Consider the following 57,671-nt stretch of genomic DNA (forward strand, 5'->3'; position numbering starts at 1 on the left):
CCGCGCTTTCCCGAATCGGATGCACTCGCGTGGCTGGAAGCCGAGCACTTGACCTGGGTCAGCCAAGTAGCCCCCAATCATCGAGTACTCTTTCACCACGAGCGCCAGACGGTTCGCCAGCTGTTTAATGACAGTGTGCTAACCCACCATGTGGGTGTGCGTTTTCGTGGTCAATCGGTGCAGCTTTGGACTGCCTACGCCGAAGTTGAGGATGCCAGCGGCTGTGCCCTGCTCGCCTGGTACGGGGAGGTGCGCGATCCGGAAAGCGCCAAAGTGGTGGTGCGCCGCTACTGGCTTACCCCGGCTCGCTTAGGGGCAGAAGTGCTCTCCCTCCTGTTAACCCAACTGCAAAGCGAAAGCCTGGCCGCCTTGACGCGGCGCGCTTGGCAGCAGTTAAAAGAGGCTGATAGTGGCGACCTAAATGCTGAAGTTCGCCTGTTAATGGCCAGCGGTGTGGCGTCAGTCGCCGGACATCTCGATGTCGCTGATGATGAAGAGGCGCAGACGCTGCGTGGTGATCTGCTCAACCTATTAGGTACCAGCCGCCGTCGCCGTGACACCGGTATGCTCGATGCGCTGGTCTATGCCTTTATGGCGCGGGATGCGATTCGCCAAATGGGCAGTGTTAGTCGAGAGGGCGTGGCGTGAGCGAACAAGATCAAGCCGCGGGACTGCGCAAGTGGGCAAATCTACAGCGCCAACAGCAGCAGACTGAGGGTGCTGTTGATGTCGCGGCGGCAGAGCCTGTGTCCGAACACACCTCACCCTTATTATCGCCAACGGTAGCGGCGGCGGAAGAGCCAACGACGGTGGCTCCGCCCAAGCCCAAAATTCCGCTTATTGTGGTCGGGCTACCCGGTAGTGGTGCGGCCCAGGTAAGCAAGGTCAAAGCGCGACTGGGGCAGTGGTCAACGCTAGGTAGAAGTTGGGCCGGGGATCCTGATGATTGGGATATTCGTATCGTCATGGCGGAAACGTCCGACCTTGCTCAGCTACGCGATCAATATAATCGTTGGGCGCTATGGATCAGTAGCGATGCCGATACTTTCGCAGCCATGTTCCGTACCTTGCGCCTGCTACATGAGCGTGGCGGGCCGCGTCGTTTGCTGGCGCTCCACGAGCCCCACTTGCCGCGCCAGGGGTTGCTCGATAACTTGCGCGAGGCCGCTGATTACTACTTAAATATGGAGTTACTGGTACTTGCACGATGAGCCCACTCTGCCGAGGAGACTAAGCATGCTAAGCTGGCTATTAAGAGGGAAACTGCCACTGATCTTAGTACTAGTGGCAGGTTGGCTACTAACAGGGTTAACGGGGAGTGCTCAGGCGGCGCCGGGTAGTTGGAGCAGCCAGATACCTGGGCTAATGGTGGCGATGGGTGATCGGGCAAGCGCTAGCCAAGCGGCTACCCCGCCAACTGCCGCTAACAACGTGCAGTCGGCTCAGCTTGGGCGCATTCATTGGCAGTTTCAACACTCCCCCGGCGCGCTATTAAACGCTTGGCTATGTCATCCTGAGCAGTGCGTTGCATTAACCGGTATGCGTGGTTCTACCACCGCATTAGTGGGGCGAGCCGCCGATGCGCCATTGCATTTTCGCTTCGCCTTACGCCCAGGCCAACGGCCTGTTCGTGTGCAAGGGTTACAATTGATTGTGAACTATCAGTGAAGGCTGGATAGCCGCGAGGCGAGAATATGTACACAGCACAGGGCAGAATCAAACAAAATGAGCTGTTGACGCAATACATGCCACTGGTGCGACGTCAGGCCTTGACGCTACAGGTTCGGTTGCCAGCAAGTATTGAGCTCGACGACCTTATTCAGGCTGGAATGGTGGGGCTGCTGGAAGCGCTGGGCCGTTTTGATGCCACCCAGGGGGCAACGTTCGCGACCTTCGCCAGTCAACGTATTCGCGGCGCAATGATGGATGAGTTACGCACCCGCGACTGGCTGCCCCGCAGCGTTCGCCGTTCGGCGCGTGCGGTTGAGGGCGCCGTTCGCCAATTAGAGCAACTGCTGGGGCGAGCCCCGGAAGAGAACGAAATTGCTCAACACCTCGAGATGCCGTTGAGCGAGTATCAGCAGTTGCTCAATGACACTAACAGCGGCCAACTGTTGCCGTTTGAAGAGCTGGTGGCCGAAGGCGGCGAGCCGATAAATAATGAGCTGGGCAATTCACCGTTCGAGCAGTTGCTTGATGGTCAGCAGCGGCAAACGTTGATTGACGCTATTGAAGCGCTTCCAGAGCGTGAAAAGCTGCTAATGGCGCTTTATTACCAAGAAGAGCTCAACCTCAAGGAAGTCGGAGCTGTGTTGGGCGTAACGGAATCACGCGTTTCTCAACTGCACAGCCAAGCCGTGAGTCGTTTACGCGCGCGTTTACACGACTCGGCATAACGCCAACGTTTTTTACTCACTTGTGACCGGCAAGGAGCCGTGGATGAATCCTTCGACGCTGATAGGCATATTTGCCAGCATCCTGCTGTTGGTGAGCGTGCTGTTTTTCACTGCAGAGTCCCCAGAGAGCTTTATCAATTTTCCGGGGTTGGCCATCGTGGTGACGGGTACACTAGCGGCGACCTTTATTAGCTATCCGCTGAAAGAGGTACTCCGCGTCGTACGGCTGGTGGGCTTGGTGTTCCGGCGTGAAAACACCTACATGCGTGACGATATCCGCGAATTGGTCGATATGTCGCGACTGTGGTTTAAAGGCGATGTGCGTGCGGTCGAGCGCGAGTTGGAGCATACCCGCAACCCGTTTTTACGTACCGGGATCCAACTGGTGATTGCGAATACCAAAGAGGATGAGATTTTTGACATGCTGCGCTGGCGCATTGCTCGCCTTAAAGCGCGGGAGCATGCTGAAGCACAAATATTTCGCACTATGGCCACCTATGCCCCCGCGTTTGGCATGATCGGCACCCTGGTGGGGCTGGTCAACATGCTGGAAGTCATGGACGCTGGCGACCTGCAGGTCATTGGCCCGCGCATGGCAGTGGCTCTGCTCACTACCTTCTACGGTATTTTACTCGCCAACTTGGTGTTTAAGCCTATTGCGGTGAAGCTAGAGCGCCGCACCGAAGATCGACTGATTACCATGAACATGGTGCTGGAAGGTATTTCCCTGATTACCAAGCGCCGTCTGCCGTCGTTTATTGAAGAGACCCTCAACTCCTTTGTGGCTAATTACCACGATGAGATTCGTGATAACAGCGTCAAACCCAGGCCTGATTCGTCGGTTAGTTCGGCGACGAAGGGGTAGGCCAGATGCTTGACCGTGATACACGCCACGCACTGGAAATGACGCCGTCGCCAGGCGATGGAGATGATGGTTGGCTTACCAGCTATTTGGATGTGCTGACGCTGCTCATCACGCTTTTTGTGCTGTTGCTTTCACTGACACCGCCGGGCGGCGGTGAGGCGGCTGATACTGCTTTCATGCGTTCAGCCAGCGCTGTATCATCACTGCCGCTGGCGTCGCTTGCCACCGGCATTCAGCCTCGCCATTCAGGCATTCAGCCGCAGTTTGACGGGCTCGACATCCCTGGTGTCAGCGTTTCGCAAGGGAGTGAAGGGGTCACACTACGCATTGATACCAGCCTTTTATTTCCCAGCGGCCAAGCTGTACTGACTGCTCGTGGGCAAGATGTGGTAGAAAGCCTTATCGATGTGCTGACCCGTTTTGACGGTCAGATTTCGGTAGAAGGCCACACCGACAGCGTACCTATCGCAACGGCCCGCTTCCCCTCTAATTGGGAGCTTTCATCAGCGCGGGCTATCGCTGTGGTGAGGCATTTAGAGCGCCAAGGGTTCAATATCTCTCGTATGCGGGCCGTCGGTTATGCCGACACCCAACCCATGGAACCGAACGCAACTGCGGAGGGCCGAGCTGCCAACCGTCGCGTAGAGCTGTTGCTAAGGCAGCAGGTCGAGGGTGAATAGATTGCGAGGCCACGTTTGTGTCCATGTACCACCCGCGGTTGCAGTCGTTTGGCGCTCTGCTGGTTTTAGATGCCGATTGTCGGCGCATTCAAGCCAGTAGCACCAACTTAACTCGCTTGACCGGTATTGAGCGCCCTGAAAATGGGTCGCTTACTCTTGCCTGCGCGCTGGGAAAACGGCTAAGCCAACGTATGCGTCGTGAACTGCAGGGGCGGCAGCGGCTCCCCGGCCCGCTAGTGTTTATTCGTTCCAAGCACAACAATGCGCGTTTTCAACTCCACGCTTACCGAGCGGGTGAGCAGGTCATCGTCGAGATCGAGCCACTTAACCCCCTGGTTAGACGCCGCCTGCTGGGTACGGTAAATGAGCGCTTGATGCATTTAGCTGAAGCGACCCATCAGGAAGAGCTACTCGACTGCTTGGTTAACGCTATTCAACAGCTTACCGGTCATGATCGGGTCACCGTATGCCATTTTGACAGCGATTGGCATGGTTTGATGGTCGCCGAGGCGCTTGGAAAGCAGCTGCCCTCGCTGTTGGGGCAGCGCTTTCCCTCAAGCGACTTCCCAGTTGCCCTGCGCAAAAGTTACCAACACTACCCTATGCGGTTAATTGAAGACGTCGATGCGTCGCCTGAAACGCTGGAGCCCGCCCACTCGGGAGCAAGCCTTAGCGGCAGTTTTTTACGCGCGCCTGCCCCGGAGCGGCAGCGCTATTTAAGCCGACTGGGAGTGCGTGGGTCATTCAGTTTGGCTATGCAGGGGGATACTGGCTTATGGGGGCTCGTGTTTTGCCATTCGCCAGCACCGCACTCAGTTGAGCCCCTCGTGCGTGATGCCGTTCGCACCCTGGTGCAAATGGCCACCCAGCGCATGCTGTTGCTGCGGGCGCGTCAAGAAGCCCGCTACCTGCAGCGGGTTCAGGATAGTCTGGTGCTCAGTGCGCGAGCGCGCAGCGAGCCGCAAAGCCCCCAGCAGCTACTTCATGAACAGGCGGCTATCTGGATGAAGCTGTTTCGCGCCCATGGCGTAGTGCTGTGGGTGAATGGGGGCGCTTATCAAGCGGGCGTGACGCCAGCCCCAGAAGCGATTAGCCAATTTGTGCTGCGTCTTGAAAGAGCCCATGTGCATAGCGGCCCTTGGTGCACGCGCGAAATCACCAAAGAGACGTTAACCGCTTCGCTAGCCATGCCCGAGCAGTGCGGGGCGCTAGCGGTGCCGCTGCCGATGAGTTCGACTCAGCGTGCCTGGCTGATTTTTTTTCGTCCTGAGCAGGTGGAAACGCTGTATTGGGCGATGCAGCCCACCACCAGCCCTAAACCGGCCGTGATATTGGCCCCATCGGTCGCCTGGTCTGAAGAGGTCGTCGGTAAGAGTGAAGCGTGGCTGCGGGTAGAGCGCTTAGCAGCGGTAGACTTGGGTGAAGACCTGACGCTGGCGATTTCAGCCTATGAAATTAGCTCACTGAATATGCACTTGGAGCATGAGCGCAAAGCCCTTGCCGAAGCCAACCAGCGTCTCGAGCAACTAGCACATTTTGATCCCTTAACCAAGGTATGGAACCGTTACCGCATTGAAGAAGCGATCAATGCAGAGCTAGTGGCTGCCAAGCGTTACGCGGCCGCCTTTGCCTTGCTACTGTTCGATGTGGATAACTTTAAGCAGATCAACGATGCTCACGGCCATAGCGTGGGTGACGATGTGCTGGTGGCCCTGGCGCGATTAGTGGAAAGCTCGCTGCGTGGCTGTGACCATCTGGGGCGCTGGGGAGGCGAAGAGTTTATTGTGCTGGCGACTCATTCCGATGTTGATGCCGCCATTGGTCTGGCCGAGCGGCTGCGCTCGCTGGTAGCAGAGCTTCATATAGAGGGGCTCGAGCAAACGGTTACGGTGAGTATCGGTGTCGCCGTTTGGCAACCGGGTGACAGCTGTAAAACCATTATCTCCCGGGCTGATGACGCCATGTACCGCGCTAAACATGGCGGACGCAACCGCGTTGAAAGGGCGCCTCAGCCTGCGGTGCTGCTTTAATCAAACCTTGGGGCCACTACTTTCACATTGGGTGAGCATCCGGTTGATCGCTGCGTCGGCGCCTTTTAGGCTAAAGGTCATATACCACGGCTCGCGCTCTTCCTGGTCGAAGCCGAGAAATAGCTGCTCTCCCTGGCGCATGTCGGCCATTAGTGAGTCCAAGTCACCTAAATAAAAGTGGGCATAAAACCCGTCATCGCCGCGCTCAGTGATAAATTCCGCCATGGTGTCGATAACGGGCCGCTCATCGATGCGCAGCCGAGTGGGCACCAAGTTTACCGTACGACTCTCTCCCTGCTGCTGCTCAAGGGTGACGCGCATCTCCAGCCAGGGTAGATCGCAAACGCCCGAAGTGGCATTCAAGCTCAGCGTCGCATCCGAGTAGCTGTGGGTTTCTACCGCCCGGTAGTGGCGTTCGCCCCCCAGCGAGAGCGTCATTGACTGCCAATGGTCGTGGGTGGCCTCGTCGTTGGTATTAAACGTGGTCGCGTTAGCCATGGATGTTGCGACCATCAAAGCGATAGCCATTGCCATAGCGACCAGGGAAGGTGAGTGAAAATGCAGGGTGCGAGTAGCCGTTACGATCTGAGACATCTAATTAAAATTCCTAGACGATTAACCGGAAAAACAGTCTATAGCGTGTTGGTACATGACAAAAGTGTAAGGCGCTGATTTTCCTATATATGGTAGAAAATTTTACAAAAAGTGCCTCATATAGTGGAGAGTCACGTCTATACTTCACTCCGATGCTACGTACAATGGCCCTATTTGAGCGCTATAATTCACCCCGCTGTGAAGGAGTTTTGCGACATGAGCACCGCTACCAAGGCTATGAAGACTTCTAATGATGTCCCGATGCAGGCCCCCTCACGGGAGATCTGGGACGCCAAATACCGTCTCAAGGATCGTCATAGCCAACCCGTTGATCAGGACGTCGGTGCTACGTTTGAACGGGTCGCTCGCGCCCTGGCAGCGGTGGAGGGAGATAAAGCGGAAGAGTGGTTGCCCAAATTTCGCTGGGCGCTGGAAAACGGCGCCATTCCTGCCGGTCGTATTCTTTCCAACGCGGGGGCTGAAGCTTACAAGCCAGCGGTGAGCCTAATTAATTGCACCGTCTCGCGCACGATTCGCGACTCCATGCGCGATATTCTCGACTCGGTGGTCGATGCGGGTATGACGCTGAAATCCGGGGCTGGTATCGGCTACGACTTTTCGACGCTGCGCCATAAGGGTGCGTTCGTATTCGGCGCTGGCGCGGGCACTAACGGCCCGCTGGCGTTTATGGATATCTACGACAAGATGTGTTTCACCGTCGCCTCTGCCGGTGGCCGCCGCGGCGCTCAGATGGGCACCTTTGATGTGGGGCATCCGGATGTACGCGAGTTTATTCAGGCCAAGCGCGAAGCGGGACGTCTGCGCCAGTTTAACCTTAGCTTGCTGATCACCGACGAGTTTATGGAAGCGGTGAAAAACAATACCGACTGGCCGCTGGCCTTTCCGCTACACCCCGGTGAGAAAGAGGACGTTAAAGCGGAAGACCTGATCTACCGGGACTGGCCGGTGATTGAAGAGGGCTACACGGTTGATGCCGAAGGCCGCGTCGCCTGCCGCATTGTTGAAGTGATTAAAGCGCGGGAGTTGTGGGACACTATCATGTCCTCCACCTACGACTACGCCGAGCCCGGCTTTATCCTGATCGACCAGGTTAACCGCATGAACAATAACTGGTTCTGCGAAGATATCCGTGCGACGAATCCCTGTGGCGAACAACCCCTGCCACCGGAAGGCGCCTGCCTGCTGGGTTCTGTCAACCTAACCAAGTTCGTGATTGACCCCTTCGGCGCCGAGCCGTGCTTTGACTGGGAACGCTACTGCAAAGTGGTCGCGATCTTCACGCGTATGCTCGATAACGTGGTCGAGATAGCCGGTTTGCCACTGCCCCAGCAGCAGCGTGAAATTGAAGCCAAGCGTCGCCACGGGATGGGCTTTTTGGGCTTAGGGTCAACGCTCACCATGCTCAAAATCCCTTACGGCTCTAAGCAGTCGCTGGTGTTCACCGATGAGGTGAGCCGTCACTTAGCGATAGAGGGTTGGAAGCAGGCGCTGGAGCTCTCCCAAGAGAAAGGCATGGCGCCGGTGCTTGAGCAGGAGCACACCATCACGCCCAAAATGCTGCGCGAGCGGCCTCAACTGGCCAAAGATGGCTACGAAGTGGGCGATCAGGTGCCGGGGCGTATCCTGCACGCCCGTTATAGTCAGTACATGGCTCAAGTGGCCGAGCTTGAGCCGGAGTTGGTGGCACAACTGGCCGAGCACGGCGCGCGCTTCACCCATCACAGCTCGATCGCACCGACCGGCACGATTTCACTGTCAATGGGTAACAACGCCTCCAACGGTATCGAGCCCTCCTTCTCGCACCGCTACTTCCGCAATATTATTCAGTCGGGCAAAAAGACCAAAGAGCAGGTCGAAGTCGTCTCCTTTGAGTTGGCCGCCTACCGTCACTTTATCGCATCTGACGCGGTGGACAGCGACCTGCCTGACTACTTTGTTACCGCCGATGCAATCTCGCCCGAGCAGCACGTTGCGGTTCAGGCCGCGGCTCAACATTGGGTCGATTCAGCGATCTCAAAAACGGTCAACGTGCCTACCGAGTTTCCCTTTGAACAGTTCCAGGATCTCTATCTGCAAGCGTATGAAAGTCGCTTAAAAGGCTGCACTACTTTTCGCTTTAACCCTGAAGCCTTCCAGGGCGTGCTGGTGCGCGAGGATGATCTTAAAAACACTACCTACGTGTTTGAGCTGGAAAATGGCGAAACCCTCGAACTAACTGGGGATGAGAAGGTGATTTACGACGGTGAAGAGCATAACGCTGCCAACCTCTTTGATGGCCTAAAAGAAGGCACCTACGGCAAATGGTGATGCCGCGTTAAGCACTATCTGTTTAAAACGCACACCTTTGCTAAGTGGAGAACACCATGGCTGTAGAAATTACCTCAAAAATTGTTGGTTACCGTATCAAGCAGCAGGAGCAGGCCGTTCCCGTTCCTGAGCTACAAGATGAAGATCCGCTAACGGTGCGTATACCTTCCCGTCCGGAAGGCACGTTGGAAGCCGTGTCTGAAAAGATTTCATACGTAGGCGCGGAAGGACGCAAAAAAGTCTATTTGCTGGTGTCGTTTATGCCGGTAGAGGGCGTGATTGGCAGTAAGCGCGTGGTGATTGAGCGCCCGGTGGAGTTCTTTTTTCCGTCAGGACAGCTCTCAAGCGAGCACCAGTGGATCACCGCGACCATGCGCAGCCTCTCGCTGGCGGCCCGCGGCGGTTACGTCACCCAAGCGGTGGCGGATCTGCGCAAAGTGGCCTGGGATAAAGGCTTGGTACGCTGTGGCATGAACCGCTGGAACAAGCCAATGTTCCACGATTCGGAAGTCGCGGCGATTGCCTGGTCAATCCAGCAGATTCTTTATCGCCGTGGCTTTCTGGATCGGGACGGCAACCAGGTGCCGGTTGAAAAGCTGGTAGAGCGTTATGCCCACCGTATGACTCACGGCCATGCTTGGCAGCCCGGTGCTGAAGAAGAAGCGAATGATGCTCCCGTTGAAACAGGCGCGGTAGAGCCTATTGGCGGTGATAAGGCAAGGCCGGGAAAAAAGCCTGAGGGCAGTGGCCCAGCCACCGTGGGTAACTGCCCCGAGTGCCGCGGCGAGCTCATTATGATGGATGGCTGCCCCACCTGCTATGCAGGCTGCGGCTGGTCTAAGTGTGGATAGTCGAGCTTTGATGCCCGCCGTACAACCTAGCGTTGCAGTAACGCCGCGTGCCTTGTCAGCACGCGGCTTTTTGTTCAGCCTCGCCTAACAGGGGCCGAACGTTATCGGTGAGATAACAGTCGTCAAACTGACCCTCAACACTGAGCGCTTTTAAATCAGGGATTGTCAGGTGGTGACGATCGCGAAATACCAGACCATCTTCGCTCAGTGCGGTAAAGGTGCGGCTAACGTGTACCGGGCTAAGCCCCAGGACATCGGCCAACTGCTCCTGGGAAAGCGGCAGGCGGAACTGGTTGCTAATATCCGGGTTGGTTTGTCGCAGCCTTAGATACATCTCATAAAGGAAGTGCGCCATTTTTTGGCGGGCACTGCGTCTTGCTAATGTTACCAATCGCTCGGTCATTAATGCCTGTTGACGGCTTCCAATGGCAAACATCACTGACGTCAGCGGGAGCGATTGGCGGAATATTTCCAGAATACGCTTGTGCGGGAAATGACAAATTACACCGTCATCAATCATGCGCACATTCTCAAGACGCTCGGAGAATGCAAACTCCCGCAGCCCAATAATGTCGCCTGGCAGAAACACTTCCAGAATCTGTCGGTCGCCGTTTTCCAAATGACGGTAGGAGTAGGCCCAGCCACTTTTCAGCGTGCAGAACTCATTGGCCGGTGCACCTATTTCCCATAGAAGTGTGCCCGCCTTAATATCGGTTGGGCTCTCCTCAAGCGTTATGAGTAGTTTTTTCTCATCGTCGCTTAACGAACAGTAGTGATTGAAATGCTTGATAATACAACTACTTTCTTGACCCACGGCTTATCCCTCCGGCAGAGGATTGCATAATCCTGCTAACTATAATCTGCTCACCACTATAAACAAGGTAGCCATCTACTGCGTTGCCCAAAGGTACTAACTAGCATGGCTATTTAGTATTAGGGTGGGCTGACGCCCACCCTTCCTCAAAAGAATAACAAAGAGCCGCAGCGTTTAGCGTTTCGCCGTGCGTTTTCCTCGCGCCAAGAGCGGGGCTAAGAAGCGGCCGGTATGCGACACATCCTGCTTGGCAATCTGTTCCGGCGTGCCTTCGGCGATAATCTGACCGCCCCCAGAGCCCCCTTCGGGGCCAAGATCGACAATCCAGTCGGCGGTTTTGATCACATCCAGGTTGTGCTCGATGACCACGATGGTATTGCCGTGATCGCGCAGGCGGTGAAGTACCGTCAGTAGTTGACGGATATCTTCAAAGTGTAGCCCGGTGGTTGGCTCATCCAAAATATACAGCGTTTTACCGGTATCACGCTTGGCCAGTTCGCGGGCGAGTTTAACCCGCTGGGCTTCGCCGCCGGAAAGGGTGGTGGCACTTTGCCCCAGGCGGATATAGGAGAGCCCTACATCGAGCAAGGTTTGCAAACGACGGGCAATCGCCGGTACCGGGCTGAAGAATTCCAGCGCGTCTTCCACCGTCATTGCCAACACTTCGTGGATGGTTTTACCTTTATAGTGGATATCCAGGGTTTCGCGGTTGTAGCGTTTGCCCTTACATACATCGCAGGGCACATAGATATCCGGCAGGAAGTGCATCTCTACCTTGATCATGCCTTCGCCCTGGCACGCCTCGCAGCGCCCACCCTTGACGTTAAAGCTAAAACGACCGGGCTTATAGCCCCGGGAACGCGCTTCCTGGGTGCCCGCAAACAGCTCACGAATCGGTGTAAAAATACCCGTATAGGTGGCCGGGTTGGAGCGTGGCGTGCGGCCAATGGGGCTCTGATCGATATCGATGACTTTATCGAGCTGGTCGAGCCCTTCGATCTTCTCATAGGGCGCGGCGGTCAATGTCGTCGCGCGGTTTAATTCGCGAGCCGCAATGGGCATCAAGGTGCCGTTGATCAGCGTCGATTTACCTGAGCCGGAAACGCCGGTAATGGCGATAAACAGCCCCAGCGGCAGGCTAAGGGTGACGTTCTGCAGGTTGTTGCCGGTAGCCCCACGCACGATCAGCTGCTTTTCTGGATTGCCGGGAATGCGGTAGGGCGGCACGGCAATTTCCCGTGAGCCGGAAAGATACTGGCCGGTTAGCGAGTTAGGGTTGTCCATTACGTCCTGGGGCGTACCCTGGGCGACAATTTCACCACCATGCACACCAGCGCCTGGGCCGATATCCAGTACGTGATCTGCGGCGCGAATGGCGTCTTCATCGTGCTCTACCACAATCACGGTATTACCCAAGTCACGCAGCCGCTCAAGGGTTTTCAACAGTCGGTCGTTGTCGCGCTGGTGCAAGCCAATCGACGGCTCATCGAGAATATACATCACCCCGACCAGACCTGCGCCAATCTGACTGGCTAAGCGGATACGCTGGGCTTCACCACCGGATAGGGTGTCGGCGCTGCGCTCCAGGTTGAGATAGTCCAGCCCCACGTTAACTAAAAATTCCAGTCGGGCATGGATCTCGTGGACGATCTTGTCGGCGATCTCGCCTTTACGACCCGGCAGTGTAAGGTCGGCAAAATAGCGCCACGCTTCACCAATTGGGAAACGCACAATCTCGGCGATGTTGTGATCATCTACGTAAACATGGCGTGACTCTTTACGTAGTCGCGAGCCACTACAGGTCGCACAAGGCTGCACGGCGATGTATTTGGCCAGATCATCGCGCACCATGTTGGATTCGGTTTCCCGGTAGCGGCGCTGCATATTGGGCAGCACGCCCTCGAAAGCATGCTCGCGGGTGACTTTGCGGCCGCGGTCACCCACATAGACAAACGGGATTTGCTCGTCGCCGCTGCCGTTGAGGATAACCTCTCGATCATGGCGAGCGAGCTCTTGCCAGGGGGTTTCCAACTCAAAGCCGTAGTGCTTGGCCAGCGCCTGGAGCTGGGTAAAGTAGTAGATATTGCGCCGATCCCAGCCTTTTATGACGCCTTCCGCTAGCGACAGCTCCGGGTGGCTGATGAGCTTGTCCGGGTCGAAGTACTGCTGTACACCCAGCCCGTCGCAGGTGGGGCAGGCGCCCGCCGGGTTGTTGAACGAGAACATCCGCGGCTCTAGCTCCGCCAGCGAGTAGCCACATACCGGGCAGGCAAAGCGCGACGAAAAGGCAATGTCTTCGCGCTCACCGTCCATAAAGTGAATCATGGCGGTGCCGTCGGCGAGGTTCAGCGCGGTTTCAAAGGACTCCGCCAAACGTTGGGCAAGGTCGTCGCGCACTTTGAAGCGGTCAACGACGACGCTGATATCGTGTTTTTTGCGCTTATCCAGCGGTGCGATGTCGTCCAGCTCCAGCACTTGGCCATCGACCAGAGCGCGCACAAAGCCCTGGGCACGCAGCTCGGCCAGTAACTGTAAATGTTCGCCTTTACGGCCTTTGACTACCGGTGCCAGCAGCATCAATTTGGTGCCTTCGGCGAGGTTCATGACCTGATCGACCATCTGCGAGATGGTCTGGGCTTCCAAGTCTTCGCCATGTTCTGGGCATCGGGGCGTCCCGGCACGGGCAAATAGCAGGCGCAGGTAGTCGTAAATTTCGGTGATAGTGCCCACGGTCGAGCGCGGGTTGTGGGAAGTGGACTTCTGCTCAATGGAGATCGCAGGTGACAGCCCTTCGATGTGATCCACATCGGGCTTTTCCATCATCGACAGGAACTGGCGCGCATAGGTGGAGAGCGATTCCACGTAGCGGCGTTGCCCCTCGGCGTAAAGGGTGTCGAACGCTAACGACGATTTACCCGAGCCGGATAGGCCGGTAATCACAATTAGCTTATTACGGGGCAGTTCCACATCGATCTGCTTGAGGTTGTGGGTGCGGGCACCCCTGACCAGAATGCTGTCCATCAACACCTCGAATCGCGCGGCAAAAGCGCGATTATACGTTTGTCAGCCCCCTCCCGGCAAAACAGCTTTCATAACCTGCGGCAACTCGCGACGTTTCCAGCGTCAGCCCAAACCGCTAGAATAGAGGATTGTCACAATTCACACTGACTCACCACATGCTTAACCACCATATAAAAGGGCATTATGCGCAAGGTTTCCGCACTATTGCTGGCCTCTGAACGTCGTGCGATCAGTGGATTGGCCGGGCTTTATGCATCGCGCATGCTGGGTCTGTTTATGGTGCTGCCGGTGTTGGCGCTGTATGCCGACACCCTTGAGGGCTCGACCCCGCTATTGGTAGGCGTGGCGCTGGGTATTTATGGTTTAACCCAGGCGACGTTGCAAATTCCGTTTGGGCTTCTTTCCGATCGCATTGGCCGCAAACGGGTAATTGCCATAGGGCTGGTGATTTTTGCCCTCGGCAGCGTGATCGCTGCGCTTTCCGATACTATTGCCGGCATTATTGCTGGGCGAGCGCTGCAGGGCTGCGGCGCTGTGGCCGCGGCGATTATGGCGCTGCTGGCGGATCAAACCCGTGAAGAAGTGCGCACCGCCGCCATGGCGACCATTGGGCTCTCAATTGGCGTGTCGTTTGCCATTGCCATGGTGTTAGGGCCATGGCTTGCCGCCTGGGCGGGGCTTGCCGGTGTGTTCTGGTTTACCGCGCTGTTAACGCTGGTTGGGCTGCTGGTGCTATGGCGCTGGGTGCCTGCTGCGCCACGGCGGCGACGCCACCGCGATGTGGGGATGGATCGCCAGCAGTTTAAAAGCGTGATAACCCGTCCCGATTTATGGCGGCTGGATATGTCGATTTTTGCCCTGCACTTAGTGCTGATGGCGATATTTGTCGCGGTACCTTTTCGCCTGTTAAACGCCGGTGTGGCGATTGAGTATCACGGGCTGGCGTATCTGGGCATTATGGCGCTATCGTTTGTGGCCATGGTACCGCTGATTATTGTGGCAGAGAAGCAGCAGCGCATGCGCTTGATGTGCTTGGTTGCGATCGGCGCTATTGTGATGAGTTTAGCCGGACTGGGGTTGCCACTCTCGCCAAGCTACTGGCTGTTTGTATGGCTATTTGTGTTCTTCACCGGCTTTAACTTGCTGGAAGCGACGCTACCTTCCATGCTCAGTAAGTTGGCCCCGGCGGGCGCCAAAGGGACTGCTATGGGGGTCTACTCCACCAGCCAATTTTTAGGCGCTTTTTTAGGCGGTACGCTAGGTGGCTTGCTGGCTCACTACGGCGGCCTCAACGCAGTCTTTATTGGCTGTGCTGGGCTTGCGCTATGCTGGTGGATCGCCATGTGGCGGATGCCCGCGCCGCCCCCACTCTCTAGCGAAGTGGTGGCGCTACACGAGACCCAGGCAGATGCGCTCGACCTGTTGATGGAACATTTAGCCGAAGTGGTCGGCGTGGAAGACGTCATGGTGGTGCCGGAAGAGCGTTTGGTCTATCTAAAGGTGAACCGCCAACAGCTCGATCAGGCGGCATTGAACAAGCTCATGGCACCCCCAAAATCTTAACCCAGCCTTGCCGATGAAGTGTGGCGGCGGTTGGCAATACACTTTACATGACAGCTATTAAAGGAGCGCCTTATGGCTCGCGGCATTAACAAGGTCATTCTGATTGGCAACCTCGGGCAGGATCCAGAGGTGCGTTTCACCCCCAGCGGCACCGCCGTGGCCAATTTAAATCTGGCCACCACCGATACCTGGATGGATCGCCAGAGCGGTCAGCGCCAAGAGCGCACCGAGTGGCACCGGGTGGTGATGTTCAATAAAACCGCTGAAATCGCCCAGCAGTACCTGAAAAAAGGCTCCAAAGTCTATATTGAAGGGCGCCTGCAAACCCGTAAATGGCAGGATCAGAACGGTCAGGATCGCTACTCGACGGAAATCGTCGCCAACGATATGCAGATGCTTGATGGTCGCAGCGGTGACTTCCAAGGCGGCGCTCCGCAAAATAACTATCCTCAGAATGCTCCTCAGAACGCCCCCCAAAATGCACCGGCTCAAAACAGCCCCGCACATAGCAACCAGGGCGGTGGTTATCCCCCTCAGGGTGGGGCGCCCCAAGGCGGTAATAACTACCCCGGCGGGCAGAGTCCACAGCAGCCGCCTCGCCCAGCGCCGCAGCAGGGCAATCAAGCACCGAAGCCCAACCAGCAGAACAGCAGCTACGGCGCTCCAGATCCGGGTAACTTCGACGACTTCGACGATGAGATCCCATTCTGAGGACGCTATTCGCCGCGCAGCATAGGGCTGGGCGTTATAGGGGGGAGGTGTCTTGAAGCTGTTAATATTGGATGCCGGACACTGCTTAAGCTTGGCGCTGGCCCGGGAAGCAAGCCGTCGCGCCGATACAGAGTTAGTCATAGAGCAAGGGACGACCATCACGTCATCGCGGCTTGAGGCGATAGCCCCTGACGCCGTGATTATTCCACCGTTGGCCCACCCGCTTAACATGGCGCCAGCGGATGTGACGGCACATGCCGATGCGGTAGATCTCTGTTTGGATGCCTGCCAATCGCAAGACGTGGCGTTGATATGGTGTGTCTCCGATCAGCTCTACGAAGACGGTTTGGATGTCCCCATTGATGAGCATGTGGTGCCTGCACCGCGAGATGATAGCTTGCGCCGTCTGGTGCAGACCGGTGATCGCGTCCGTGCGGAGTTTCAGCGTCATTTGATTGTGCGCTTAGGCCCGCTGTTTGCACTGGAAGGCAGTCATGCGTGGCTTAACGACATCATTGATAACTTGGTGCTCGGGAAGGCGGTGCGTGCCGCGGAAGATGTGATTTTTTGCCCGACCTCTGCAGATGCTGTCGCCATGGCGCTGATTGGCATGCTACAGCAGCAGGTCAGCGGTGCTGAGGCCTGGGGGGCTTATCATCTTGCTGGCACCGAACCGGTCAGCGCCTTTACCTTTACTTCCATGGTGCGCACCCAGCTGTTAACGCACCTTGAGGGGCGCGGCGAGCAGATTACTCTGGGTGAAGTTCAGCCGCTTAAACACCACCATGATGCTAAGCTGCGGCGCGTTTTGAACTGCCGACGTGTGCTGGATGTCTTTGGCGTTCACCAGAAACCATGGCGCTTAGAGGCTGGGCGTATGCTGGATGCGTGGTGTTTAACCCGTGAAAATAATCGTGTCAGCGATACAGGAGCGTCGGCTTGATAAATGTGGTTCGCAGCTTGGTCTTTTATGCTGGCTATTTTTTGGCCATGCTGATGATCGGCATTCTGTTTTTGCCCATTGCGCCGTTTCTTCCGCTGTCTGGCCGCTACCGCTTACTCAATTTGTATAACTACTTTTTGATGGTGTGGTTTCGTATTGCCTGTGGAGTGCGTTACGACATTCAAGGGCGGGAAAATCTGCCCAGTGGCCCCTGTGTGATTCAAGCCAACCACCAGTGTGAGTGGGAAACCGTGTTTCTGCAGGTCATGAAGCCGCCGGTATGTACCGTACTGAAACGAGAATTACTGCGCCTTCCCATTTTTGGTTGGGGGTTGCGCTTACTGCGCCCTATCAGTTTGGATCGCTCAAAACCTGCGCGGGCGATGAAGCAAGTGCTCACTCAAGGTGTCGAGCGTTTGGGTACAGGGCTTTCGGTACTGATTTTTCCGGAAGGGACGCGGGTAGATCCCGGCATCCGTAAACGCTATAACAAAAGTGGCAGCGTGGTGGCGTGTCGTGCGGGGGTGCCGGTCTTGCCGGTGGCCCACAACGCTGGCGAGCGCTGGCCAGGCCGCCACTGGGTTAAGCGGCCAGGCGTACTACGTGTGCGCATTGGTAAGCCGATTGAGACAGAAGGCCGTATGCCCGATGAAGTGCTCGCAGACGTCGAGGCGTGGATTGAGGCACAGTTACAGGAAATTTCAGACGTGCCGCGACCTATCTCTCGCTAACAGCATTCTGACTGCAATATGAAAACGGCGCCCACTGGGCGCCGCTTTTATGCTCACCATATGAGTAGCGTTAGTCGTTAAAACGCTGGAAGACTAAGCACGCATTGGTGCCGCCAAAGCCGAAGCTATTAGACAAGGCGCGCTCTATCGTCACGTCATCGCGGCGTTCGGTGACAATATCAAAGCCGTCGGCCTGCTCATCCAAATCGGTGATATTTGCTGAAGCGGCAACAAAGTTGTGCTGCATCATCAGCAGCGAATAGATCGCTTCCTGTACCCCGGTAGCCCCCAGGGAGTGGCCGGTGAGCGATTTTGTCGAGCTCATGGCGGGCGTTGTATTACCAAACACTTCGCGTATCGCTTTCAGCTCGGCAACATCGCCTACGGGCGTCGAAGTACCGTGGGTATTGATGTAATCAATATCACCGTCGACCGTTGCCATCGCTTGGCGCATGCAACGCATCGCACCTTCGCCCGAAGGGGCGACCATGTCATGGCCATCAGAAGTGGCGCCGTAACCCACCAGTTCGCCATAGATCTTGGCGCCGCGGGCTTTGGCGTGCTCGAGCTCTTCCAGCACCAGCATGCCTCCTCCGCCAGCAATCACAAAGCCGTCGCGCGCCTGGTCGTAAGGGCGCGAAGCCTGTTCAGGGGTGTCATTGTAGTGGGTAGAGAGAGCGCCCATGGCATCAAACAGGCAGGAGAGCGTCCAGTGCTCCTCTTCGCCGCCACCGGCAAACACCACATCCTGCTTATTAAGCTGAATTTGCTCCATCGCGCTGCCAATACAGTGCGCTGAAGTCGCACAGGCAGAGGAGATAGAGTAATTGATGCCTTTGATCTTGAACGGCGTTGCCAGGCACGCGGAAACGGTGCTGCCCATTGTCCGGGTAACGCGATAAGGTCCAACGCGGCGCAGACCTTTTTCACGTAGTACGTCAGCTGCTTCAACCTGATTAGCGCTTGATGCACCGCCTGAGCCGGCAATAAGACCAGTACGTTCGTTGGATACCTGTTCTTCGCTCAGCCCAGCATCTTCGATGGCCTGGGCCATAGAGACATACGCATAGGCAGCCGCGTCGCCCATAAAGCGGCGCAGTTTGCGGTCGATGAGTGCGTCAAGATCAATATCGACGCTGCCTGCAACATGGCTACGAAAGCCACGCTCGGCATACTCTTCCTTAAAACTAATACCGCTACGCCCAGTTTTGAGCGCATCCAGAACCTGTCGTTGGTCGTTGCCAAGGCACGATACGATGCCAAGGCCGGTGACTACCACTCGTCGCATGGGAGCCTCCTGTTTAGAAATTCGCAGTGGAGGTAAATAGGCCAACGCGCAGATCATTAGCCTGATAAATGTCGCGTCCGTCGACGGTTACGGTGCCGTCGGCGATACCCAAGATAAGACGTCGGGTAATAATACGCTTAATATTAATGCTATAGGTCACTTTTTGTGCATCCGGCAGAATCTGTCCGCTGAATTTAACTTCGCCGCAACCAAGCGCACGTCCGCGACCTGGGTGGCCTAGCCAGCCCAAATAAAACCCAACGAGCTGCCACATAGCGTCTAATCCTAAACAGCCAGGCATGACGGGATCGCCAGGAAAGTGGCAATCAAAGAACCACAAGTCAGGCGTGATATCCAGCTCGGCGATCAGTTCGCCCTTGCCATGCTCACCGCCTTCTTCGTGAATGTGCTTGATACGATCAAGCATCAGCATGTTAGGAGCCGGGAGCTGTGCATTGCCGGGGCCGAATAGCTCGCCGCGGGAGCAGGCCAGCAGTTCTTCGCGATCAAAGGAATGTTGCTTGGTCACTGAATCGTTCCGAATATCAAATTGGTTGTATGGCTAGTCTACTTCCCGAAACCGCTGAATGCACGTAACAGGCTATTTATCGTCCATAACTAGAGTTTTTCGCGGATTGGCCGATAGCACTTCAATGGGCAGCATCTAGTGCAACAGCTGCTGATTGTGCACAATAAACGATTCATTGCCGTAAAATAGGGTATCCAAGTATCTTATTAGGCGGCATGATCAGCATGGCACCTAACGCTAATTTTTATTTACGTTAATTTGTATAGGGTATAGCGAATCGCCATGTGGCTTCCAGTTTCACTCAATCGCCCATTAGTTTGGGTCGCACTGACGGCGCTTCCCGCCTGTGTTTGGTTGCCCGATGCGATGTTACGCTTGGTGGCTGCCACGCTAGTTGCGCTTGGGCTGTGGGACGCCTGGAAGCAAGAGCGTCAACAGCGGCTACGTCTGCGCCTTTCACAAGATACGTTAAGCCTCGCCAGCGATGCCATGGTGATTACTGATGCGCAAAATCGCGTGATGGTTGTGAACCCAGCATTTACCGAAATTACCGGCTACGCAAGCCAAGAGGTTCAGGGGCTGAAACTGGAGACGCTGGCAGCCCCGCGCCATGATAAAGCCTTTTATCAAACGTTTTGGAGTACGTTGAAAAGCACCGGGCGTTGGGAAGGTGAAATGTGGAGCCGCCGTAAACACGGCGACGAGTACCCTGAGTGGCTTAAAGTCCGTGCTGTGACCGGCAAACGTGGCAACATTACCCACTTTATTAATCTGTTTACCGATATTTCGGCACAAAAAGCGCGTGAGCGGGATTTGCGTCGTATCGGCTATGAAGACCCGCTTACTGGGCTGCCCAATCGACGGCGCCTTCATGATCTGCTTGCCTCACGGCTACGCCATTTACGCGCAGGTGAGAGTCTGGATATGGCGCTGGTGGATATCGATGGCTTGAAATCAGTCAACGATAGCCTAGGCGTGGAGCAGGGTGATCGCCTTTTAGCGCGCTTTGCCCAGCGGTTAACCAGCTATGTGGCAGGGAGCGTGGTAGGGCGCCTGGGTGGCGATGAATTTATGGTAATTCGCACCACCACCTTTGATGATCACGACCAGTGGATAGCCACTCTGCGTGAGCATATGAGCCGACCATTTGAAATTAATGACCACTCGCTGCGCTTAGGGCTGACGATTGGCAGCTGTCGCGTGCCTGAAGATGGTAACGACTCAGGTGTGCTGTTCCAGCGCTTAGAGTCGGCGCTTTACAGTGCCAAACGGCTGGGACGTAACTTAAGCCAGCGTTTTCGCCCAGCGCTGGATAAGCAGGATAACCCTCAGCTGGCGCTAGTCAGCGATCTGCGCGCTGCGCTTATTTCCGGTGACCAGCTGGAGCTGCATTATCAAACCCAGCATGACCCTGGCAGCGGCGAGCTGGTGGGCATGGAGGCGCTACTGCGTTGGCGTCACCCCAAGGATGGCATGATTTCCCCAGGCGACTTTATTCCTTTGGCCGAGCGGCACGGTTTAATGAGCCAACTGGGCGCCTGGGTAATTGAAAAAGCCTGTGCCCAGCAGGCCCACTGGCGGAATAGCGCTATGCCCAAGCTAACAATTTGGATCAATATTTCGGCGTTGCAGCTGTTTCAAGGCGATCTGGAAAGTCAATTGGCGACCTGCCTCAATCGCTATCAGTTGAAGCCTTCGCAGATTGGCCTCGAGTTGACCGAATCAGTATTACTTGATGAGCGTGCGGGGGATATGGGGCCACGCCTGCAGGCGCTGCGTGATCAAGGTTTTGCGATTGCTATTGACGACTTTGGCACTGGCTACTCGTCGCTCGGGTATTTAAAGCGCTTGCCTGTGGATAAGGTCAAGCTGGATCGGGCGTTTATTAAAGACCTCCCACACGATCAGGCAGACGCCTCAATTGTTAAGGCAGTCTTAGCGATGGCGGAAGGCATGGGACTAGGAGTGATTGCCGAAGGTGTTGAAACCAAAGAGCAGTGTCAGTTCCTGGTTAATGCCGGGTGCACGTCCGTACAGGGGTTCTACTTTGCCCGGCCGCTAGCCGCCGCGGAGTTGGAAAAACGTTTAGTACCCGCGCCAATCGCCGCACCCTCCGCTTCTTAAGGCCTGTAAAAGCGGCTAATACCCATACAGAGCAACGCCCAAACGAGCGCCTGAACGGGGAGCAACCAAGCCGCCAGGGTTACCTCTGCCAGTAGTGCGCCGCCATAATAAGAGAGCGGGCCACTAATGGCGCCACACAGCGCGGCTAGCCATGGATAGCGCCACAGCCACGCCAGTGAGTGATGAACCAGGGTGGCAAACAGCGGCCAAAGCATCCATAGCCACAGCGGTAGAAGCCCTAACACCAACGTTTGATCGTTAAAATCGAACCCACCCAGCAGCTGCAAACCGCCATCAATCATCAGTCCCAGCAGGGCAAATCCGGCAATAAATTGCCATTCCCCAGGCCGCGCGCAGCGCCACAGGTGCCAGGCCAACAGGCTGCCCCCTGCTATGGCGGCAACCCATGAGCCGCCGAGCACGCACAGGAGCCAGCCAGCTTCAAAGCGCAGGGCATTCAACACCAGCGCTTGCCACTTGGGTGATGCCATTTAGAGCGCGCCGGTGAGCGGAATGGGTTTCGCCGCGGGTTTCGCCAGCAGTAGGTGGCAAGTGCCGATAGAGCGCTCGATAAAACCGCCCTCGCAGTAGCACAGGTAGTAACGCCACATGCGGATAAAGCGTTCGTCGTAGCCCAGCGTTCGCACCTGCTCCAGGCTGGCTTCAAAGCGGTGGCGCCACTCCCGCAGGGTGCGCGCGTAATGCGGGCCAATTTCATCCAGTGCGACAATGTTCAGCGACGTTTTACGCATAACGCTGGTTAACATGGCGTGGTGCGAGGGCAGAAAGCCGCCAGGAAAAATGTAGCGCTTGATAAAATCCATATCGCGTTTGGCTTCTTCAAAGCGCTGATCGCGGATGGTGATGGCTTGCAGCATGGCCTGCCCGTCGTCGGTGAGCAGGCTATCCAGCTTGTTGAGGTAGGTATCAAGATACTGATGCCCCACCGCTTCAATCATCTCTACCGAAATGAGCCGGTCATAGCGGCCGGTTAATTGACGGTAATCCTGCTTAAGCAGGGTGATTCTATCTTCCAATCCCTCTTCTCTAATGCGCTGAGCAGTATGGGCGTGCTGCTCGTCCGAAATGGTGGTTGTGGTTACACGGCAGCCACGGGTTTTGGCGGCGTGAATCGCCAGTCCTCCCCAGCCGGTGCCAATTTCCAACAAATGATGCTGTGGTTGTACGTCGAGCTTTTCAAGCATCAAATCAAGCTTATAGGTAGAAGCCTCTTCCAAGCTGGCTTCCGGATAGGGGAAAACGGCGCTTGAATACATCCAGTGGTGGCGATCTAAAAACGTAGAAAAAAGGTCGTTGCCGATATCGTAGTGGGCGGCAATATTACGTTTCGAGCCGCTTAAACTGTTGCGCTGAAAGCGGTAGGCGGCGCCCAATAGCCAACGGGCAAAACGGGCACTGCCGTTCTCCATTTTAGTATTCACCTGCTCAAGATTAGCGGCGAAAAGGCGCACCAGGGCAACCAGATCATCGGCGTCCCAGTCGCCGTCCATATACGACTCGGCTGCGCCGACGGTGCCACCAAAGGCGAGGCGTTTCCAGGCGCGGGAGTGGCGTATCACCACGGTCACTTGCAGCGGGCCTTGCTGGCCTAAATGATGGCACTGATTGCCTTCAATCAGAGTGATACGGCCGCCGCGAAAGGTGTCCAGTTGGGCCATCAGACGTGGCTTTAGCCACTTGGTTAAGCGGTCTTGCGCAACCGGCTGAAGATTAGGGGGCGTGGAACGCAGGGTCGTCACTTTGAAGTCTCCTTGCGCTTGGGGTGGTTATAAACGGGGATGCGCTTAAGCCACAGGCGGAGCGCTTCAAAATGAATACCCGCAATGGTTTTCAGGCTCATCCATGGCTGGCGAGCCAAGGTTTTTAGCAACGCGCCGCGGGTGGCGGGTGAGGCGTCAAGGGTTAAGGTGGCATCAAAATGGCACTGCTGATCCTGCCAGTTTTCCATATGCAAAAAGAGCTTTTCGCCGGGGGCGTTAAATTTCCAGCGGTAGCTCATCTCCATGGGGTTAAAGGGCGAGACGTGGAGATCTTTATCGAAATGCGCTTGGTGACTATGGCGTGAGGGATCCACGGCGCTGGCGTAGCAGGTGCGCTCACGCCAGGGCATGTTGGTGACCTCACTTAATACGGCTGTCAGTCGCCCCAGATGGTCGTAGGCGTAGTAAACGGAAATAGGGTTAAACATGCAGCCCAGCGTGCGTAGCTGGGTGAGTACGTAGATTCGACCATTAGGTGCGCTGCCCAATTGGCGAATAAGCTCTTCGCGCACGGCGGTTTTCAGCGGACGATCAACCGGGCCCAGATAGTCTTCGCGGCGAAAGCGTGCCAGCGCAGGGCGACGGGCACTAAAGCCGGGCACCTTGTCGAACAGCTCGGGCAGCTCGTCCAGATCTAACCAGGCCATCCATAGCTGGTAACTAAAGGCGTGGGATTTGGGCGTAAAGCGCCGGTGGCGGAGCGTGCCACGGTAGATACGCGAGCGGGGCTGGGCGGTTATTCCAGCCGTTGTCTCAGTGATCATGCTAGCCATCACCCCAGCCCCTCGGCACCTTGCGGCGTTAGCAGTTCATGGGCAGGCAGCGCAGAAGGTGCCGCAGGCGGTGGGACGGCTTCATCACAGCCTAACGCCTGCGCCACCCGCAGTGCACTCCACACGCCGTCTTCGTGGAAGCCGTTACGCCAGTAAGCGCCGCAAAAATGGGTGCGATGGGCCGTAGACGAAATGTCGGCGTGTCTCGCCTGAGCCGCTTGGCCAGCCAGGGTGAACTGCGGATGCGCGTATGTGTAGCGGCCTAGCACCTTGCTGGGATCGATGCTGGCGCTGTCGTTCAGGGTCACGCAAAACGTAGAGTCACTTTCTATCCGTTGGAGGATATTCATAGCGTAAGTGACCGATACCCGTGCTTCGCTATCGCGCTGATCCAGGCGGTAATTCCAGCTCGCCCAGGCGCGCTTGCGGCGCGGCAGCAGAGCGGTGTCGGTATGCAGCACCACCTCGTTATCCTGGTACGGCATGGCGCCGAGGATCGCTTGCTCATCGCCGCTAGCGTCGCCCAGCATGGCCAGGGCCTGGTCGGCGTGGCAGGCGAGCACCACTTGGTCAAAGCGCTGGGTGCCGGAAGGTGTGGTGATAACAACGCCCGTGCTGTCGCGGGTAATCCGGGTGACCGGTGTATTGAGATGAATGCGCGATGCATAGGGCGCAGTCAGGCTGGGGATATAGCTTTTGGAGCCGCCCACCAGGGTGTACCACTGGGGCCTGTGGTTGACCGATAGCAGGCCGTGATTGCGAAAAAAACGCACAAAAAACGCCAGCGGGAAGGCGCGTAAATCACTGATGCTGGCCGACCAGATGGCAGCCCCCATGGGCAGTAAGTAGCGCTGCTGAAAATCGCGGTTGTAGTGGTTGCGATCCAGGTATTCACCCAGGGTCATATGCTCGGGAAGCTGTTGGCTCTCCAGCGCTTTGGTAGCCTGCTTGTTAAAGCGCAGAATGTCGCCCAGCAGGCGATAAAAAGAGGGATTCAATAAATTGCGTCGTTGGGCAAACAGCGAGCTCAAAGTATGCCCGTTGTACTCAAAGTCCCGCGCTGTCTCGTGTACCGAGAAACTCATTTCAGTAGCTTGTGAGGCGACACCCAGGGTGGCCATCAGGCGCTGGAAGTGCGGGTAGGTCCAGTCGTTAAAGACTATAAAGCCGGTATCGATAGCATAGGGTTGCCCTGCAACGTTCACGTCCATGGTGGCGGTGTGCCCCCCCAGGCGTGAATCCGCCTCAAACAGGGTGACCTCGTGCTGGGCGGAGAGATACCAACCTGCTGCCATGCCGCTAATGCCGCTGCCGACAATGGCGATACGTTGTGACGCCCCCGGCCTTGGTGATAACACGGTGCTCATGACGCCTCCTTTTGGCTGCGGGTCATGCGCAGACCAATCTGACGGCGCAGAGCGGGGGGAAAAATGCCCAGCAATTTGACTATATAGGTAAACCGGCGTGGGAAGTGGATATCCAGCCGCCCCTTCACCAGCCCCGCGATAATGGCATCGGCTGCTTGCTCTGCCGTCACCTGCATCGGCATAGGGAAGTCGTTACGTTCGGTTAGAGGCGTTTTCACAAAGCCAGGGTGAACCAGGCTGACCTCAATGCCCTCCTGATCAAGATCCAAGCGCAGTGACTCTAAAAAGTAACTTACCGCGGCTTTAGACGCCCCATAGGCTTCCGCGCGGGGTAGCGGTAAATAGGCCGAAGCGCTGGAGGTGGCGGCTAACCGGGCCGGAAGGCCCTCTTTGCGCGCAGCGCGCAGCAGTGGCAGTGCCGCTTCAACGCCGTACAGAGTGCCGAATAGATTGGGTGTAAAAACCCGCTCGACTAACTCCATATCGAACTGCTGAGCATTCAGATATTCGCAGGTGCCGGCGTTAAAGAGCGCCAAATTTAACGCCCCCAGCTGGTCGCGAATGTGGTTACCCGCCTTGAGCACTGCCTGCCGGTCGCTGATGTCCAGCGGCAGAGGGTGGGCATTGGGGTGGCCTTGGCACTGTGTTTCGAGTGCCTCAGCGTTGCGTGCGCTAAGCACCACCTGATGGCCTTGGGCGATGAGTTTACGCGCAAGCGCTTCACCAATGCCGGAGGTGGCACCGGTTAACCAAATACGTTGGGGCGTTTTCCATGTGCTCATCAAGTCTTTCCTCATCAAGGCCTTCCTGTTGCACCTGACCAGCCCTCAAAGCGTGTTCGGCTTATTCATCGTGTGATTAAGCCAGGCGTTTTTTTAACCAGCGGATGGTGCTGCCCATCAGCGGTAAATGTTCGTAGAGCATGGCGCCCGCATCAAAATAGTCCCGATGGCGCTGCACGCGACCGTCATCAGCAAAGGTAAGCGCACTACAGCCTTCGACCTCGACCGGTTTACCACCTGCCAAGCGCGGATGGATAAACGTCATGGTCCAGGTAACGAACGCTTGCTGACCCTGTAACTGCCGAACGTGGTAACGGAATTGGCACTGCTCAACATTTTCATACATGGTTGAAAAATAGCGCTCTAACGCTTTGCGGCCTGCGATCTTATGCAGCGGGTCGCTAAATACAATATCTTCAGTATATACCTCGTATAGCTTTTCTGTACAGGTATTGTCTAGTTTATTAAAAAAGGCGCAGAACGCCTCTAATGCCGCAGGCTCAGCCATCACGGTCTCCCCTAGCAGTTGCTAACAAAAGGTTTATTTAGAGAGCAACTTAAACGCCTCTAAGGCGCGCTGACGTGCTGCTTTGTGGTCGACAATAGGCGCTGGGTAGTCGACATCGGTGAGTAGATCTTGCTGCGGCGCGTGGCGCGCTTTGGCGGGTAATTTGGCCAGCTCAGGCAGCCAGTGGGCGATAAACTCGCCTTCAGCGTCAAAGCGTGTGGACTGGGTGGTGGGGTTAAAAATGCGAAAGTAAGGAGCGGCATCGGTGCCTGTTGAGGCTGCCCACTGCCAGCCGCCGTTATTGGCGCAGAATTCACCGTCAACCAAGTGGCGCATAAAAAAGCCTTCACCGCGTCGCCAATCAATTAGCAGGTGCTTGCTTAAAAACATCGCTGTAATCATACGCAGCCGGTTGTGCATCCAGCCGGTCGTCACTAACTGGCGCATGGCGGCATCGACAATAGGGTAGCCCGTTCGGCCCTCGCACCAGGCCTGAAAGCCTTCGTCATCGTCACGCCAAGCTAGTTGCTTGGTATGCTCCTGAAAGGGCTGGTAGCGGCACACCTGCGGAAACCCCACCGCTACGTGCTGATAAAATTCCCGCCAGACCAGCTCGTTGACCCAGGTAGTAAGGCCGATATCGCCATCGGCTAAGTGACCGCCGTTTTCGCTCATTACCGCTTGTAAACATTGGCGATGGGAGATCATGCCTAACGCCAGATAGGGCGACAGTTCACTGGTGCCGCGTACCTTCGGCAGGTCGCGCTGGGCGTTATAGTGACGACCACGAAAGCGGAGGAAGCGCGCCAAGTTATCCGCCGCGGCATTTTCACCGGCTGGCCAGAGCCGCCCATCTACGGGGGTGTTTTCAAGCTCGGGCAGTGCAGGCAGTGGGTCGCTTTTAATATCCAACGAAGCCTGTACGCTGGGCGTCTCGCGTAGTGCCAGCTGGTCGGCGCTGACCTGTTTGTGCCATGCTTTGGAGAACGGCGTAAATACTCCGTAGTAGTCGCCTTTGCCGGTTAGCAGACTGCCGGGGGAAAACGCTACGGCATCGTGGTAGCCATGGGCGGCGATGCCGGCCTGTTTAAAGGCGTCCTGCACAGCCTGGTCGCGGCGGCGCTCATTGAGGGCGTATTCGTGATTGAAGTGCAACTGCTCAACATCATATTGGCGAGCGATCTCAAGCAGCGCCTTGGGCGCCTGATCATAGCGTTCAATATCGCGATGCAGCAGCGGAATATTCAAACCGTTGAGCGCTGTTCTGACGGCAGCGACGCCGCGCGCCCAAAAATCCAGCTTATTAGCGCCGTGACCATGGGCCTGCCACTGAGGAATGCTGCGCAAAAACACCGCTATCACAGGGCCCTTAGCCGCGGCGGCGGCGAGGGCGCTGTTGTCGTCAATACGCAGGTCGCTGCGCAGCCAAATCAACTGACGTTTCATAGGCTCTCCTGTCATAGGGGGCTCCTGCGGCACAAAAAAATGGCCGGTCGCACATAGGCGAACGGCCAGTATAAAAGCGTGCTGGTTAGAGTACACCAGACTCGCGTAATAGTGGGCGCAAACGGGCAATCGCCTGAGGCAGGTCATCACCCAGCATGTGTACCGGTCCATCGCGCAAATCGTTTTCGCGCAGACGAGCCACTTCGCCACATACGCCGATGGGTACGTTAAGCGCTTCAGCCGCTTTAGGCAGCGCCTGGTTAATATAGCTATCGCTCTCCCGCTGACCGCTAGAGAGCAGTACCATAGAAGAGTGCAGCCGCGCGACTGCCTGGGGGAGATCCTCCAGCGGCAGCGAGTGGTCAAGCATCTGCACCCGGTAGCCCTGTTCGCTGGCCATTAGCGCCGACATCAGCACCCACAGAGGGCCTGGGTCGTCGGGCATGGCGTTGAGTAGAATCAGCGGGCCACGGGTAGCCTGATTGGCATAGTGCAAGCGGATGCCCACCTGGCTGCGTAGGAAGGCTTCCAACGTGCGGCGCACTAACTGATCCGCTTGAACGGCCCACTTGGCCTCTAAGGTTAAGATGACCGGTTGCCAGAGCTCGTTAATGGCCACGCTTAGCGGGTAGAGCGCTAAACTCTGGTGATAAACCGCTTCCAGCTTGGGAAGATCCAACGCTTCGATGATAGCTTGCAGCTGCTGGCGCTGGCTTGCCCAGTCGCCGGCATCTGGTGTCGGGGCTTCAATTGTCTCTGGCTGGTCAAGCAAGTCGGCGACTTGACTGACCGGCACACCACGATTGAGCCACTGCAGGATGCGTTCGATGCGGGTAATGTCGTCCTGAGCGTAAAGACGATGACCTTTCGGAGTGCGCTGGGGGCGAATTAGCCCGTAACGTCGTTCCCAGGCGCGAAGCGTGACCGAATTCACCCCCGTTAAGCGAGAAACCTCGCGTATTGGATAGAGTGGCGTATCGGGTGGGTGGGTCGCCTTAAGACTCATGGGCGCCAGTACCTCTTTGTTAACTGCAGCGCGGCGCTGCAGGGGCCTGTCATGGTTCGCCGCGGCGAAGGTGATTCATGTTCCATTTAAAGGTTGCCTGATTTAAAAACTAAACATTAGCACGATACTGTATGCCCATTTGTACAACTTGTCGCTACCCGGTACAACCTTTATAAGAATCCTTCTTAATCATTTAAGCCCCTTGCTTATTGAACCGACCGGCCTATTAGTGCCTCTCCTAAACGGTGGCCGGAGAGCCAGGCATCCTCAACGCGGCCGTCGCGGAAGCTGTCACCGCACAGGGCCAAACCATTCGCACTGTATAAGTAATCATGCTTACAAGAAATTGATGGCTGCGCATAACGCCAGCGGTGGGCGCCTGTTTCAATAAGCCGGGGGAAGGTGAATTCACTGGGGAAAACGCCCTTCAAGGCGGTGAGTAGTTGTTCTGCCACCCACTCGGCAGGCTGCTCTAAATGAGCTTCGCTCCACTCAAGCCCCGCCAATAAGCTGACGCTTTCCGGCTGTGTGTCGCGCCCCGGCTTGGTTTGATTGCGGGATACTATATTAAGCGCTGAATTAAGCACTGAGCCCTGGGATGGATGCGTGATACGCGCCATCTGCCAATCTGGGTCAACACCGGGTACGGCGGGGAGCGGCCCGTCAAAAATTGCCCATCCCGCCCAACAGGCCCGCTGTGTTCGGGTTAAACAAGCTGCTGCCAAAGCATCGTCCCAGGGTTCGATCAGCGCATGGGCCTGAGGAGGCGGCGCGCTAATCACGACCTGGTCATAAGGCCCGTGGCGAGACCCGGCAGCGTCTATTAGTAGCCAGCCGTTGGGCGTGGGGTCAAGCATGTCGATGGGCGTACCGGTATGCAGCTCGGCATTGGGCTGGGCCGTGAGTGAATCGGCCATATGTCGCGTCAAGGCGCTCATTCTGGGCGCGCCGACGTAACGCTTTTGGCCATCATTGTGCGCCTGCCAGCCGCGTGAACTAGCCTGATAGGTACGGGTCGGCCAAACAGCTATGCAGCTAGCTGCAAGCCATTCATCGACCGTGCGTTGAAAGTTTACGTCGCGCACGCTGAATGCCTGAGCGCCTAAATCAAGCGTTGCGCTGGGTCTACGTTTACTTGACATACGCCCACCGGGGCCACGGGCTTTATCAAACAGCGTGACGTTGGCGCCACTGCTGGCCAATACCTCCCCGCAGGCAAGTCCTGAGATGCCTGCGCCGATGATAGCAACTGATTGAGAGGCGGGAAGCGGCGGTAGCAGTTTGGCCATGAGCACTCGCAACGTGAAAAAGAGGTCGAATTAATCGTTGTGAAAGCGCATTGTAGCAGTTGTGTATAAATATCGTACAATTTAATATTAATTATATTTGCTTAGCTGAGTTTCTATCCCAAGGCAGCTGTAAGCAGCGGTAAATAGGGCCGTTATAAGCAGTGCCTTTATAAATAGTGCCGTTATGAATCTAAACAGTGCCGTTATGCAATAGTGCAGCCATGAAGGCTTGCAACGATGCCATCTAACAGGAGCAAAACCCCATGCGCGTATTAATTACCGGAGGCAGTGGCTTTGTCGGCCAGCGACTATGCCGGCAGTTAGTTGAAAAGGGTCACGAGGTGCAGGTGGTCTCCCGCTCGCCTCACCAAGTGCGGGATCGTTTGCCGAACAATTGTGACATTCGCGATAGTGCCCAGGCGTTCATTGAGTCGCCGCCGGACGCCTTGGTTAACCTGGCCGGTGAGCCGATTGCCGCCAAGCGCTGGAGCGATGAGCAGAAAGCCAAACTGATTAACTCCCGGGTGGCGGCGACCGAGCAGTTGGTGGCGCTTTGCGAACAGCTCAAAGCTAACGGCCAGCCGCTGCCTAAGGTGGTGGTATCGGGGTCAGCAATGGGCTACTACGGCGATCAGGGCAGGCGCGTGGTAACCGAGGAAACAATGCCCAACGATGAGTTCGCCCATCGTCTGTGCAAACAGTGGGAGGCAGCCGCTAAGCCTATTGAGGCCATGGGCGTGCGGCTGGCGATTGTGCGCATTGGCTTAGTGCTAGAGGCGGGAGGAGGCAGCCTGGAGAAGATGCTGCCGCCGTTTAAGCTGGGGTTAGGCGGCCGTTTTGGTAGCGGCGAGCAGTTTATGCCGTGGATTCACCGCGACGACTTAGTCGCAGCGATCCTGTTTCTCATCGATCAAGAGGGCTTGAGCGGCGCCTTCAATGGCAGCGCTCCGCACCCGGTGACCAATGCTACCTTTACTAAAACCCTGGCCAGTCATCTCAACCGCCCGGCCATTTTCCCAGTACCTGCTTTTGTCTTGAAGGCGGGCTTTGGAGAAATGTCGCGGCTACTGCTGACCGGGGCAGATATGCGCCCCGCGCGCCTGGAAGAGGCAGGATTTAGCTTCCAATACCCTACTCTAGACAAGGCGCTTGAGGCGATTCTTTAGCTATTAGCGAGCCCAACTTGCGGCGGCGTTAGGGTAAAGCGGGGGTCTTTCGCCATGGCCGGAAAATGTTCCCAACAATTCCGGCATTTCCGCCATCCATGGCGGTCAGATGGCGAAAGTAGCGCCAAGGGACGGGTTTACAGCGCCCCCGCGGCACCCTAACGCCGCCGCTGTGCCGTTTACTTTAACGACTAGCGGTCAGCATCAACGGTGATAATCACCCGTACTGAGTCAAGCCGCAGGCGAGTGTTCTCAATCGCTTCACTAAGCGCCTTGCGCTCATCTTTTAACGCGTCGATTTCAGCACTGCGCACCGCCGGATTGTGCTCGGCAAGTGCAGTTAAGCGCGCAATCTCGGCGTCCAGCTGGGCGCGCATGCGCGCTTCAGCGTTCTCGACGATGCTGGGCAGCTGGCGCTCGGCTTCGCCTTCACCCTGCGTGAGCAGTTCACGCAGCTGGTCGTGGCGGCTCTTGATCAAGTCCCGTGCCAGCGACTTGTTAACCTTCTGAAGGTTCTTGCCCAAACCGGTGAAGGAGATCTTGCTGGTCAGATTGGCGCCTGATTCATCCAGCAGTAAGCGTACTGCGGTGGGCGGCAAGAAGCGGTTAAGGTGCAGCTTCTTGGGCGCCGGGCAGTGGGTGCGGAACACGAGTTCAGCCATCAAGCGGCCGCTGGGAATGGCATCGTGGCGCAGCAGAGCGAGCGCCGAGTTGCCCATGGTGCCATCCAGTACGCGGCCCATCATTTCCCGCAGTAGTGGGTGCTCCCAGGAGAGCCGTTGCACATCGTCACGGGCCAGCGCCTGGGATCGGCTGTAGGTGGCGGTAAAGCCCTCTTCGCCTTTAACCAGACCCGGCAAGCCATCCAGCATATGTTGGCTGGGCTGGAGGTGCATTAAGCCTTTGCCGATCTCCTGGCTTTCCACGCCGAAAATATCCAGCGCCCGTTCCAGGTAGCGCGGCAGAGCGGCGTCGTCATCAAGTTCGCGCACCGCGTCGATCACCTGCTGAGCGCGGGCGGGGCGGCAGGCGTTGAGCTCAAGCAGACGGTTACGGCCTGCATCGTGCTCCGCCAGCTTGGCGCTAAACATCGCACGGGTTTCGGCGATGATCTCGTCAAGCGCCTCATCATCCAGCAGGGCGTCAGCCAAGGCGTCACCAAAGGCATCAAATAGCTCGTTGCCGACCCCATGGGGGGCACTGAACGCATCCATCCCTTCGTGGTACCAGCGCAGTAGGCGCTCGCCGGGGCTGCCCTCAAAAGTCGGAATGTGCAGCTCAATGGCGTGGCGCTGACCGATGCGATCCAGGCGGCCGATGCGCTGTTCGAGCTGATCCGGATGCTGTGGCATATCGAACATCACCAGGTGACGGCAGAATTGGAAGTTGCGCCCCTCCGAGCCAATTTCTGAGCAGACCAATACCTGAACGCCTTCATCCTCATCGGCAAACGCCGCCGCTGCGCGGTCACGCTCTATCAGGGAGAGGTCTTCGTGGAACACCGGTGCGTGGTAGCCGCCCAGCACCCGTAGCCCTTCAGCAAGCCCTTCGGCGGTTTCCCGGTGGTGGGCAATGACCAGGACTTTCTCGTTGGCGAAGCCGTTCTCACTGTCGTCGCTAAGCTTTTCCAGTAGCCAGTTAACCCGCGGATCGATGTGCCACCAGTCTTCGCCGTTGAGCGGGTCATTGCTGAGTTCGCGGTAGGCCGCGTCAGGATAGATCAGCACGTCGGGGTGATCCATGCCGGTCTCGATCAGCAGTTCGTCGAGGTAATCATCATCGCGCTCTAAGCGGCGCACGACGCGACGGTAGGCCGAAGGCAGCGCTAAGGGCACTAGATTGAGGCGTCGCTCCGGGAAGCCCCCTACGTGACGGCGGCTGTTGCGGAACATTACCCGGCCTGTGCCGTGGCGATCCAGCAGCGCTTCGCTCAGTTGGGCGCGAGCGGCGTCCTGCTGTTCTTGGCTGGCCTCAGGGTTGCATAGGATGGCCAGCAGCGCCTGGCTGTCGCGGTCATCGGCTACTGCAGAGACGTCGGTACGGGCGCTAGGGTCGTCAGGCAGTGCCTCCAAGGCATCGATGGCGCGGGCCACTTCGGTGTAGTGGCTCTCTTCGGCTTTGAAGCGCTCAAGATCGTGGTAGCGCTCGCTGTCCAGCAACCGCAGGCGGGCAAAGTGGCTCTTGATGCCCATCTGCTCGGGGGTGGCGGTGAGCAGCAGCAGGCCGGGAATCACCGCCGAAAGCTGTTCAACGCACCGGTAGCCGGGGCCGCTACCCTCTTCACTCCAGTCAAGGTGATGCGCTTCGTCAACGATCAGCAGGTCGAACTGGCTGGCCAGCGCCTGCTCTTGACGCTGGGGGTTGGCAAATAGCCAGCCTTGGCTCGCTAGCACCAGCTGGGCGCTCTCAAAGGGGTTGGCGCTGCCGTGAGCCTGGCTCTGGGTTTCATCCAGTAGCGAGACGTTGAGCGAAAAGCGCCGCAGCAGCTCAACCAGCCACTGGTGGGTGAGGCTGTCGGGCACCAAAATCAGCGCCCGCTCAACGCGGCCATTGAGTAGCAGGCGGTGCAGAATCAGGCCAGCCTCAATGGTTTTACCCAGGCCCACTTCATCCGCCAGCAGAACCCGGGGCGCATGGCGGTTGGCGACTTCATTGGCAATGTAGAGCTGGTGAGGAATCAGGTCTATGCGCGGCCCGGAAAAGCCCAGCGCGCTGTGTTGCTCGATACGCTGATAGTGGTGCAGGGTGCGAAAACGTAAATCAAACCAGTCGTTGCGATCCACCTGGCCGGTCAGCAGGCGGTCGCGGGCCTGGTCGAACTGCATGGTATCGGCGAGTTTGGCCTCGGGCAGCTCGCGCAGATTGCCTTCTTTATCTTCACCGATATAGGTGATCAGGCCGTTGGACTCTTTGCTGTCATCGACAACGATCTGCCAGCCGTCAGCGGAGAGTACGCGGTCGCCGCTGCCGAACATAACGCGGGTGAGCGGGGCCTGGCGGGTGTTGTAGGTACGGGTTTCCTGACTGGCACTGAACAAAATGGTAACGCTACGGGCGTCGCAGTTAAGCACGGTGCCGAGCCCAAGCTCAGCTTCGCCGTCGCTAATCCAGCGTTGGCCGGGAGAAAAATCGCTCATGATGCCTCGGGGGAGTCTGCAAAACGGGTCGTATGCCGCCGGTCGTGAGCACCGGCGGCAACAGGGCGGGGGATTCTAACGCAAAGCAGCGGGGGGATTAAGGTGTATCGGCATCAATCTTTTAACCAGCGATCCAGCTGGGCGCGGGTAAGCTCGCCAACGTGGACATCCAGGGTATTCCCCTGGCCGTCGAACAGTACGGTGGTGGGCAATCCCGGTGCTTGAAAAAGCGCCATCAGCTGCTGGCTGGGGTCACGCAGAGCGTAGCGAAACTCAAGCTGCTGCTCATCCAGGTAGCGCACCATGGGTAGCAGGTCTTCTCCCTGGTTGGCGACCACCACGCTAACCCCTTCGCGCTGGGCGGCCTCCTCAAGCAGCGGCATTTCACGCAGGCAGGGGGGGCACCAGGTCGCCCACAGGTTGACGATAATCAGGTCAGCGTTGTCGGTCAGTGAGGGCAGATGCACCTCATTGCCTTCCACATCCTCAAGGGTGATCTCCGGTAGGGCGTCAACCGCAAAGTCATTGCCCAGGGGCGCCAGGGTGACCAGCACCAGCCATAGGCTGGAGGCGGCGATTAGCATGGCCATCGCACCGCCCATAGCCAGTAACCGCGCCCGTAGCGTCCAAGCCGTCCATACCAATCCTGCGGCCATCCCCCACAGGCCGTGGTAGCCGGGTTGCCAGACTTTGAGCGCTTCAAGCGGGGCGTCGCTATAGCTATCCAGGTTGAGCAGAATATGGCCCACTCGAGCGCCAACTAACCAAACAATAATAAGCCCGGTAAACCAGCGCTGCTGAGCCGGGCGGGGCAGCCCTAACAAGAAGCGCGCGCAGAGCAGCAGTAGCAGTGCGCAGCCAACGGCGTAAAGGCGTGGTAGCGAAATCAGTAGCGGGCCGAGAGCAATGGCGTTCATGGGTTTCCCGTTCAGGTTTTTAACTTAGATTTTTTAACTTAGGTTTCCCGTTAGCATGCCGTGAAGCAGGTACACTGGAGACCATATCATGCGAGCTGAAAATTACGGAGACGTTATGCCCCCACCCGCTTTCGATAAGCTGCGCGCGCTAGCGATCGGCTCCCAGGCGATTGGCTTAATTCTGATTATTACCCTGGAGACCGTCATGGAAAACGCAGCACGCCCCTGGCAGGGTGTGGTGCTCGCGGGCATGTTAGCCACGGCGTTATCGATTGCCCTAGTGCGGCTTTACCGACGCAATCTAGCCCGCAAGCGTTGGGCAGAGCGCCTTGAAGCCAAAGACCATGACGATGCCTAACGCCAATGGTTGGCTTCATTGGCTGAGCATATTGGTTCTGTGCAGTCTGTTGGTGGGGTGTACCCACGCAGTGATACGCGAACACCACATCGCGCTGGCGCCAGCAGATGCGCGCGATACATGGTTGGGTGGTCAAGCCCATCAGGCGCTGGCGGAGCAGTCCGACCCCGACGGGTTCGCGCTACTGGCTGACGGTAAAGAAGCTTTTTCTGCGCGGGTGGGATTGATTCGCCAAGCCCAGCGCGGGCTGGATATTCAAACCTACCTATTGGGCGATGGCCAGACCACGCGTTTGATCCTGGCGCAGCTGATTAAAGCGGCGGAAGAGGGCGTTCGGGTGCGCCTGCTGGTCGACGATATTGGCGCCATTGGCCAAGGTGATCGACTGGCCGCTCTGGCAAGCCATCCTAGTATTCATGTGCGGGTGTTTAACCCGTTAGCGGTGGGGCGTGGCCATATGCTCACGCGAGTTTTGGCCTCGGTGGTTGATCCTGCACAGCAGCATCGACGCATGCATAACAAGCTGTGGGTGGCAGATAATAGTGTCGCCATTGTCGGCGGGCGCAATCTGGGCGATGAGTATTTTGATGCCAACGATTCGCGCAATTTCGCCGATTTGGACTTTGTGGCCATTGGCGATGTGGTGCCAGCGCTGTCGGATAGTTTTGACCTTTATTGGAATCACGGTCTGGCGCAGCCCATTGAGCGCTATCATCAAGTGGATGATAGCGCCTGGCAAATACTCAAAACCGAGCTTGAGGATTGGCTGGATAACAACGCCGACTCGGAATATTTTACCGAGCTGCGCCGTAAACCGCGCAGCGCACCACCTTGGGAAACCCTGCACTGGGGTGAAGGGCTGGCTCTGTGGGACACCCCCGGTAAGCTGTCATCAACAACCCCTGAATGGCGAGATACGCTACTCGGTGATTTAACCGCTGCTGCGTCGCTGAATCAGCATTTGGTGATCATATCAGCCTACTTTGTGCCCACCGAACAAGGGGTGAAGCGCTTGACCGAGTTGGCCGACCAGGGCGTGACCGTCGAAATTATTACCAACTCACTCGAGTCCACGGATGCCGCGGTGGTACACGGTGCTTACGCGCCCTGGCGTGAAGAGCTGTTATCCCACGGAGTGGCGCTTTACGAGCTGCGTCCAGAGCAGGAGGCAGGCGCGGATGAGGATATGCGAGTGCCCGGCGCCTCTGCTTCGGCGCTGCATATTAAGGCGTTACGCTTTGACGACCAGCTTTTTGTCGGCTCGTTCAACGTTGATCCACGCTCCATCTACTGGAATACGGAAATTGGTGTCCTGGCCCGCAGCGAGTCGCTGATACACGCCTTTAATGAGTTAGTGGCGTTAGGCCGAGACCCTTCACTGAGCTACCGTGTGGTGCTCACACCCCAAGGCGAATTGAACTGGCACCTGGAGCGCGATGGAGACATGGAAATTTTAACCACGGAGCCGGGGAGTTTTTGGCGCCATTTCAACGCCTGGTTAAGCCATACGCTTAAGCTTGAGCGCTGGCTATAGTGCATTTTTGCAAACTAGCGTTAGAAACAGATGCTTGTGTTTTTGCCATTCCAGTTCCAGATTAATAGCAGCCTTAACGATTGACCGCTGAGGCACACTAAAAAATTAAACAATCTCTTAAAATACTGGGAGCGACAAATAACATGATCAATAAGCGCGCATTAGTCACCGCTGTGGCGGCCTCGACCCTGGCAATGACCGGATTCGCACAGGCGGAGGTCAAAGTTGGCTTCTTGGGCGGCTTTACCGGGGGAATTGAAAGTTTAACGCCCCCAATTTTTGAAGGTGCTCAGCTAGCCGTAGAGCAGGTCAATGAGCAGGGCGGCATTCTAGATGGCCAAACGTTGGTGATGCCGTCTGGTGATACCACCTGTTCCGATGCATCGGCTGCTTCTAACGCCGCTGACCGCATGGTGAACTCGGAAAATGTCACCGCGATTGTCGGTGCGCTGTGTACTGGTGCGACCATTGCCGCAGCTAACAACGCCGCCATTCCCGGTGGTGTGCTGATGGTATCGCCTGCCTCTACTGCCCCTGCGGTATCCGAGCTGGACGATAATGATCTCGTCTTCCGTACCGTGCCGTCGGATGCTTTTCAGGGGGAGATCCTTGCCAAGCTGCTGCTTGAAAAAGGTATCGACGCTGTGGCAGTCACTTACGTCAACAACGACTATGGTCAGGGGCTTTCAGACGCCTTCAGCGCCGCTTTTGAAGCCGGCGGAGGTGAGATTACTGAGAACCTTGCCCACGAAGATAACCGCGCGGATTATCGCTCTGAGCTAGGCTCACTGTCAGTCAGTGGCGTGGATACGCTCGTTGTGCTGGCCTACGCCGACACCTCAGGTCAGACCGTGCTGCGTCAAGCCTATGAAAGCGGTATGTTTACCCAGTACGTAGGTGCTGACGGCATGGTCGGCGATAGCCTTATTGAAGCCATCGGTGCAGACGTGCTGGATGGCATGATCGCTACGCGCCCCGGCAGCCCTGATCTGCCCGGTACTGATATCTTTATCGAAGCTGCCGAAGCCGCTGATTTAGATCCAAGTGCGGTATTTGCTGCCCAAGCTTACGACGCTGCTTTCCTAATCGCGTTGGCGATTGAGCAGAACGGCAGCGCCGAACGTGAAGGCCTTTCCGAAGCACTGCGCAGTGTTTCCAGCGCCCCCGGCGAGGTCATTCTGCCTGGCGAGTGGGAAAAAGCGGTTGAACTGATTGCCGCAGGCACCGAAATCAACTACGAAGGCGCCTCTGGCTCTCATGAGTTCGATGACAACGGCGACGTACCTGGTGTAGTGGTTGAGATGGCCGTAGAAGACGGCACCTTTACCAGCAAAGGTCAGGTTGATCTTTAAGCTTTCCGCTGTGCGTTAAAACAAATGCCCGGCTGTTAAAAGCCGGGCATTTTTTATGGGTCACGTAGGTGAGAGGATCAACTGTGGCTTTTGATCTTCTCGGGTAGCAGGCCTTTGGGCGCAAAGCGCAGCACCATGGTGATCAACAAGCCAATCACCAGCACCCGTGCCTGTAGGGCGCGGCTATCCATATTGCCCGGTGCATCCCAGCCGAACGCGCCTTCGCCAAAGGCCACCGCTAACTGCATTAAGAACAGCGCCAGGGGCTCGGACATAATCCAGATGATGTATACCGCCACAGCGCCAAAAATGGTGCCCAGGTTATTGCCCGGCCCGCCAAGTATCACCATCACCAACACCAGGAAGGTATGGTTCAGCGGCAGGTAGCCTTGAGGATCGAAAAGGCTGTTGAAGGTGCCCAGTATGCCGCCGCCTAAGCCCATCAGAATGCAGCCCAGCACGAAGATCTCCAGACGCCGTTTGTTGATGTCTTTACCCATCGCCGCAGCGGAGACTTCATTGTCGCGAATCGCCCGGATCATTCGGCCCCAGGGGGCGTTGTAGGCGCGATTGAGCAGAAAGAAGATCACCGCGATGATCACCGCGGTAAACGAAAGGTAGATAGCCCGGGAGAGCGTAAACCCGAGTTCGGCAGGCCCCGGTGTGGGCCAGGGAAGTGGGGATACCGTGGCGGTACCACGAGTTAGCCAGTCAGAGTTTTTCAAAAAAGCTTTAATGATTTCGGCTATGCCTAGGGTGGCTATCGCCAGATAGTCGCTGCGTAAACCCAGACAGATATGGCCAATAAAGTAGCCGACGCCACCCGCTAGCGCGCCACCGACAATCCAGCCGATCCAGGGCGGTAAGCCGAGCCCACCGACAAAGCCTGCCTGGTTTTCAATCGCATCAGTGACTTCACGCAGCTGGCTAATCACCACAAGGTAAAGCACCACACCCAGCACCACAGTGATAAACGTACGCAGTGGCTTGGGTACGCCCAGTCGATCCAGCTTGCTGGCGCCAACAATCAAGACAATAGCGGCTGCGCCATACAGCAATACGCGGCCAAATTCACCGGGTAGCGCCGTGCCCCAGAAGGCGTCGTTGACCGGTACGCTGAAGAACATCGCACAAAAGCCACCCAGGGCGACGAAGCCCATGACCCCGGCGTTGAACTGCCCTGCGTAGCCCCATTGAATCGTTAACCCTAACGCCAGAATGGCGTAGCAGGCGGCCTCGACTAGCATGCGTGTGCTGTAGGCGGCGCCCATGATGGCGTACACCGCCAAAATCGCTACGAGCAGCACACCAAACAGGATCAGTTCACGCAGCGGGAAGCGACGGGCAGGCGTGGCGTCTTGGGGAGTGTAGGCAGGGTTGCGGGTTTTTTCTGAATTGCTCATTAGATCACCTTGCCCTTAAAGAGTCCGGTGGGACGCCATACCAAAATGGCTACCAGAATGAAAAACGGCACTACAATTTTGTACTCGGTACCCACGAAGGCCAGATTCGACGGTAGCTCCAGCCAGGCGGGCAAGCTATCGCTGAAGGGGCGCAGCAGCACGTTCCAGTTAAACACCGCCAGGGTTTCGGCAAAGCCGACCACAAAGCCACCGGCAATGGCGCCGTAAGGGTGGCCTACGCCACCCACAATGGCGGCGGCGAAAATGGGCAGCAGCAGGAAGAAGCTCAAATCGGGTTTGAAGGTAACGTCTAAGGAGAGCAACGTTCCGGCAATAGCCGCCAGCGCTCCGGCAATCATCCATGTCACCGCCACAATGGTATTGGTATTAATACCCGATGCTTGGGCCAGCTCAGGGTTATCCGACATGGCGCGCATTGCCTTGCCTAACCGCGAACGGTTAAGGAAAAGGTGCAGTGCGACGACCGCAACGATGGTAATCACGAACAGGTAAATCTGCGGCTCGGTAACCACAATCGGAGCCCGGGCACCCTCGAAGGGAAGCGCAAGTCGGAAGATCTCTTTACGGTCGTCGACATATAAACTCTGCCCGCCGGTGCCCGAAAAGAGGCGGATCAAGCCCTGTAGAATCAGCGTGACCCCCAGCGAGCCAATTACCAGCACAATCGGTTTGACCCCATGGGCACGTAGCGGTTTATAGAAAGTTTTATCGATTCCCACCGCTAAGGCGGCAGTAAGCAGCATCGCCAGCGGCAGCATTAGCACGGCGGTGGGTACGCCGAGGCTGGCGCCAGCCGCCGGAAATAGCGTGGTGAGTAGCAGCACCATAAAGGCGCCGAAGGTCATCATGTCGGCGTGGGCGAAGTGGGCAAAGCGCATAATGCTGAAAATCAGCGTTACTCCAATGGCCCCAATGGCATAAATAGAGCCGCTGACGCTGCCCGAAATCACCACATTATTGATGAAAAAAACCAGTTCGTTCACGTCTATCTCCCTGGGGCTAGCCGCCCAAAAAGCTTTTGGCGACATCGGGGTCAGCGAGCAGTGCCGCCCCAGTGTCGGTAAAGCGGTTTTGGCCCGCGGCCAGCACAAAGCCCTTATCGGCAATCGCGAGTGCCTGTTTGGCGTTCTGTTCCACCATCAAAATACCCACGCCAGCGGCGTTGATCTGTTTGACGCGGTCGAAAATCTCATTCATATACAGCGGCGACAGCCCCGCAGTTGGCTCGTCCAGCAGCAGCAGGCTTGGTTCGGCCATCAAAGCACGCCCCATGGCGACCATTTGGCGCTGTCCACCGGAAAGCTCACCGGCAGGCTGGCGGCGCTTTTCGTACAGTGGTGGGAAAAACTCATAGATCTGAGCGAGCATGCGCTTGACGTTTTGCGGCTTTAAAAAGGCGCCCATCTCCAGGTTTTCCTGCACCGAAAGGCTGGGGAAAACGTTCTTCTCCTGGGGCACGAAACCCATGCCGCGCTTTACCAGCTGGTTAGGCGGCAGGTTTTGGATTGGCTGGCCGTTAAGCAGTATCTCGCCCTGATTAACATGCAGCAGTCCAAAGACCGCTTTCAGCATGGTGGATTTACCCGCCCCGTTAGGGCCGACGATAACACCGACCTCATCGGCTTCCAGCGTCATGTTTACCCCGTTAAGGATATTCATGCCGCCATAGCCGCCGTGCACATCCCGTGCGTCGATTAATGGCATATGAAAGTATTCCAGCAAGGTCGCTTGGCAGCGACATCATTATATTAATTGGCTAATGGGAGAAAACGTCACGCTTAAGCGGCATCGGTACCGAAGTAGGCCTCGATGACCTCAGGGTTATTCTGGATGTCGTTGATATGCCCCTCCACCATCACACTGCCCTGAGCCAGCACGATAACCGGGTCGCAAAGGCGGGCAATCATCTCCATATCGTGCTCAATGACCAGGAAGGTGTAACCCATTTCGCGGTTGAGCCGCTCAATATTGCCGATCAAATCGCCCAACAGGGTGCGGTTCACCCCGGCGGCGATCTCATCAAGGAGCACTACCTTGGCATTGGTCATCATGGTGCGGCCAAGCTCTAGCAGCTTCTTTTGCCCCCCGGACAAATTACCCGCCAGCTCGTTGCGCACATGATGTAGGCCAACAAAGTCGATGACTTCCAGGGCACGGCGGCGCACCTCTGCCTCTTCCCGCTGCACCTTACCGGGCTTTAACCAGGCACTGAAAAGGTCTTCACCGGCTTGTTTGGGTGGCACCATCATCAGGTTTTCCAGCGCGCTCATCTGGCTGAACTCGTGGGCGATCTGAAAGGTGCGCAGTAAGCCGCGATGAAAGCGCTGATCGGCGCTGAGCGAGGTAATGTCTTCACCATCGAGCAGTACTCGGCCGCTGTCGGGGGCCAGTGCGCCGGCAATGAGATTAAACAGGGTTGATTTACCAGCGCCGTTGGGACCAATCATCCCGGTAATGGAGCCCTTCTCCACTTGAATGGAGCAGTCGTTAATCACCTGTAGGCCGCCGAACGCTTTGTTGACTCGCTGTACTTCAATAAGAGGGGTCATGGTGTCTCCACGCGATGCAGGCGGCTAACAAGCCGCCTGCATACCGTTATTAAGTTGTTTGTCGTGGTTTTTTCAGCCACCGCTGGCTGGCTGCAAAGGCACCAATAATGAGCAGTGCGCCAAGGGTGGGGATAAGATAGCCATCCACCTGAGGAATGGTGCGTAAAAACACAAAGGCGACGGCGGCGGGGGCCACAAAGCGCACCAGAAACCGCCAAAATTTAAACCAAGTGACGCTGCTGCCCAGTTCCTTCATCACTTCGCTCTGGGTTAGCGCCCAGCCGGCGAATAGGGCTATCAGCAGACCGCCCACCGGCATAAAGATATTGGTGAGTAGCTCGATAAACTCAAACGCGCTGCGCCCAAACAGGCTATGGAATATCGTCCCCTCAGCCCAGATATTGAAGCTAACCACGGTCAACAGGCCCATTGCCCAGGCGGCGATAACCATAATCGCTACAGCCTGGGGGCGGGTCATGTCAAAGCGCTCCACTAGGAAGGCGGCGACAGGCTCAATCAGCGAAATAGAGGAGCTGATAGCGGCGCCGAGCACCAGGATAAAGAACACACCGCCGACCAAAGCGCCAAACGGCATCTCGGCAAACGCCAGCGGAAGGGTAACAAACATAAGCCCAGGGCCTTGTCCGGTTTCCAGCCCGGCGCCAAACACCAGGGCAAAAATGGCCAGGCCTGCCACCATCGCCACGGCGGTATCGACGATAGCGACAGCAAAGGCGGTGCGGGTCAGTGAGACATCGCTGGGCATATAGGCACCGTAAGCCATGATGGCTCCCATGCCCAGGCTAAGGGTGAAGAATGACTGGCCCATGGCCTGCAGCCAGCCCTCAAGGCTGAGGTCGGCGATATTAAAGGTAAACAGGAAGCTGGCGGCGGCGCCTATGTCGCCATTCACCACGCCGTAGGCGAGCACCACCAGCAGAATCACAAACAGCGCGGGCATCATAATGCGCAGGCCTGATTCTATGCCTTTATGAATCCCCATACCCACAATCAGCGCGGACGCGGCAATGAAAAGGGTGTGATAGAGCGTCATTAGGCCAGGAGCTGCCAACAGAGCGTCAAAGCCAGTGCTAATGGTCTGCGCGTCGGCGCCGACCAGGGAGCCGGTCAGCATCAGCCAGGTGTAGTGAATCGCCCACCCGGCGATCACCGAGTAAAAGCTTAAAATCAAAAACGCCGAGGCGGCGCCCAGCCAGCCAATCGTTTCCCAGGCTCGTGAGGTGCCATGGGTTTTGGTCAGGTGCCGCATACCCATAATCGGACTCTGGCGGCTGGTGCGTCCCAGCATGATCTCGGCAATCAGAATCGGGATGCCGACGGCGAAGATCGTCAATGCGTAGACCAGTATAAAAGCACCGCCACCGTTTTCACCGGTGAGGTAGGGGAAGCGCCACAGATTGCCCAAGCCGACGGCGGAGCCAACCGCGGCGAGAAGAAAAGTGCCTTTATGCGTCCAGACGTTATGACCGCTCATGGGTAAGAGTGTCCGTGGTTGGGCGTCAGAATGGGGTGGTATCCAAACGCCTGTATGAATATAGCGATGTCAGCGTGCCTTGGACGCGCTGAATTTAGCGTTACTGTGCGATAGAACGCGCCGCCTTTCCAGCGTATTAGCGTTTAGGCTGCGTTTAGGGGAGTATCTTGGCAGCTATGGAGCGGTCATGAAGCGTTGCAATGAGACATAAAAAAACCCGCTTTCGCGGGTTTTTGGTTACTCACTGCTGGGAGCGGGTTACTTCTTGCTGTAACGCTTACGCTCGGTCTCTTTCAGCAGCTTTTTACGCAGGCGGATGTGCGCTGGCGTGACTTCGACAAGCTCGTCAGAGTCGAGGAACTCAATGGCCTGCTCCAGGGAGAACTTAACCGGCGGGGTCAATACGATGTTTTCATCGTTACCGGTAGAGCGCATGTTGTCGAGCTTCTTGCCTTTGGTGGGGTTAACCACCATGTCGTTAGCGCGGTTGTTGATACCGATCAGCATGCCTTCGTAAACTTCCGTGGCGTGATCGATAATCAGCTTGCCGCGCTCTTGCAGTGCATACAGTGCGTAGGCAAGGGCTTTACCGTCAACCATCGAAACCAGCACGCCGTTACGACGCTCGATAGAGGCTTCAGGCTTCAGCGGGCCGTAGTGATCAAAGCGGCTGGTCAGAATACCGGTGCCCGAAGTCAGGGTCAGGAACTGGCCGCGGAAACCGATCAAGCCACGAGCAGGAATGATGAAGTCCAGGCGAACCCGTCCTTTACCGTCCGGCAGCATGTTGGTCATCTCACCTTTACGGTAGCCCAGCTCTTCCATGATTGAGCCTTGGTGCTGCTCTTCACAGTCGATGATGACCTCTTCGTAGGGCTCCTGCTTTTCACCGTCGATCTCTTTGATGATGACTTCGGGGCGGCCTACGGCCAGCTCAAAGCCTTCACGGCGCATGGTTTCGATCAGCACCGAGAGGTGCAGCTCGCCACGCCCAGAAACCTTGAACTTCTCAGGGGTTTCGCCCTGTTCAACGCGCAGTGCCACGTTGTGAATCAGCTCTTGATCAAGGCGATCCTTGATGTTGCGGCTGGTCACAAACTTGCCATCTTTACCGGCGAACGGTGAATCGTTGACCTGGAAGGTCATTGAAACGGTCGGTTCGTCGACGGACAGTGGCGGCAGTGCCTCGACCTTGGCCGGATCGCATAGCGTATCCGAAATCGACAGATCGTCGATGCCGGTAACACAGACGATGTCGCCCGCGGTGGCTTCGTTGGTCTGCACGCGCTCAAGACCCATATGGGTCATGACCTGACCGATTTTGCCTTTACGCACATTGCCATCAACGCCGATGATCGACACTTGCTGGTTCGGTTTCACCGCGCCACGCTTGATGCGACCCAGGCCGATAACGCCTACGTAGCTGTTGTAATCAAGCGCAGAGATCTGCATCTGGAAGGGGCCGTTAAGCTCAACCTTAGGCGGCTCGACGATATCGACGATGGCCTGGAACATGGGATCCATGTTGTCCGCCAGCTCTTCAGGATCCATACCGGCAATGCCGTTTAGGGCAGAGCAGTAGATGATCGGGAAATCGAGCTGTTCGTCAGACGCACCGAGGTTGTCGAACAGATCAAAAATCTGGTCGATAACCCAGTCAGGGCGTGCGCCGGGACGGTCAATTTTGTTGACCACCACGATCGGCCTCAGGCCTTGGGCGAAGGCTTTCTGGGTCACAAAGCGGGTTTGCGGCATCGGGCCATCAACGGCGTCTACTAGCAGTAGCACCGAATCGACCATTGACATGACGCGCTCAACCTCGCCGCCGAAATCGGCGTGCCCAGGCGTATCCACGATGTTGATGTGGTAGCCATTACCTTCGCTGTCTTGCCATTGAATGGCCGTATTCTTGGCCAAAATGGTAATGCCACGCTCTTTTTCCTGATCGTTTGAGTCCATGATGCGCTCTTGACCTTCTGCTTTACGGTCAAGGGTGCCAGACTGGCTCAGGAGTTTGTCGACCAGTGTGGTTTTACCATGGTCAACGTGGGCTATGATCGCGACGTTGCGCAGGTTATTAACCGCGCTGGAGTTTTGCTGGTTTTGCATGCTGAGAGAGAACTCTTGTGAACACCCGTTCGTCCACGGGTCGGAAAATGCGGGTCGCAAGGGCTGGCAATTTGCCGACCATCTTGGCTCAGGGCTTGCGTCCAATAGCCATTCTACCATGTCGAAGGCTTCGCTGATATTACTGCCTCTCATATCAACCTTGGTCTAGGAATGTTTTCGCCATGAACCTCCATCCGCTAGACTAGCGCTTTTCCCACTGGGGCAGGAGCATGACCATCGGCAACCTGATGCGTTTGTTAAGCGATGGCGAGGTTCACTCTGGCGAGCAGCTGGGTGAAGCGCTGGGTATTTCTCGTGCGGCGGTGTGGAAGCAGTTAAAAAAACTGGAGGCGTTAGGGGTGGAGGTAGTGGCGGTGAAAGGCCGTGGCTACCAGCTATCCCAGTGCCTGGAGCCCCTGGAAGGCGCCAAAATCGTTGCGCAGTTGCCCGCTCAGGCGCGCCACCACCTTGCGCGCCTGTTTGTTGAAGATCAGTTACCCTCCAGCAACGAGTATCTGCGTCAGCGCTTTGAGCAGGGCGCCGGACATGGCGAGGTGTGCCTGGTTGAGCTACAGACGGCAGGGCGTGGCCGCCGGGGGCGTGTCTGGACGACGCCCTGGGGGCAGAGCCTCATGCTTTCGCTGGGCTGGCGCTTTGAGTCGGGTATCGCGGTGCTGGAAGGCTTGAGCTTAGCGGTAGGCGTCGTGGTTGCCCAAGTGCTCGAGCAGCATGGTGTTGCACCGAGGCTCAAGTGGCCTAACGATATTCTGCTCTCCGAGCAGGGTGATGACCCAGGCGATGAGTTAGGCAAGCTGGCCGGTATACTTATCGAAGTGACCGGTGATGCGGCAGGCCCCTGCGAAGTTGTCATTGGTATGGGCATGAATTTGTGGTTGCCGCCCGCCCAGCGGGCAGCTATCGATCAGCCTGTGGCCGCGCTTTTCGAGCGGCTGCCGAATATTTCACGCAATCAACTGGCCTCTGAGGTGGTGGCAGGCCTGCTGGCTATGCTGGCTAGCTTTGAGCAGGACGGTTTTGGCGCTTGGCGGGATGCCTGGAACCAGCGCCACGCCTATGCAGGGCTGCCTATTCGAGTGATACAGGGGCAGCAGACCAGCGATGCCGTCGCGGGGGAAGTGGATGAGAGTGGTAACCTATGGGTTGCCGAAAATGGTCACTCGCGACGCCTAGCTGGCGGTGAGATTAGCGTACGCAGGCGTTTATGATTCTGGATCTTGATATCGGCAACACGCTGTCTAAATGGCGGCTCAAGGATGCCGAGAGTAGCGAGATACGTTCCCGTGGAGCGGTATGGACCCGGGAAGAGTGGCGCCCGGGGGCCGATATTCCCGATCTCGACGTGGTCGAGGCGGTACGTATATCCAGCGTCGCCAGGGCGGCGGTGCTGGAAGAAACCGTCGCCTTGTTGCGCCGCCGTGTGCGTCATGTGCACGTGGCGCACTCAACCCATGAGGCGCTAGGCGTGGTTAACGGCTATGAAGAGCCGGGGCGCTTGGGGGTTGATCGTTGGATGGGAGCGCTGGCGGGCTATCAGTTAGCGGGCGGTTGCTGTGCGGTGGATTGCGGTAGCGCGATCACTATTGACTTTGTGCTGCCAGGCGGCCAACACCTGGGTGGCTTTATTATCCCCGGTCTTCGCCTGATGAAAGAGAGCTTGAAGCTTGGCACCCGCAATGTGGCCATTGATCCTGAAAGCGAGGCCGATGAGTTGCTAGAGCCTGGCCGACGCACTGTTGATGCGGTCAATCACGGTATCTACATGGCCGCTGTTAGTGCTATTAATCGCATCTATAGCGAAGTATGTGACCAGGAAGGTGTGGCGCTGCCAATGCTGTTAACCGGGGGCGATGCGCGGGTTGTCTCAAGAGGTGTGCAGGTTCCCCATGCAGTGTGGCCGGACATGGTCTATGGCGGCCTGGAGGCGTGCTTTCCGATGACCTTTGCCGAGCGTGCGGGTAAAATGTCGGGGGCGCCGCGGGTGCCTGAACCGGTAGCGCTAGAAAAGATTCGCGCAGGACTTGCATTCTCCATGCTGCTTTGACAGAATGCAGCGCGTTCCAAGGCAGGCAGAAGATGCGCTGGTATCGCAAGCTACGATAAATTAAGTAAATATCTAGCTTGACACTGTTTTGGAGGCTGGCATAATGTGCCGCCACAGTTGGAGAGGTTCCCGAGTGGCCAAAGGGAGCAGACTGTAAATCTGCCGCGAAAGCTTCGAAGGTTCGAATCCTTCCCTCTCCACCAGAATTAAGCAGCAGCGATTAGATCGGTGCTGCTGAATGAAAAGCCGGTAGCGGGCATTGTCTACGGTTTATAGCTTCAGTAAGTTAGAGTTATAAAGCGGCGCGTAGCGGATCGTCATTCTAGACAGGTTCTGCGGGCGTAGTTCAATGGTAGAACCTCAGCCTTCCAAGCTGATGGTGCGGGTTCGATTCCCGCCGCCCGCTCCAGTTGATGTGTTTGGCTCATGTAGCTCAGGGGTAGAGCACACCCTTGGTAAGGGTGAGGTCGACGGTTCAATTCCGTCCATGAGCTCCATATTGCAGATCAAGCGAGCGAAGCTCGCTTTTTTTGTCTCTGCGTTTGGGTGGGTTTTTGTAGCGCTCGAGCGTAAAGAAGGGGTTGTCAGGTGTGGGTTTCTCCGCTACCATGGCGCCCGCTGTTGTATAGGCGGTCGAAAAGACGCTTATTAGCAGAAGTAAAAGCAAAAAGTAGATAGAAGCTAGAAAATAGAAAGTCAGTACGACGATACAGGCCAGTAGCTCAATTGGCAGAGCAGCGGTCTCCAAAACCGCAGGTTGGGGGTTCGATTCCCTCCTGGCCTGCCAACCTTCCCCAGGTTGGTATGTCTTTTTCCAAAATTCTTTTATCGTTCGCCGCACCCTGAGGAGTCTCGTTTTTATGAAGCCTGGTTCTGTAAAACATGGCGCCGAGGTGCAACAGACGCGCCATGACGGGCTCAAGTGGGCGGCGGTCGTAGCGCTGCTTGTCGTTGCTGTTGTTGGTAATACCTATTTCGCCGATATTGGCCTGCTCTACCGCGTGCTTGGCGTAGTGGTGTTGTGTGTGATTGCGGGTTTAATCGCGCTAACCACTACCAAAGGTCGTGATTTAGTAGAGCTTGCCAGAAGCGCCAAGAAAGAGATTCAGCGCGTTGTATGGCCGACCCGAGCCGAAACCATTCAAACCACGGCCATTGTGCTAGTGGCCGTTTTGGTGGTGGGGCTAATGCTGTGGTTGATCGACACTCTTCTTGGCTGGGCGATGTCCGGCGTCATTGGTTAGGAGCATTCATGTCCAAACGTTGGTACGTCGTTCACGCTTATTCTGGCTTTGAAAAGCATGTCATGCGCTCATTGATTGAGCGTGTGAAGATGTATGGTATGGAAGATCGTTTTGGCGAAATTCTGGTGCCAACTGAAGAAGTTGTCGAAATGCGTGACGGCAAGCGACGCAAGAGCGAGCGCAAGTTTTATCCCGGCTACGTATTGGTCGAGATGGAGATGGCCGACGAAACCTGGCACCTCGTCAATGAGACGCCGCGTGTTATGGGCTTTATCGGTGGTACAAAAGAGAAACCTGCGCCAATCACTTCTCGCGAAGCAGATGCCATTTTGCTGCGCGTTAAAGACGGTACTGATAAGCCGCGGCCTAAAACGATGTTTGAGCCGGGTCAGTCAGTGCGTGTTGTCGACGGGCCGTTTGCCGATTTCAATGGTGTTGTCGAAGAAGTTAATTACGAAAAGAGTCGTCTGCATGTCAGCGTGCTGATCTTCGGGCGCTCTACACCTGTTGAGTTAGAATTTTCTCAGGTTGAGAAAGAATAAGTCTCAGGTTGAGAAAGAGTAAGTTTTGATTCGCGTGAGATGACCTGGCGGTTGTCTCGCTGGTACCGGGGAGCCTTCGGGCGCTATTACCCAATTGGAGCATAAACGATGGCCAAGAAAGTACAGGCTTACATCAAACTGCAGGTTGCTGCAGGTAAAGCCAATCCAAGCCCGCCGGTAGGCCCAGCACTGGGTCAGCACGGCGTGAACATCATGGAATTCTGTAAGGCGTTCAACGCCGCGACTCAAGAAATTGAGCCGGGCCTGCCGACGCCAGTCGTGATCACTGTCTACTCTGACCGTAGCTTCACGTTCGTTACCAAGACGCCGCCTGCTGCCGTGCTGCTGAAAAAAGCCGCTGGTATCAAGTCCGGTTCTGGTGAGCCGAACAAGAAGAAGGTCGGCACCGTAACGCGTGAACAGCTTGAAGAGATCGCCAAGACTAAAGAGCCTGATTTAACGGCTGCGAATCTCGATGCCGCTGTACGCACCATTGCTGGCAGCGCGCGCAGCATGGGCCTAAACGTGGAGGGTCTCTGATCATGGCTAAACTGTCTAAGCGTGCGAAAATCATTCGCGAAAAAGTAGACACCACTAAAGCCTACTCTATTGAAGAAGCGGTAGCGCTGCTCTCCGAGCTGTCTACTGTTAAATTCAAAGAGTCCGTTGATGTCGCCATCAATCTGGGCGTTGACCCGCGTAAATCCGACCAGGTTGTGCGTGGCGCTACCGTCATGCCTAACGGTACCGGTAAAGACGTACGCGTTGCGGTCTTCACCCAGGGTGCCAATGCCGATGCCGCTAAAGAAGCCGGTGCCGACATCGTGGGTATGGATGACTTGGCTGAGCAAGTGAAAAAAGGCGTGATGGATTTTGACGTCGTTATCGCTTCGCCAGATGCCATGCGCGTAGTCGGCCAGTTGGGTCAGATTCTAGGCCCACGTGGCCTGATGCCTAACCCGAAAGTTGGCACCGTAACGCCTGATGTGGCGACAGCGGTTAAAAATGCTAAAGCGGGTCAGGTGCGTTTCCGTACCGACAAAAACGGCATTATCCATACTACTCTGGGTAAAGTGGATTTTGACGCAGCAGCCATTAACGGCAACCTGGAAGCCCTGGTTGCTGACCTGAAGCGCCTCAAGCCGAGCGCGTCTAAAGGCATTTACTTCAAAAAAATGACCCTGTCTACTACTATGGGCCCGGGTTTGACAATCGATCACTCTGCTTTCGCGTAAAGCGAGTCATCGTTGGTTTTTTTGAAACAACCGAGCAAGAACTTTGCGGTCCCCCGTTTGGTGGCTATCACTGGTCGGGGCATCGTCAAAGACCGCAGGTGCCGCGCTTGGTAAGTACGCAAGTACTTACAAGGGCGGCTTAATTGCCCTATAAGCGCCTGCGCAGATGGTGTGGCCGCCAGTTGGTTAAGCTTAGACGGCTTTCTGGTGAGCACCATCCCCAAGGCTTCCCACTTTGCAGCGTTTTTAGCACAGCAGAGTGGGGAGAGATGGTAACCACCGGAACCTTCCTGGGTTCCGGCACGAAGGAGTGATCACTGTGCCACTAGCACTTGAAGGCAAGAAAGCGATTGTTGCCGAGGTCAGTGAAGCGGCCAAGGGCGCACTCTCCGTCGTAGTTGCTGATTCTCGCGGCGTTACGGTTGGTAAAATGACCGATCTGCGCAAGCAGGCGCGTGAGAATGGTGTAGAGCTGCGTGTTGTACGTAATACGCTGGCTCGCCGCGCTCTCGAGGGCACTCAGTGGGAGTGCTTGAACGATAGCTTCGTCGGTCCTACGTTGTTGGCTTTCTCTACTGACCATCCGGGCGCTGCCGCTCGTCTGTTCAAAGAGTTTGCTAAAACGGACAAGAACTTCGAAGTAAAAGCGTTGGCCTACGAAGGTGAGCTGATTCCGGCTGCTGACATCGACCGTCTGGCAACCCTACCGACACACGACGAAGCAATTGCCAAGTTGATGTCGGTAATGAAAGAAGCCTCCGCTGGCAAGCTGGTTCGTACTCTGGCCGCACTGCGCGACCAGAAGCAAGAAGCAGAAGCTGCTTAAGCAGCGTTTCTTGCAGGTGGCGTGAACGATCTGATCGATACGCTGCCTGAACCGAGCAATGAATCCTGAGTCATCGGCTGACCGAGACTCCCGCAAAGTTAGGAATGAAACAATGGCACTGTCTAAAGACGATATCATCAATGCTGTAGCCGACATGTCCGTAATGGAAGTTGTCGAGCTGATCGAAGCAATGGAAGAGAAATTCGGCGTTTCTGCCGCTGCTGCTGTTATGGCTGGTCCGGCTGCTGCTGGCGAAGCTGCTGAAGAGCAGACTGAGTTCGACGTCGTTCTGACCGCTGCTGGTGACAAGAAAGTTAACGTCATCAAAGCAGTACGTGAGATCACTGGCCTTGGCTTGAAAGAAGCTAAAGGTGCTGTTGACGGCGCTCCGGCGACCATCAAAGAAGGTCTGTCTAAAGACGACGCTGAAGCAGCTAAAGCTAAGCTGGAAGAAGCGGGCGCAACCGTCGAGCTCAAGTAATTCTTGTGCGGACGGCTTTACGCGCTGCGTAAGCTTCCACGGCTGGCGGCGGGATATCCCGCTGCCGGCCTTTTTCTGTTGTAACTGATGTTTAAGAGCAGCGGCGCTGTTGGCAAATAGCGGAAACGACAGAAACGTAAAAGCGTTATTGAATATAGTGTTATCGACTACAGTGTTATCGAACTAGATTTTCGACGGCGAGCTACCGATTTAGGAGCTTGCTGTCTGCGTCTGACGAAGCCCGCCGGGCAGCGATGACCACGCATCGGTCACCCATGGTGAACAAGCTGGGGAATACAGATGGCTTACTCATATACTGAGAAAAAACGCATCCGCAAGGATTTCGGCAAACTGCCCCAAGTGATGGATGTGCCTTACTTGCTGGCGATCCAGCTTGATTCCTATTACGACTTCCTCCAGCAAGATCGTTCGCCCGACGAGCGTCACGAGGTCGGTCTGCACGCGGCATTCAAGTCCGTGTTTCCGATTGAGAGCTTCTCCGGCAATGCAGCGCTTGAGTATGTCAGCTACCGCTTCGGTACGCCGGCGTTCGATGTTAAGGAGTGCCAGCTGCGCGGCGTGACTTACTCCGCCCCGCTGCGCGTCAAGGTTCGCTTGATCATCTATGATCGCGACTCCTCGAACAAAGCAATTAAAGATATCAAAGAGCAAGAAGTCTACATGGGGGAAATCCCCCTGATGACTGAGAACGGTACCTTTGTGATTAACGGTACTGAGCGGGTTATCGTCTCCCAGCTCCACCGCTCGCCCGGTGTGTTCTTCGATCACGACAAGGGTAAGAGCCACTCCTCCGGCAAGCTGCTCTACTCAGCTCGCGTAATTCCTTACCGTGGCTCTTGGTTGGACTTCGAGTTTGACCCCAAAGACAACGTCTTTGTGCGTATTGACCGTCGCCGCAAACTGCCGGCCTCGGTATTGATGCGTGCGCTGGGGATGAACACCGAAGAGATCCTGGCCGAGTTCTTTGAAACCAGCGTCTTCCACATTGAGAAATCCGGTTTCTCTGTGGAGTTGGTACCGTCGCGCCTGCGCGGCGAAACGGCTACTTTCGACATCAAGGATGGCGAAGGTAATGTGATCGTTGAAGAGGGTCGTCGGATTACCCAGAAGCACATTCGCCAGCTTGAAAAAGCCGGCCTTGAGCGTCTGGACGTGCCGATGGAGTACCTGTTCGGCAAAACCCTGGCCAAAGACCAAATCGATTCCAAAACGGGCGAGCTGATCTGTCCGTGTAATACCGAGATCACCCCCGAAGTGCTTGAGCGTATGGCCCAGGGCGGCATTACCCTGGTAGAGACGCTTTACACCAACGATCTCGACTGCGGTTCCTTTATTTCCGACACCTTGAAGCTGGATGCAACCAATTCCGCGCTTGAAGCGTTAGTCGAAATTTACCGCATGATGCGCCCCGGCGAGCCGCCCACCAAAGAGTCTGCCGAGACGCTGTTTAACAACCTGTTCTTCTCTGAGGACCGCTACGACCTGTCGGGCGTTGGCCGCATGAAGTTCAACCGCCGCCTGCGCCGTGATACCGATACCGGCTCCGGCGTGCTGGATCGCAAAGACATCCTGGATGTGCTGCGCGAGCTGATCAATATCCGTAACGGCTTCGGTGACGTTGACGATATCGATCACCTGGGTAACCGCCGTATTCGCTGTGTTGGCGAAATGGCAGAGAACCAGTTCCGCGTTGGCCTGGTGCGTGTAGAGCGTGCGGTGAAAGAGCGTCTTTCCATGGCGGAAAGCGAAGGCCTGATGCCCCAGGACTTGATCAACGCCAAGCCGGTTGCGGCGGCGGTGAAAGAGTTCTTCGGTTCCAGCCAGCTTTCCCAGTTTATGGATCAGAACAACCCGCTCTCTGAGGTTACCCACAAGCGTCGTGTGTCGGCACTCGGCCCCGGTGGTTTGACCCGTGAGCGTGCTGGCTTCGAAGTACGTGACGTTCACGCCACGCACTACGGGCGTCTATGCCCAATCGAAACGCCGGAAGGCCCGAACATCGGTCTGATTAACTCGCTGGCCACTTACAGCCACACCAACAGCTACGGTTTCCTCGAGACGCCGTACCGTAAAGTGGTTGATCGTCAGCTGACCGACGACATCGTTCACCTCTCGGCGATCGAAGAGGGCGATTTCGTTATCGCCCAGGCGTCAGCAGCGGTAGATGAGTCCAACAAGCTAAGTGATGACCTGGTTCAGGTTCGTCACCGCGGTGAAACTACCTTTATGCGTCCTGAGCAAGTGACGCTGATGGACGTATCGCCACGTCAGGTGGTCTCCGTCGCAGCGGCATTGATTCCGTTCCTGGAGCACGATGACGCCAACCGCGCCTTGATGGGTTCTAACATGCAGCGTCAGGCGGTACCGACCCTGCGTGCCGATAAGCCGCTGGTAGGTACGGGCATGGAGCGCTTTGTTGCCCGTGACTCCGGCGTCTGTGCGGTGGCCAATCGCGGCGGCGTGATTGATTCCGTTGATGCGCGTCGTGTCGTGGTACGGGTTAATGAAGATGAAATCATCGGCGGTGAAGCCGGTGTGGATATCTACAACCTGACCAAGTACACCCGCTCGAACCAGAACACCTGTATGAACCAGCGCCCGATCGTGCGGCCTGGTGACAGCGTGGCACGCGGCGACATTCTCGCCGACGGCCCGTCGGTGGATATGGGTGACCTGGCGCTTGGCCAGAACATGCGCATCGCGTTCATGCCCTGGAACGGCTACAACTTCGAGGACTCCATCCTGCTTTCCGAGCGGGTCGTTCAAGAAGACCGTTTCACCACGATTCACATTCAGGAACTGACCTGTGTGTCTCGCGACACCAAGTTGGGTTCTGAAGAGATTACTTCCGATATCCCCAACGTGGGCGAGTCTGCGCTCTCCAAGTTGGATGAAGCGGGCGTTGTCTACATCGGTGCCGAAGTCGGCCCGGGGGATATTCTGGTCGGTAAGGTGACGCCGAAAGGTGAAACCCAACTGACGCCCGAAGAGAAGCTGCTACGTGCCATCTTCGGCGAGAAAGCGTCTGACGTTAAAGACACTTCCCTGCGTGCCCCTACCGGCATGAAAGGTACGGTCATCGACGTGCAGGTGTTTACTCGTGACGGCGTTGAAAAAGATTCACGCGCCCTGTCAATCGAGCGCACTCAGCTGGATGAAGTTCGTAAGGATCTCCAAGAGACTTACCGTATCGCCGAAGACGCCACCTTTGAGCGTCTAAAGCGTACCCTTGACGGCCAGGCTGTTAACGGCGGACCGAACCTCAAGAAAGGTGACGTGCTCGACGAAGCGTACCTGGATGAGTTGCCGCGTCAGCAGTGGTTCAAGCTGCGTCTGCAGGATGAGTCGTTTAATGAGCTGCTGGCTCAGGCCGACGAACAGCTGGAAACCCGTCGCAAAGAGATGGACGAGCGCTTTGAAGATAAGAAGCGCAAGCTGACCCAGGGCGATGATCTCGCACCGGGCGTGCTAAAAATCGTCAAGGTCTACATGGCGGTCAAGCGTCGCATCCAGCCGGGTGACAAGATGGCCGGTCGTCACGGTAACAAAGGTGTTATCTCGGCGATTATGCCCATCGAAGACATGCCTTTTGATGAGAAGGGCGAGCCGGTCGACGTGGTACTGAACCCGCTGGGTGTACCGTCGCGTATGAACGTCGGTCAGATTCTGGAAACCCACCTGGGTATGGCGGCACGTGGCTTGGGCGTCAAGATCGAAGCCATGCTGCGCGACGCACGTGGACAGCAAGTGGCCGAGATCCGTGACTTCCTGGGGCAGATCTACAATACGCAAGGTACGCGCGTTGAAGATCTCGACTCCCTGACGGACGACGAGATCATTGCCCTGGCGAAGAACCTCAAAGGTGGTGTGCCCATGGCAACGCCGGTGTTTGACGGTGCCAAAGAGCACGAAATCAAGCACCTGCTGAAGCTAGCGGACATTCCCGAGTCGGGTCAGATGGCCCTGTTCGATGGCCGTACCGGTGATGCTTTTGACCGTCCGGTCACCGTTGGCTACATGTACATGCTGAAGCTTAACCACTTGGTAGACGACAAGATGCATGCGCGCTCTACCGGTTCTTACTCGCTGGTTACCCAGCAGCCCTTGGGTGGTAAGGCGCAATTCGGTGGTCAACGCTTCGGTGAGATGGAAGTGTGGGCGCTGGAAGCTTACGGCGCTGCATACACGCTACAAGAGATGCTCACCGTCAAGTCGGACGACGTCGAAGGCCGCACCAAGATGTACAAAAACATCGTGGATGGCGACCACACCATGCAGGCAGGCATGCCGGAATCCTTCAACGTACTCGTGAAGGAAATCCGCTCGCTGGGCATCGATATCGAGTTAGAGAGCTAGGAGCCGTCCCATGAAAGATTTGGTGAAAGTACTCAAATCGCAGTCTCAGTCCGAAGAGTTTGACGCGATCAAGATTACCCTGGCGTCGCCGGACATGATTCGCTCCTGGTCGTTTGGCGAGGTGAAGAAGCCTGAGACCATCAACTATCGTACCTTTAAACCGGAGCGGGATGGCCTGTTCTGCGCCAAGATCTTTGGCCCGGTAAAAGACTACGAGTGCCTGTGCGGCAAGTACAAGCGCATGAAGCACCGCGGCATCATTTGCGAAAAATGTGGCGTTGAAGTGACCAAAGCCGCCGTGCGCCGTGAGCGCATGGGGCACATCGAGCTCGCCTCTCCGGTGGCGCATATTTGGTTTCTGAAGTCACTGCCGTCGCGTATCGGCATGTTCCTCGATATGACCCTGCGTGATATCGAGCGCGTGCTGTACTTCGAAAGCTTTG

The 57,671-nt window shown here is 56.5% G+C and carries 50 protein-coding genes and 4 tRNA genes (2 of these 54 running past the window's edge); 32 read left to right on the forward strand and 22 right to left on the reverse strand.

Going from position 1 to position 57,671, the window contains the following annotated elements; translation table 11 throughout:
• The 7 genes in view from flhF to SR894_RS00320 are tightly spaced (at most 43 nt apart) and all read left to right on the forward strand, a layout consistent with a single transcriptional unit that may run on beyond the window.
• On the forward strand, positions 1-648 hold the final stretch of the coding sequence (flhF, locus tag SR894_RS00290) for a flagellar biosynthesis GTPase FlhF (RefSeq protein ID WP_133733451.1). Its footprint begins 1,536 nt before the window's first position; the window shows 648 of its 2,184 coding nt (coding positions 1,537-2,184); the start codon falls outside the window, past its left edge; its stop codon occupies positions 646-648.
• A complete protein-coding gene (locus SR894_RS00295; RefSeq protein WP_133733452.1) occupies positions 645-1,211 on the forward strand; it encodes a C15 family peptidase in 567 nt (188 codons plus the stop codon). Before flhF ends, SR894_RS00295 begins: the two co-directional genes overlap by 4 nt.
• A gap of 25 nt (positions 1,212-1,236) precedes the next feature.
• Positions 1,237-1,668, forward strand: coding sequence for a flagellar protein FlhE (locus tag SR894_RS00300; RefSeq protein WP_133733453.1), 432 nt, complete (start codon positions 1,237-1,239; stop codon positions 1,666-1,668).
• 26 nt (positions 1,669-1,694) lie between these two features.
• Complete coding sequence (locus SR894_RS00305) at positions 1,695-2,396, forward strand: RNA polymerase sigma factor FliA (protein ID WP_133733454.1); 702 nt, start codon at positions 1,695-1,697, stop codon at positions 2,394-2,396.
• Between the two features lie 43 nt (positions 2,397-2,439).
• A complete protein-coding gene (locus tag SR894_RS00310; RefSeq protein ID WP_133733455.1) occupies positions 2,440-3,261 on the forward strand; it encodes a motility protein A in 822 nt (273 codons plus the stop codon).
• 5 nt (positions 3,262-3,266) lie between these two features.
• Positions 3,267-3,941 (forward strand): OmpA/MotB family protein, encoded by a 675-nt coding sequence (locus SR894_RS00315; protein WP_133733456.1) that lies wholly within the window; start codon positions 3,267-3,269, stop codon positions 3,939-3,941.
• Between the two features lie 23 nt (positions 3,942-3,964).
• Positions 3,965-5,971 carry a sensor domain-containing diguanylate cyclase gene (locus SR894_RS00320; RefSeq protein ID WP_246638215.1) on the forward strand — a complete coding sequence of 669 codons (2,007 nt, stop codon included), beginning with the start codon at positions 3,965-3,967 and terminating at the stop codon, positions 5,969-5,971.
• Here SR894_RS00320 and SR894_RS00325 read toward each other — a convergent pair whose 3' ends face one another.
• A complete protein-coding gene (locus SR894_RS00325) occupies positions 5,972-6,565 on the reverse strand; it encodes a hypothetical protein (protein WP_133733458.1) in 594 nt (197 codons plus the stop codon).
• Between the two features lie 216 nt (positions 6,566-6,781).
• On the opposite strand from SR894_RS00325, the gene SR894_RS00330 reads away from it, so the two are divergent.
• The gene (locus tag SR894_RS00330; protein ID WP_133733459.1) at positions 6,782-8,893 is read left to right on the forward strand and encodes an adenosylcobalamin-dependent ribonucleoside-diphosphate reductase; all 2,112 of its coding nucleotides are present in this window, start codon (positions 6,782-6,784) and stop codon (positions 8,891-8,893) included.
• Between the two features lie 56 nt (positions 8,894-8,949).
• Positions 8,950-9,744, forward strand: coding sequence for a ribonucleoside-diphosphate reductase (locus SR894_RS00335; protein WP_133733460.1), 795 nt, complete (start codon positions 8,950-8,952; stop codon positions 9,742-9,744).
• Positions 9,745-9,799: 55 nt separating this feature from the next.
• Here SR894_RS00335 and SR894_RS00340 read toward each other — a convergent pair whose 3' ends face one another.
• Both SR894_RS00340 and uvrA read right to left on the reverse strand, forming a co-directional pair.
• Complete coding sequence (locus SR894_RS00340) at positions 9,800-10,558, reverse strand: Crp/Fnr family transcriptional regulator (RefSeq protein ID WP_133733461.1); 759 nt, start codon at positions 10,556-10,558, stop codon at positions 9,800-9,802.
• A gap of 174 nt (positions 10,559-10,732) precedes the next feature.
• On the reverse strand, positions 10,733-13,579 hold the full coding sequence (uvrA, locus tag SR894_RS00345; RefSeq protein ID WP_133733462.1) for an excinuclease ABC subunit UvrA: 2,847 nt from the start codon (positions 13,577-13,579) through the stop codon (positions 10,733-10,735).
• 183 nt (positions 13,580-13,762) lie between these two features.
• Between uvrA and SR894_RS00350 the strand changes: the two genes are divergently transcribed.
• The 4 genes from SR894_RS00350 to SR894_RS00365 all read left to right on the forward strand — a co-directional run bounded on the left by SR894_RS00350 (position 13,763) and on the right by SR894_RS00365 (position 17,527).
• Positions 13,763-15,142 carry an MFS transporter gene (locus tag SR894_RS00350; protein WP_133733463.1) on the forward strand — a complete coding sequence of 460 codons (1,380 nt, stop codon included), beginning with the start codon at positions 13,763-13,765 and terminating at the stop codon, positions 15,140-15,142.
• A gap of 72 nt (positions 15,143-15,214) precedes the next feature.
• Positions 15,215-15,853: a single-stranded DNA-binding protein gene (locus tag SR894_RS00355; RefSeq protein WP_133733464.1), complete on the forward strand. Its 639-nt coding sequence runs from the start codon at positions 15,215-15,217 to the stop codon at positions 15,851-15,853.
• A gap of 52 nt (positions 15,854-15,905) precedes the next feature.
• Positions 15,906-16,796: a sugar nucleotide-binding protein gene (locus SR894_RS00360; protein WP_133731728.1), complete on the forward strand. Its 891-nt coding sequence runs from the start codon at positions 15,906-15,908 to the stop codon at positions 16,794-16,796.
• Positions 16,793-17,527 carry a lysophospholipid acyltransferase family protein gene (locus SR894_RS00365; RefSeq protein WP_133731727.1) on the forward strand — a complete coding sequence of 245 codons (735 nt, stop codon included), beginning with the start codon at positions 16,793-16,795 and terminating at the stop codon, positions 17,525-17,527. The genes SR894_RS00360 and SR894_RS00365 overlap by 4 nt, the downstream gene beginning before the upstream one ends.
• A gap of 70 nt (positions 17,528-17,597) precedes the next feature.
• Here the strand turns inward: SR894_RS00365 and fabB are convergent, their stop codons facing one another.
• A complete protein-coding gene (gene fabB, locus SR894_RS00370; RefSeq protein ID WP_133731726.1) occupies positions 17,598-18,815 on the reverse strand; it encodes a beta-ketoacyl-ACP synthase I in 1,218 nt (405 codons plus the stop codon).
• A 13-nt stretch (positions 18,816-18,828) separates the two neighbouring features.
• Positions 18,829-19,344 (reverse strand): 3-hydroxyacyl-[acyl-carrier-protein] dehydratase FabA, encoded by a 516-nt coding sequence (fabA, locus tag SR894_RS00375; protein ID WP_022520895.1) that lies wholly within the window; start codon positions 19,342-19,344, stop codon positions 18,829-18,831.
• 282 nt (positions 19,345-19,626) lie between these two features.
• Here fabA and SR894_RS00380 point away from each other — a divergent pair, with 282 nt between their 5' ends.
• Positions 19,627-21,468, forward strand: a complete 1,842-nt coding sequence (locus SR894_RS00380) for a putative bifunctional diguanylate cyclase/phosphodiesterase (RefSeq protein ID WP_223288619.1) — start codon at positions 19,627-19,629, stop codon at positions 21,466-21,468.
• Here the strand turns inward: SR894_RS00380 and SR894_RS00385 are convergent.
• The 9 genes from SR894_RS00385 to SR894_RS00425 all read right to left on the reverse strand — a co-directional run bounded on the left by SR894_RS00385 (position 21,465) and on the right by SR894_RS00425 (position 30,420).
• Positions 21,465-21,959 (reverse strand): DUF2878 domain-containing protein, encoded by a 495-nt coding sequence (locus SR894_RS00385; protein WP_133731724.1) that lies wholly within the window; start codon positions 21,957-21,959, stop codon positions 21,465-21,467. The two genes, SR894_RS00380 and SR894_RS00385, sit on opposite strands and share 4 nt — an antisense overlap.
• Entirely contained in the window at positions 21,960-23,228 is a 1,269-nt protein-coding gene (locus SR894_RS00390) for an SAM-dependent methyltransferase (RefSeq protein ID WP_133731723.1), read from the reverse strand.
• Positions 23,225-24,013: a DUF1365 domain-containing protein gene (locus SR894_RS00395; protein WP_244286536.1), complete on the reverse strand. Its 789-nt coding sequence runs from the start codon at positions 24,011-24,013 to the stop codon at positions 23,225-23,227. Before SR894_RS00395 ends, SR894_RS00390 begins: the two co-directional genes overlap by 4 nt.
• Positions 24,014-24,021: 8 nt before the next feature.
• The gene (locus SR894_RS00400) at positions 24,022-25,389 is read right to left on the reverse strand and encodes an NAD(P)/FAD-dependent oxidoreductase (protein ID WP_133731722.1); all 1,368 of its coding nucleotides are present in this window, start codon (positions 25,387-25,389) and stop codon (positions 24,022-24,024) included.
• Complete coding sequence (locus SR894_RS00405) at positions 25,386-26,171, reverse strand: SDR family NAD(P)-dependent oxidoreductase (RefSeq protein ID WP_133731721.1); 786 nt, start codon at positions 26,169-26,171, stop codon at positions 25,386-25,388. The genes SR894_RS00400 and SR894_RS00405 overlap by 4 nt, the downstream gene beginning before the upstream one ends.
• A 76-nt stretch (positions 26,172-26,247) precedes the next feature.
• Entirely contained in the window at positions 26,248-26,679 is a 432-nt protein-coding gene (locus SR894_RS00410; RefSeq protein WP_133731720.1) for a nuclear transport factor 2 family protein, read from the reverse strand.
• 33 nt (positions 26,680-26,712) lie between these two features.
• Complete coding sequence (phrB, locus tag SR894_RS00415) at positions 26,713-28,125, reverse strand: deoxyribodipyrimidine photo-lyase (RefSeq protein WP_133731719.1); 1,413 nt, start codon at positions 28,123-28,125, stop codon at positions 26,713-26,715.
• Positions 28,126-28,210: 85 nt separating this feature from the next.
• A complete protein-coding gene (locus tag SR894_RS00420) occupies positions 28,211-29,131 on the reverse strand; it encodes a MerR family transcriptional regulator (protein ID WP_208862676.1) in 921 nt (306 codons plus the stop codon).
• 206 nt (positions 29,132-29,337) lie between these two features.
• On the reverse strand, positions 29,338-30,420 hold the full coding sequence (locus tag SR894_RS00425; RefSeq protein ID WP_133731717.1) for an NAD(P)/FAD-dependent oxidoreductase: 1,083 nt from the start codon (positions 30,418-30,420) through the stop codon (positions 29,338-29,340).
• A gap of 263 nt (positions 30,421-30,683) precedes the next feature.
• Here SR894_RS00425 and SR894_RS00430 point away from each other — a divergent pair, with 263 nt between their 5' ends.
• Entirely contained in the window at positions 30,684-31,586 is a 903-nt protein-coding gene (locus SR894_RS00430) for a TIGR01777 family oxidoreductase (RefSeq protein WP_133731716.1), read from the forward strand.
• A gap of 191 nt (positions 31,587-31,777) precedes the next feature.
• Here the strand turns inward: SR894_RS00430 and rapA are convergent, their stop codons facing one another.
• Complete coding sequence (rapA, locus tag SR894_RS00435) at positions 31,778-34,723, reverse strand: RNA polymerase-associated protein RapA (RefSeq protein ID WP_133731715.1); 2,946 nt, start codon at positions 34,721-34,723, stop codon at positions 31,778-31,780.
• Positions 34,724-34,836: 113 nt separating this feature from the next.
• On the reverse strand, positions 34,837-35,640 hold the full coding sequence (locus SR894_RS00440; RefSeq protein ID WP_133731714.1) for a TlpA disulfide reductase family protein: 804 nt from the start codon (positions 35,638-35,640) through the stop codon (positions 34,837-34,839).
• 115 nt (positions 35,641-35,755) lie between these two features.
• Between SR894_RS00440 and SR894_RS00445 the strand changes: the two genes are divergently transcribed.
• From SR894_RS00445 to SR894_RS00455, 3 genes are all read left to right on the forward strand, one after another.
• On the forward strand, positions 35,756-35,998 hold the full coding sequence (locus tag SR894_RS00445; protein ID WP_133731713.1) for a hypothetical protein: 243 nt from the start codon (positions 35,756-35,758) through the stop codon (positions 35,996-35,998).
• Positions 35,991-37,532 (forward strand): phospholipase D family protein, encoded by a 1,542-nt coding sequence (locus SR894_RS00450; RefSeq protein WP_133731712.1) that lies wholly within the window; start codon positions 35,991-35,993, stop codon positions 37,530-37,532. The genes SR894_RS00445 and SR894_RS00450 overlap by 8 nt, the downstream gene beginning before the upstream one ends.
• A gap of 143 nt (positions 37,533-37,675) precedes the next feature.
• Positions 37,676-38,884 carry an ABC transporter substrate-binding protein gene (locus SR894_RS00455; protein ID WP_133731711.1) on the forward strand — a complete coding sequence of 403 codons (1,209 nt, stop codon included), beginning with the start codon at positions 37,676-37,678 and terminating at the stop codon, positions 38,882-38,884.
• A 77-nt stretch (positions 38,885-38,961) separates the two neighbouring features.
• Here SR894_RS00455 and SR894_RS00460 read toward each other — a convergent pair whose 3' ends face one another.
• From SR894_RS00460 to typA, 6 genes are all read right to left on the reverse strand, one after another.
• On the reverse strand, positions 38,962-40,287 hold the full coding sequence (locus tag SR894_RS00460) for a branched-chain amino acid ABC transporter permease (protein ID WP_133731710.1): 1,326 nt from the start codon (positions 40,285-40,287) through the stop codon (positions 38,962-38,964).
• On the reverse strand, positions 40,287-41,291 hold the full coding sequence (locus SR894_RS00465) for a branched-chain amino acid ABC transporter permease (protein WP_133731709.1): 1,005 nt from the start codon (positions 41,289-41,291) through the stop codon (positions 40,287-40,289). The genes SR894_RS00460 and SR894_RS00465 overlap by 1 nt, the downstream gene beginning before the upstream one ends.
• A 16-nt stretch (positions 41,292-41,307) precedes the next feature.
• The gene (locus SR894_RS00470) at positions 41,308-42,012 is read right to left on the reverse strand and encodes an ABC transporter ATP-binding protein (protein WP_133731708.1); all 705 of its coding nucleotides are present in this window, start codon (positions 42,010-42,012) and stop codon (positions 41,308-41,310) included.
• 74 nt (positions 42,013-42,086) lie between these two features.
• Positions 42,087-42,857, reverse strand: coding sequence for an ABC transporter ATP-binding protein (locus SR894_RS00475; protein ID WP_133731707.1), 771 nt, complete (start codon positions 42,855-42,857; stop codon positions 42,087-42,089).
• Positions 42,858-42,906: 49 nt separating this feature from the next.
• Complete coding sequence (locus tag SR894_RS00480; protein ID WP_133731706.1) at positions 42,907-44,352, reverse strand: sodium-dependent transporter; 1,446 nt, start codon at positions 44,350-44,352, stop codon at positions 42,907-42,909.
• Positions 44,353-44,610: 258 nt separating this feature from the next.
• On the reverse strand, positions 44,611-46,461 hold the full coding sequence (gene typA / locus SR894_RS00485) for a translational GTPase TypA (RefSeq protein ID WP_133731705.1): 1,851 nt from the start codon (positions 46,459-46,461) through the stop codon (positions 44,611-44,613).
• Between the two features lie 230 nt (positions 46,462-46,691).
• Here typA and SR894_RS00490 point away from each other — a divergent pair, with 230 nt between their 5' ends.
• The 14 genes from SR894_RS00490 to rpoC all read left to right on the forward strand — a co-directional run.
• On the forward strand, positions 46,692-47,687 hold the full coding sequence (locus SR894_RS00490) for a biotin--[acetyl-CoA-carboxylase] ligase (protein ID WP_133731704.1): 996 nt from the start codon (positions 46,692-46,694) through the stop codon (positions 47,685-47,687).
• A complete protein-coding gene (locus SR894_RS00495; protein ID WP_133731703.1) occupies positions 47,684-48,523 on the forward strand; it encodes a type III pantothenate kinase in 840 nt (279 codons plus the stop codon). Before SR894_RS00490 ends, SR894_RS00495 begins: the two co-directional genes overlap by 4 nt.
• A 119-nt stretch (positions 48,524-48,642) precedes the next feature.
• A tRNA-Tyr gene (locus SR894_RS00500) sits at positions 48,643-48,726 on the forward strand.
• A gap of 132 nt (positions 48,727-48,858) precedes the next feature.
• Positions 48,859-48,932 (forward strand) — tRNA-Gly (locus tag SR894_RS00505).
• Positions 48,933-48,945: 13 nt separating this feature from the next.
• Positions 48,946-49,020: transfer RNA gene (locus SR894_RS00510), tRNA-Thr, on the forward strand.
• 214 nt (positions 49,021-49,234) lie between these two features.
• Positions 49,235-49,310 (forward strand) — tRNA-Trp (locus SR894_RS00515).
• Between the two features lie 73 nt (positions 49,311-49,383).
• Positions 49,384-49,767 carry a preprotein translocase subunit SecE gene (gene secE / locus SR894_RS00520; RefSeq protein WP_008959179.1) on the forward strand — a complete coding sequence of 128 codons (384 nt, stop codon included), beginning with the start codon at positions 49,384-49,386 and terminating at the stop codon, positions 49,765-49,767.
• 8 nt (positions 49,768-49,775) lie between these two features.
• The gene (nusG, locus tag SR894_RS00525) at positions 49,776-50,309 is read left to right on the forward strand and encodes a transcription termination/antitermination protein NusG (RefSeq protein ID WP_008959178.1); all 534 of its coding nucleotides are present in this window, start codon (positions 49,776-49,778) and stop codon (positions 50,307-50,309) included.
• 108 nt (positions 50,310-50,417) lie between these two features.
• A complete protein-coding gene (gene rplK / locus SR894_RS00530; protein ID WP_007112017.1) occupies positions 50,418-50,849 on the forward strand; it encodes a 50S ribosomal protein L11 in 432 nt (143 codons plus the stop codon).
• A gap of 2 nt (positions 50,850-50,851) precedes the next feature.
• On the forward strand, positions 50,852-51,544 hold the full coding sequence (rplA, locus tag SR894_RS00535) for a 50S ribosomal protein L1 (protein WP_027958796.1): 693 nt from the start codon (positions 50,852-50,854) through the stop codon (positions 51,542-51,544).
• A gap of 319 nt (positions 51,545-51,863) precedes the next feature.
• Complete coding sequence (rplJ, locus tag SR894_RS00540) at positions 51,864-52,370, forward strand: 50S ribosomal protein L10 (protein ID WP_133731702.1); 507 nt, start codon at positions 51,864-51,866, stop codon at positions 52,368-52,370.
• Positions 52,371-52,482: 112 nt separating this feature from the next.
• Positions 52,483-52,851, forward strand: coding sequence for a 50S ribosomal protein L7/L12 (gene rplL / locus SR894_RS00545; protein WP_133731701.1), 369 nt, complete (start codon positions 52,483-52,485; stop codon positions 52,849-52,851).
• A gap of 300 nt (positions 52,852-53,151) precedes the next feature.
• On the forward strand, positions 53,152-57,228 hold the full coding sequence (rpoB, locus tag SR894_RS00550) for a DNA-directed RNA polymerase subunit beta (protein ID WP_133731700.1): 4,077 nt from the start codon (positions 53,152-53,154) through the stop codon (positions 57,226-57,228).
• A 10-nt stretch (positions 57,229-57,238) separates the two neighbouring features.
• Positions 57,239-57,671, forward strand: partial view of a DNA-directed RNA polymerase subunit beta' gene (gene rpoC, locus SR894_RS00555; protein WP_009288147.1) — the beginning only. The gene runs 3,782 nt beyond the window's last position; 433 of the gene's 4,215 nt are visible here — the first part of the coding sequence; its start codon is at positions 57,239-57,241; its stop codon lies off the right edge, out of view.

Source organism: Vreelandella neptunia, from assembly GCF_034479615.1.
GTDB lineage: Bacteria > Pseudomonadota > Gammaproteobacteria > Pseudomonadales > Halomonadaceae > Vreelandella > Vreelandella neptunia.

Coding starts and splice junctions, on each gene's coding strand:
- SR894_RS00300 (WP_133733453.1), top strand. CDS start 1,237: ATGCTAAGCTGGCTATTAAGAGGGAAACTGCCACTGATCTTAGTACTA.
- SR894_RS00305 (WP_133733454.1), top strand. CDS start 1,695: ATGTACACAGCACAGGGCAGAATCAAACAAAATGAGCTGTTGACGCAA.
- SR894_RS00310 (WP_133733455.1), top strand. CDS start 2,440: ATGAATCCTTCGACGCTGATAGGCATATTTGCCAGCATCCTGCTGTTG.
- SR894_RS00315 (WP_133733456.1), top strand. CDS start 3,267: ATGCTTGACCGTGATACACGCCACGCACTGGAAATGACGCCGTCGCCA.
- SR894_RS00320 (WP_246638215.1), top strand. CDS start 3,965: ATGTACCACCCGCGGTTGCAGTCGTTTGGCGCTCTGCTGGTTTTAGAT.
- SR894_RS00325 (WP_133733458.1), bottom strand. CDS start 6,565: ATGTCTCAGATCGTAACGGCTACTCGCACCCTGCATTTTCACTCACCT.
- SR894_RS00330 (WP_133733459.1), top strand. CDS start 6,782: ATGAGCACCGCTACCAAGGCTATGAAGACTTCTAATGATGTCCCGATG.
- SR894_RS00335 (WP_133733460.1), top strand. CDS start 8,950: ATGGCTGTAGAAATTACCTCAAAAATTGTTGGTTACCGTATCAAGCAG.
- uvrA (WP_133733462.1), bottom strand. CDS start 13,579: ATGGACAGCATTCTGGTCAGGGGTGCCCGCACCCACAACCTCAAGCAG.
- SR894_RS00350 (WP_133733463.1), top strand. CDS start 13,763: ATGCGCAAGGTTTCCGCACTATTGCTGGCCTCTGAACGTCGTGCGATC.
- SR894_RS00355 (WP_133733464.1), top strand. CDS start 15,215: ATGGCTCGCGGCATTAACAAGGTCATTCTGATTGGCAACCTCGGGCAG.
- fabB (WP_133731726.1), bottom strand. CDS start 18,815: ATGCGACGAGTGGTAGTCACCGGCCTTGGCATCGTATCGTGCCTTGGC.
- SR894_RS00380 (WP_223288619.1), top strand. CDS start 19,627: ATGTGGCTTCCAGTTTCACTCAATCGCCCATTAGTTTGGGTCGCACTG.
- SR894_RS00385 (WP_133731724.1), bottom strand. CDS start 21,959: ATGGCATCACCCAAGTGGCAAGCGCTGGTGTTGAATGCCCTGCGCTTT.
- SR894_RS00395 (WP_244286536.1), bottom strand. CDS start 24,013: ATGATCACTGAGACAACGGCTGGAATAACCGCCCAGCCCCGCTCGCGT.
- SR894_RS00400 (WP_133731722.1), bottom strand. CDS start 25,389: ATGAGCACCGTGTTATCACCAAGGCCGGGGGCGTCACAACGTATCGCC.
- SR894_RS00405 (WP_133731721.1), bottom strand. CDS start 26,171: ATGAGCACATGGAAAACGCCCCAACGTATTTGGTTAACCGGTGCCACC.
- SR894_RS00410 (WP_133731720.1), bottom strand. CDS start 26,679: ATGGCTGAGCCTGCGGCATTAGAGGCGTTCTGCGCCTTTTTTAATAAA.
- phrB (WP_133731719.1), bottom strand. CDS start 28,125: ATGAAACGTCAGTTGATTTGGCTGCGCAGCGACCTGCGTATTGACGAC.
- SR894_RS00420 (WP_208862676.1), bottom strand. CDS start 29,131: ATGAGTCTTAAGGCGACCCACCCACCCGATACGCCACTCTATCCAATA.
- SR894_RS00425 (WP_133731717.1), bottom strand. CDS start 30,420: ATGGCCAAACTGCTACCGCCGCTTCCCGCCTCTCAATCAGTTGCTATC.
- SR894_RS00430 (WP_133731716.1), top strand. CDS start 30,684: ATGCGCGTATTAATTACCGGAGGCAGTGGCTTTGTCGGCCAGCGACTA.
- rapA (WP_133731715.1), bottom strand. CDS start 34,723: ATGAGCGATTTTTCTCCCGGCCAACGCTGGATTAGCGACGGCGAAGCT.
- SR894_RS00440 (WP_133731714.1), bottom strand. CDS start 35,640: ATGAACGCCATTGCTCTCGGCCCGCTACTGATTTCGCTACCACGCCTT.
- SR894_RS00445 (WP_133731713.1), top strand. CDS start 35,756: ATGCCCCCACCCGCTTTCGATAAGCTGCGCGCGCTAGCGATCGGCTCC.
- SR894_RS00450 (WP_133731712.1), top strand. CDS start 35,991: ATGCCTAACGCCAATGGTTGGCTTCATTGGCTGAGCATATTGGTTCTG.
- SR894_RS00455 (WP_133731711.1), top strand. CDS start 37,676: ATGATCAATAAGCGCGCATTAGTCACCGCTGTGGCGGCCTCGACCCTG.
- SR894_RS00460 (WP_133731710.1), bottom strand. CDS start 40,287: ATGAGCAATTCAGAAAAAACCCGCAACCCTGCCTACACTCCCCAAGAC.
- SR894_RS00470 (WP_133731708.1), bottom strand. CDS start 42,012: ATGCCATTAATCGACGCACGGGATGTGCACGGCGGCTATGGCGGCATG.
- SR894_RS00475 (WP_133731707.1), bottom strand. CDS start 42,857: ATGACCCCTCTTATTGAAGTACAGCGAGTCAACAAAGCGTTCGGCGGC.
- SR894_RS00480 (WP_133731706.1), bottom strand. CDS start 44,352: ATGAGCGGTCATAACGTCTGGACGCATAAAGGCACTTTTCTTCTCGCC.
- typA (WP_133731705.1), bottom strand. CDS start 46,461: ATGCAAAACCAGCAAAACTCCAGCGCGGTTAATAACCTGCGCAACGTC.
- SR894_RS00490 (WP_133731704.1), top strand. CDS start 46,692: ATGACCATCGGCAACCTGATGCGTTTGTTAAGCGATGGCGAGGTTCAC.
- SR894_RS00495 (WP_133731703.1), top strand. CDS start 47,684: ATGATTCTGGATCTTGATATCGGCAACACGCTGTCTAAATGGCGGCTC.
- secE (WP_008959179.1), top strand. CDS start 49,384: ATGAAGCCTGGTTCTGTAAAACATGGCGCCGAGGTGCAACAGACGCGC.
- nusG (WP_008959178.1), top strand. CDS start 49,776: ATGTCCAAACGTTGGTACGTCGTTCACGCTTATTCTGGCTTTGAAAAG.
- rplK (WP_007112017.1), top strand. CDS start 50,418: ATGGCCAAGAAAGTACAGGCTTACATCAAACTGCAGGTTGCTGCAGGT.
- rplA (WP_027958796.1), top strand. CDS start 50,852: ATGGCTAAACTGTCTAAGCGTGCGAAAATCATTCGCGAAAAAGTAGAC.
- rplL (WP_133731701.1), top strand. CDS start 52,483: ATGGCACTGTCTAAAGACGATATCATCAATGCTGTAGCCGACATGTCC.
- rpoB (WP_133731700.1), top strand. CDS start 53,152: ATGGCTTACTCATATACTGAGAAAAAACGCATCCGCAAGGATTTCGGC.